The organism is Streptomyces sp. NPDC060035 (assembly GCF_042736635.1).
Lineage (GTDB): Bacteria > Actinomycetota > Actinomycetes > Streptomycetales > Streptomycetaceae > Streptomyces.
Window position 1 is genome coordinate 166,849 of the sequence record NZ_JBHWVO010000008.1, and the last position, 55,186, is coordinate 222,034.

Genomic DNA, 55,186 nt, shown 5'->3' on the forward strand with positions numbered 1-55,186 from the left:
TGCGCGGTGATGGCGCCGGGTGCCGTCATTGCTCAGCCCGCCGAGGGCTTCGCGGGCGGTGCGACCGCGTCCTTCGGCTGCGTGCTCAGCAGCTCGGGTTCGGCGGCGGCGCCCTTCCCGTTCAGCCTGGCCACGAACATCGGCTGAACCAGCGCATGGTCCTCGGCGCGGATCTGCTCCTTGCCCTTCACGCCGTCGAACGTCCAGCCCTCCAGGGCCTCCACCATGGCGGCGGTGTCGGTGGCGCTGCCCTCCTTGACGGCCCGCACGATCATCTGCGCCGCGGTGAAACCGTCCGGGGTGAACAGGTCGGGGGTGCCGCCCGCCTTCGTGACGCCGTCGAGCATGGCCTTCTCCACGGCGTTCCCGCCGCCCGCGCCGGGGAAGTAGTGCGCGAGGAAGGAGACCTTGGCCCCCGCGGCTCCGAAGACCGGGTACGAGGCGGTGCCCGCGAGTCCGGTGACGACCTTGCTCGCGGTCAGCACCCCCTGCTGGTCGAGGGCCGTCCACAGGGCGGGGGCGGTCGCTCCGGCCCAGGCGACGAAGACCAGATCGGGGCCCCCCGCCTTGACCTGCCGGGCGAACGGGGTCAGATCGGTGGCACTGGGCGGAGCCAGGACGGAGCCCACTGTCGCGCCCTTCGCGCCGAGCACCGCCTTGACCGCGGCGACGTTCGCCTGGCCGAAGGTGGAGTCCTGCGCCAGGACGGTGACCTTCTTGCCCGCGGCGTCGCCGAGCATCGTGCCCGCGGTGAGGATGTCCTGGTAGGACTGCCGGCCCGAGCGGAAGGTGTAGTCGTTGATCCCGGTCACGGCGTCCGTGGCGGCCGGGCCGCTCACGTACAGCACCTTGTTCTGTGCGGCCAGCGGGGCCATCTGGAGGGCGACGCCGGAGTCGGTGGTGCCGGCCAGCACCTTGTAGCCCTTGCCGATCAGGTTCTTCGCGGCCGATACGGCTTTGCCCGGGTCGCCCGCGTCGTCCTGCTCGGTGACCTCGATGCGGTGGCCTTCGACCTTGCCGGTGCCCTGCGTGGCGTAGTCGAGGCCCGCCATGAACCCGTCGCGGTACTGCTTCCCGTACGCGGCGAGCAGTCCGGTACGGGAGTAGACCAGGCCCACCTTGACGGCCTCGTCCTTGTCCTCACCCGAGGCGGAGCCGCTGCCCGCCTTCCCCGCGGCCGTGCACCCCGCCAGGAGCAGGCCGGCGGCCGCCAGCGTGGCCGCGGTCAGGATTCTGTGCTGGACGGTGCCTACGGCTCTGCGACGCATGGGGACCGGCTCCTCGGCATGGTTCGGGTGATGTCGGCCGAACCGTACGAACACCGTGGCGCCGTCGATATGGTGCAGGGCACCTCACCTGACGGGGGCACCGTGTGGGTGCCGTACATGGAGCCCCAGGCCGTGTCGTTCAGGGCGCGGCGGTGCCGGCTTGTGCACCCGGCAGGTCGATCAGCCTGCACACCGTCTCGATGTCCCCCTTCACCTGCGCGATCGACGCCCGCCCCGACAGCCAGGTGATCAGTGCCGAGTGCCAGGTGTGTTCGATGACGCGGACCACGGACAGCTGCTCCTGCGTGGGGTTCTCCAGTCCCATCGCATCCACGACGATCGCCGTCGTCAGGCGCGAGACGGCATCCACCTCGGGGCTCACACTGCGGTCGGCGAACGTCAGGGCCCGCACCATCGCATCCGCCAGATTCGGCTCGCGCTGGAGCGCCCGGAAGGCCCTCATCAGGGTCTCGGCGACCCGCTGGGCGGCGTCGTCCCCGGCGGGCGGCCGCTTACGGAGCGTGAGGTGCAGATGCTGGAGCTGGTTGTGCATGACGGCGACCAGGAGATGGATCTTGGAGGGGAAGTAGCGGTAGAGCGTGCCCAGGGCGACCCCGGCGGCGTCCGCCACCTCGCGCATCTGCACGGCCTCGAAACCGCCCCGGCCGGCGAGCTGGGCGCCTGCGTGCAGAATGCGGCGGCGGCGTGCCTCCTGGCGTTCCGTCAGGGGAGGTGCTGCCGGCCTGGGTTCCGCTGTCATCTGTCCCCATCCAAGGCTTCCGTCCGCACCGGGGGTCCGTACCGCCGGTTCGCGCCGCCGGTCCGCGCGGTGGACCGGCACCGCTGCCCGTACCGCTGACCTGCAATGCTGATCGGTCCGGGGAGAAGAGAACCGGTTCCCTGTCCGGCGGTCACCGGTTTCCGGGGGCGCACAGCATGCCAGGGCACCCGCCGTGGCGCGAATCACCTGATCGGGCCGTCACACCGACGCTACCTGCCGGTAGATTCGGTGCTTGTTGAACGAACAAGTCTGAAACTTGTTCTAGATTAGCGCGACCGGTTACGCTCCGGCGAAAACGCAGTGAGAAGGGGGCCGAGTGTGACCGCTGAGGCCATAGAGACAGGCCCCTTCACGGGCAGCGGTGCGTCGGACACCCACGGTGACCGTCCGTTGCGTATCGCCCTCCTGACCTATAAGGGCAACCCCTTCTGCGGCGGCCAGGGCGTGTATGTGCGCCACCTCGGCCGCGAACTGGCCAGGCTCGGCCACAGCGTCGAAGTGATCGGCGCACAGCCCTACCCCGTGCTCGACGAGGGCGTCCCGCTCACCGAGCTGCCCAGCCTCGACCTGTACCGGCAGCCCGACCCGTTCCGCACCCCGGGACGCGGCGAGTACCGCGACTGGATCGACCTCGCCGAGGTCGCCACCATGTGGACCGGCGGCTTCCCCGAGCCCCTCACCTTCAGCCTGCGTGCCCGACGCCATCTCCTGGCCCGCCGCGGCGACTTCGACGTCGTGCACGACAACCAGACGCTCGGCTACGGCCTGCTCGGGGACCTCGGCGCCCCCCTCGTCACGACGATCCACCACCCCATCACCGTCGACCGGCAACTGGACCTGGACGCCGCGGAATCAGGCCTCCGCCGGCTCTCCGTACGCCGCTGGTACTCCTTCACGCGCATGCAGAAGCGCGTCGCCCGCCGGCTGCCGTCCGTTCTCACCGTCTCCGGCTCCTCCCAGCAGGAGATCGTCGAGCACCTCGGGGTACGCCGGGACCGCGTCCGGGTCGTGCACATCGGCGCCGACACCGACCTGTGGTCGCCCGACCCCTCGGTCGCCGAGGTGCCCGGCCGGATCGTCACCACCTCCAGCGCCGACGTCCCGCTCAAGGGCCTCGTCCACCTCGTCGAGGCGCTCGCCAAGCTCCGTACCGAGAACCCGCAGGCGCACCTCGTGGTCGTCGGCAAGCGGGCCGAGGACGGGCCCGTGGCCCAGGCCATCGAGCGGTACGGACTTCAGGACGCCGTCCAGTTCGTCAAGGGCATCAGCGACGCCGAACTGGTCGACCTGGTCCGCAGCGCCCAGGTCTCCTGCGTCCCGTCCCTGTACGAGGGCTTCTCGCTCCCCGCCGCCGAGGCCATGGCCACCGGCACCCCGCTCGTGGCCACGACCGGCGGCGCCATCCCCGAGGTCGCGGGCCCCGACGGGGAGACCTGCCTCGCCGTGCCTCCCGGTGACGCGGGTGCCCTGGCAGCGGCGCTCGGCCGGCTGCTCGGCGACGCGGCGCTGCGCGCCCGCCTGGGTGCGGCCGGCCGTGCACGGGTGCTTGCCAACTTCACCTGGGCCAGGGCGGCCCTCGGCACCGCCGAGCTGTACCGTCAGGCGATCGCCTCCCGGGGAGCCCGCAGGTGACCTTCCCCGTGGCCCCCGGATCCCGTACCTCCGACCTCGAAGGCAGGCCCCCGTGCTGACCGTCGATTTCACCCGCTTCCCGCTCGCCGCAGGCGACCGGGTGCTCGATCTGGGCTGCGGCGCCGGCCGTCACGCCTTCGAGTGCTACCGGCGCGGCGCCCAGGTGGTGGCTCTCGACCAGAACGCCGAGGAGATCCGCGAGGTCGCGAAGTGGTTCGCCGCGATGAAGGAGGCCGGTGAGGCCCCCGCGGGTGCCACCGCCACCGCGATGGAGGGCGACGCGCTCAACCTGCCGTTCCCCGACGACTCCTTCGACGTCGTGATCATCTCCGAGGTGATGGAGCACATCCCCGACGACAAGGGCGTGCTCGCCGAGATGGTCCGCGTACTGAAGCCCGGCGGCCGGATCGCGATCACCGTGCCCCGCTACGGCCCCGAGAAGGTCTGCTGGACGCTCTCCGACGCGTACCACGAGGTCGAGGGCGGGCACATCCGGATCTACAAGGCCGACGAGCTGCTCGGCAAGATCCGCGAGGCCGGGCTCAAGCCCTACGGCACCCATCACGCGCACGCGCTGCACAGCCCCTACTGGTGGCTCAAGTGCGCCTTCGGGGTCGACAACGACAAGGCGCTGCCGGTGCGCGCCTACCACAAGCTGCTGGTCTGGGACATCATGAAGAAACCGATGGTCACCCGGGTCGCCGAGCAGCTGCTCAACCCCGTCGTCGGCAAGAGTTTCGTGGCGTACGCGACCAAGCCGCACCTGCCGAAGGCCGAGGCGTGAGCACACCCGAGCGGACCGAACACCTCGTCCTGCCCGGGGTCCTCACCGCCGAGCAGGCCGCCGAGACCGTGGCCGCGCTGCGCGCCGTGCAGCGCGAGGACGGGGCCCTGCCCTGGTTCCGCGGCCACCACCTCGACCCGTGGGACCACACCGAGGCCGCCATGGCCCTCGACGCGTCCGGCGAGCACGAGGCCGCGGCACGCGCCTACGCGTGGCTGGCCCGTCACCAGAACGAGGACGGCTCCTGGTACGCCGCCTACCACGACGGCGACCCCGAGCAGCCCACCGACCTCGGCCGCGAGACCAACTTCTGCGCCTACGTGGCCGTCGGCGTCTGGCACCACTACCTCGCCACCGGCGACGACGCGTTCGCCGACAGGATGTGGCCGACGGTCTACGCCGCCATCGAGTTCGTGCTGCAACTGCAGCAGCCCGGCGGCCAGATCGGCTGGAAGCGCGAGCCCGACGGCACCCCCGTCACCGACGCCCTGCTGACCGGCTCCTCCTCCATCCACCAGGCGCTGCGCTGTGCGTTGGCCCTCGCCGAACAGCGCGAGGAGCCGCAGCCCGACTGGGAGCTGGCGGCCGGAGCGCTCGGCCACGCGATCCGCAGCCACCCCGAGCGTTTCCTGGACAAGAGCCGCTACTCGATGGACTGGTACTACCCGGTCCTCGGCGGCGCGCTCACCGGGCTCGCCGCGACCACGCGGATCAAGGAGGGCTGGGACCGTTTCGTCGTGCCCGGCCTCGGTGTGCGCTGTGTGCTGCCCAACCCCTGGGTGACAGGCGGCGAGAGCTGTGAACTGGCGCTGGCGCTCTGGGTGACGGGAGAGTCCGACCGGGCGCTGGAGATCCTGCAGTCCGTCCAGCATCTGCGCGCCGAGGGCGGCATGTACTGGACGGGATACGTCTTCGAGGGCGAGCGGGCCTTCTGGCCCGAGGAGCTCACCACGTGGACCGCGGGTTCGCTCCTGCTGGCGGTGGCCGCGCTCGGTGGGGACGAGGCGACCACCGCGGTCTTCAGCGGCGAACGGCTGCCGATGGGCCTGGAACCCGACTGCTGCCTCTAGTAGCGGCGGATCCGGCCCGCCACGGCGTGCCCGATGAAGAGGTAGACGACTGCGGCCAGACCGTACCCCGTGACGACCCGCGCCCACGCTTCGTCGAAGGTGAACAGGTCGTACGACCAGCCGGCCAGCCAGCGGGCCGAGTCCTGGACGAACTCCACCAGGTCGTTGGCCCGGTTGGCGTCGAGCAGGTACATCAGGATCCACAGAATGATGATGAATGCCATGATGTCCGCGACGACAGCGATGACGCGTGCGGCGGTACTGCTTCCTGTGCCTGTTCTGGGAGACATGCTCTCCGGGTTGCCGCTTTACGGTAAGTGAAACCCGTACGGCGTGCGCCGAGTGGCGGGCGGCTCCCGCACGGGCGAGCCTGGCGGCGAGTGCCGAGCCGCGTCACTCACCGTGAGACGCCCGGTCAGGGAGGCCCGCCGTGCCCCGTTCCGTACCGCTCCGCCGGCTGCTCGTGGCATTGCTGCTGTCCTGCGCCGTGCTCGTGGGCGGCACCGCCTGCGGCGACGGCGACACCGGCGCGAGCAGCTCGGCGACGGCGAGCCCCACGACCTCGGCCGAGGCCCAGAAGTTCGCCAAGGCCCGGTTCGTGGCCAACGCGGGGCTGGCGGCCGGAGCCGCGTACCAGTGGATCGTGAAGCCCTACCGCGCGGGCAAGTTCAAGAAGGGCGCCGACGGGCGGACCGTCGCGGTGGTCAAGGCGGGCCTCGCGGGCGCGTTCGCGTACAACCGGCTCAAGGCGGCGGCGGACAACGCCAAGGGCGACCCGCTCCTGGCGAAGGCCGTGGCACCGCTGACCGCCGGAATCGAATCGCTCAAGGGGATGGCCACCAAGTTCGCCAAGGGCGAGGCGGGTGCGGGGGACGTCGGGGCGTTCGAGAGCGTCATCAACAGCATCAAGGACGCGGGAAAGAGCGCGGGCGCCGAGGTGGCGGACAAGGTCCCGTCCACCTCCCAACTGGGCGAATAATCCAGGTGAGAGGCCGTGTTCGCCGCACTAGGGTGCGAGGATGACCTACCTTGCGCACGACCGCTACTGCGACGAAATCCTGTTCCAGACAGACGGGTTGAGAGCGGCGGTCAAGGGCGCGGACCTGACCGCGAGAGTCCCGACGTGCCCCGCCTGGAGTCTGCGCGATCTCGTCGTCCACGTCGGGGGCGCCCACCGCTGGGCCGGCGAGCTCGTCCGCAACCGGGCCACCGAAGAGATCCCCGACGAGCAGGTACCGGGCGCCGAAGGGCCCGGCGACGACCCCGGCGCGCTGGACACCTGGCTGGCCGAAGGCGCCGCCGCGACCGTGGCCGCCCTGCGCGAGGCCGGTCCGGACACGGCGGTCTGGACCTGGGCGTGGGAACAGCGGACGGCCTTCTGGGCCCGCCGCATGGCGCACGAGACCACTGTCCACCGTGCGGACGCCGCCCTTACGACGAGGACCGTGTACGAGGTGGCACCCGACCTGGCTTCCGACACGATCGACGAGTGGCTGCAGATCGTCGCCTTCGCCCAGGCGGAGGGAGACCCCGAGGCGGCCGAACTGCGCGGCGCGGGCCGCTCCTTGCACCTGCACGCCACAGATGTGCCGGGCGCGGAATGGCTGATCGAGTTCAGCGAGAAGGGTTTCACCTGGCGTCGGGCCCACGAGAAGGCGACGGTCGCTCTGCGCGGCCCGCTGACCGAGCTGATGCTGGCGTTCAACCGCCGGCAGAAGCCGGACGAGGGAGGGCTGGAAGTGCTGGGGGACAGGGGCCTGCTGGACTTCTGGCTGGAACGGTCGTCGTTCGGCTGAGTCCCTGTACGACAGCGGGCCCCGGAGTTCCCTGTACGACAGCGGCCCCCGCCCATCCGGGCGGGGGCCGCTGAAGCGTGGCAACTCAGCCGCGCTGAATGCCTGTTGTGTCCTGCAGGACACCACGACGGCCGTCCTGCGTCTGGGCGATGAGGCCCGAACCACGCTGCTCGACCGCCAGGTACCAGGTACCGGGCGCGAGTTCGGCGATCGGGTTCGGGGCGCCGTCCTCACCGTACAGCGGACGGGCCACCGGCACCGCGAACCAGAACGGTGTGAAGTCACCGGCCGGCACTCCACCGCCCTGCGGTGCCTGCGCCGCCTGCTGCTGCGGGTCCGGCTGGCCGGGCTGGCCCGGCTGTGCACCGTACGGCTGGGGCTGGCCGGGCTGCGCGCCGTACGGCTGCGGCTGGCCACCGGGGTAGCCGTAGCCCTGGCCGGGCTGCGGCTGGGCGCCGTACGGCGCCTGCACGGCCTGCGCGGGGCGCGGGGCGCCCATGAGCGGGGCCTTGAGGGCGGGAACCAGCGGTGTGGCCACCGCGCCGCCGGCCAGCGCGATGGTCGCCAGCAGTCCGAGGATCAGGCCGGCGCCCGCGTCGTTGGCGTCGATGATCGTCCAGAACATGGTCCACAGCGCGAACACCGTGAAGGCGGCGCCGAACTGACCCAGGTCGAGCCCCACGACCTTGCGGCCCGGCATGGAGCGGCCCACGATCAGCAGCGCCGCACCGATGATGCCGGCCAGGTAGATGCTCATCAGGAGCGAGAGCGAGTCCCAGGCGTTCGCGCTGTAGCCGGAGCAGTCGACGCCGGTGGGGCAGTCGAAGCCGGTGAGGTCGAGGAAAGAGGCGATGAACAGCACGACCGCTGCTCCGATCACCACGCCGTCGCCTCGAGTGAGGGAGCGGATATTCACGTGAAGGTCCTTAGTCGGTCGTCTCGTCGGGGCGGTCGTCGATGCCGCCTGTACGGCGGGTACGGCACGAAGCTCGGGGGCGGCTCCCATCGTATGGATGAATCTATCGTCTGCCCGGGCGGGTTGTGTGCCTGCCCGGACCTCGGACGGGCTATCCCCCCAATGTCTCGCCACTATCACCGCAGATCTAACTCTTCAGGTAGCTGCTGATGCCCTCGGCGATGCCCAGGGCCGCCTTCTGACGCCAGTCCGCGCTCGTGAGCAGGGCGGCGTCCCTCGGGTCACGCATATTGCCGCATTCGATGAAGACTTTGGGCACGGTCGACAGATTCAGGCCGCCGAGATCCTTGCGGGTGTCCAACCCCGTATTGCCACCGATGTAATTGGAGGGTGCGCTTCCGGTAATGCGGACGAACTTTCCCGCGATCCGTTCGCCGAGATCGCGCGAGGGGGCCACGATCCTTGCCGTATCCGCGCCACCGCCGCGTACCGCTGCGGGGAGGATCACATGGAAGCCCCGGTTGCCGGCCGCGGAGCCGTCCGCGTGGACCGAGACGACGGCGTCGGCGTGGGCCTCGTTGCCGATCCGTGCGCGCTCGTCGACGCACGGGCCGAACGGGCGGTCGTCGTCCTGGGTGAGGACGACCTTCGCGCCCCGGGCCTCCAGCAGCGTGCGCAGCCGGCGCGAGACATCGAGGGTGAACCGGGCTTCCGCGTAACCGGAGTTGGTGGCGGTGCCCGTGGTGTCGCACTCCTTGCGCCCGGTACCGATGTCCACCTGGCTGTTGATCTCGCGCGTGTGGTCGCGGTTGCGCGGGTTGTGCCCCGGGTCGATCACCACGGTCCTGCCCGTGAGCGGGCCCTTCGGCAGGGGCTTCACTGAGGCGGACTCGGACGCGGGGGAGGGGCTCCTCGACTCCGGCGCCGAGGGGGACGTGGCCGCCGACGGTGTGGCCGCGCCGCTGCCGGGCAGGGGCTGCGACTGCCCGGGACCGGGACCACCGTCGCCCCCGCACCCCGCGGCGGTCAGGCAGACGGACGCCAGCACCACGGCGGCGAGCGCGGGCCTCCGGCGTGCGGCCGCGCGCGCAGTGGAGGCAACGCGCGGGGGCCAGGCAACGCGCAGGTCGGAGGCAACGCGCGGGGTGGGAGGAACGCAGTCGTCGTAACGCACGTCGCGATGCTATCCGTGACCTTCAGATCCCCGGTCCCGTACGTCGCAGTACGCGCAGGGAGTCCGTCACCGAGATCTCCGTGAACGCACCGCAGGACAGCGCCCGTTGGTGGACGCGGTACGGGGCCTGGCCGCCGTCCGCCGGGTCGGGGAACACGTCGTGGATCACGAGCAGCCCGCCGTCGGCGACATGAGGGGCCCAACCCTCGTAGTCGCCGTTCGCGTGCTCGTCGGTGTGTCCGCCGTCGATGAAGACGAGGCCGAGCTTGCCACCCCAGACGGCCGCGACCTGCGGCGACCGCCCGACGAGCGCCACCACGTGCTCCTCCAGACCCGCCTTGTGCAGGGTCCTGCGGAACGACGGGAGCGTGTCCATCAGACCGACCTCCGGGTCCACGACCGACGGGTCGTGGTACTCCCAGCCGGGCTGCTGCTCCTCGCTGCCCCGGTGGTGGTCGACGGTGAGTGCCGTCACACCGGCCGCGCGGGCGGCGTCGGCGAGCAGGATCGTGGAGCGCCCGCAGTAGGTGCCCACCTCGAGCAGCGGGAGCCCGAGCGCGGCCGCCCCGGCCGCCGCGGCGTACAGCGCGAGCCCCTCGCGCAGCGGCATGAACCCCTTGGCGGCCTCGAAGGCGGCGAGGACCTCCGGCTCGGGTGCGACGGCGGACTCGGCGGTCACGGGCTTCCTCCAGGTGGTACGGCATCGATCGGCGCCCCATCGTGCCGCACGCCCCCGCCGGTGCTGTCGGCGGGGGCGTGCGTGAGGCTGTTCGGGTCCTGGCAGGTCAGGGGCGCACGGGCGCCGCGGCCGGGACGCCGTCGACGGCCGCCGGGGCGAGCGCGTCGCCCGCGCTGCTCGCCAGCAGCACCGGACGGGCCGGCCGCTGCGACGGCAGGAACGCGGCCAGCAGCAGACCGATCAGCACGGCACCCGTCGCGATCATGAACGAGGTCCGGAAGCCCTCCATGGTGGGTACCTCCACCGACCCCATGCGTACCGAGGTGTTCGCGAGCACCATGCCGATGACCGCACTCGACAGCGAGGTACCGATCGACCGCATCAGCGTGTTCAGGCCATTGGCCGCGCCCGTCTCGGACGCGTCGACGGCCCCGATGATCAGTGCGGGCAACGAGGAGTACGCGAGTCCGATCCCGGCTCCGAGCACCACCGCGATCACCACGGTCTGCCAGGCGGCGCTCATGAGGCCCAGCCCCGCCCCGTAGCCGATCGCGATGATCAGCATGCCGAGCATCAGGGAGGCCTTGGGGCCGCGGCGGGCCGAGAGCCGGGCGTACAGCGGGGCCACGAACATCATCGTCAGGCCCAGCGGCGCCACGCAGAGTCCCGCCACCACCATCGACTGCCCGAGCCCGTAGCCGGTCGACACGGGCAGCTGCAACAGCTGAGGCAGGACCAGCGAGACCGCGTAGAAGGCGACCCCGACCATGATCGAGGCGAGGTTGGTGAGCAGCACCTCGCGGCGGGCACTGGTGCGCAGATCGACCAGCGGTGCCGGGCTGCGCAGCTCGAAGATCCCCCACAGCACCAGGATCACCAGGGAAGCGGCGATCAGACCGAGTGTGACGGGGGAGGTCCAGCCCCAGTCGCCGCCCTTGGTGACGGGCAGCAGCAGGCAGACAAGGCCGAGTGAGAGGCCCAGCGCACCGACGAGGTCGAAGCGCCCGGCGGCGCGCAACGAGGGCTCGGGTACGACGAGGACGGTGAGGCCCATGGCCACCACCCCGAGCACGGCCGAGCCGAGGAAGAGCGAGTGCCAGTCGGCGTGCTGGGCTATCAACGCCGCGGCGGGCAGGGCGAGTCCGCCGCCCACCCCGATCGAGGAGCTCATCAGGGCCATGGCCGAGCCGAGCTTCTCGCGGGGCAGCACATCGCGCATGATGCCGATGCCGAGCGGAATGGCGCCCATGGCGAAGCCCTGGAGCGCACGGCCGACGATCATGACCACGAGATCGTCGGTGGTCGCGCAGATCAGGGAGCCGATCACCATCACGGCGAGACTGGCGAGCAGCATCCGCCGCTTGCCGTAGAGATCACCGAGCCGTCCCATGATCGGCGTCGAGACGGCTCCGGCGAGCAGGGTGGCCGTCATCACCCAGGTCGCGTTGGCCGGGTCGGTGTCGAGCAGGGCCGGCAGGTCCTTGATGACGGGGACGAGCAGGGTCTGCATCACCGCGACGGTGATCCCCGCGAACGCCAGCACGGGTACGACGCCGCCCGACCGGCCCCTGCGCGGGTCGGGGAGCTCCCGGGCCTGCTGTTCGGTTGTCGTCCGTTGCATACGTGGGGCCTCCGGGCAGGGGGGAGAAGTTCAGGAGAAGGGCGGGGAGGAGCGGGTGGAGCATGCGGCAGTGCGCCGGCGGGCAGCACCGACCGCCACGTGTGTGCACTCTGAACGCTTTCGCGTCTCCGCTGTATTCCGGTGAACGGAGAAAGCTGGAGACCTACTCTTCACCGCAGCGCGGACAGGAGCGCAGGCCGGTTGGCGACCGTGAAGGCATGCTCGCGTTCCGACCACGTGATGCGGGAAAGGATCTGATCTGCTGAAGCGAGCTGGGGCCCCGGACCGGCAGAGCGCTCGCGCCACCAGCGGGCATTGCGTGTCTGGCGGTCGAGCATGGCGTCGATGAGGCCGCTGCGCCCATGGGCGTCGAGCCCGTAGGCGTCGGTGAGGATCCGTACCTGCGTAGCCTGCTCACCGGCGGGCGGGGCGTCGCGTCTGGACGAGATGCACCAGGTCCAGGCCATGTAGCCGAGGTCTTCGAGCGGGTCGCCGGGGGCCGCAGTGTCGAAATCGATGAAGGCCGAGGGCCGGTTGTCCACGAACACCGTGTTGTTCGGCCCGGGATCGTGGTGGCACACGACGGCAGACGCCGCCGCGAGTGTGCTGCCGCGGGTCGCTTCGTGCAGCGAGCCGAGCAGAGCACCGGCCGCGGCCACCTGGGCATCCGTCCAGCGCTGGAACGTGGCCGGAACCCACCCGGGCAGGTAGCCGAACGAGTCACGCCCGGCATCGTCGCGGCCCAGGTACCGCGGGGCACCCGTGAATCCGTACTGCTCGAGCAGGCCGAGCAGATCAGCGACGAATGCCGACGAGGCGGTGACGGGCCGCCGAACGGTGTCGCCGATCCGGACCACTCCCGGGGTGATACGCCCGCCCGACAGCTTCACTTCCGGCTCCACACCTCCATCCTGCCAGGACGCCGGTCGGCCGACGCATCACCTTGACTTGCCCGCCCCGTCGTCGCGGATGCTCTCGGCTACCTGGAACAGTCGGCGACCGGGGCTACCTGCTCTCGGCGATGAGCACGCTGCCGGGCCGGCCGTCCTGCGGCATCCCGTTCACGGGCTCGGCGTAGGGCACGGATCCCCGTCAGGAGCCGATGGCGCGTCCACGGGCAGCTCCGCGGCCACGGCGAAGCCGCCGTGCGCTCCGGGGCCCGACTCCAGGGAGCCGCCCGCGGCGGCGAGCCGTTCGGTCAGGCCCTTCAGGCCGGTGCCGCCCACCGGCGGCGTGCCCAGTGCCTCGCCCGGACCGCGGCCGTCGTCCGTGACGGTCAGCCGGACCCGTTCGGGCGTGGAGTCGACCACGAACACGCAGCGGGTCGCGCCGCTGTGCCGTACGACATTGGTGACGGCCTCCCGCGCCACCCAGCCCAGGAGCGCATCGGTCTGCGGGGTGAGCGGTGGTCCCGAGCGGCGGACCACCGGCTCGATACCGGCGGCGGTCAGCGCGGACCTCGCCCGGTCCAGCTCGGTGGCGAGGCTTCCCTCCCGGTAGCCCGTCACCGCCTCACGGATCTCGGTGAGCGCCTGGCGTCCGACGGACTCGATGTCGGTGACCTGTGCGAGCGCGGCGTCGATGTCGAGGGGTGCGAGCCTGCGCGCGGCCTCCGACTTGATGACGATGACCGACAGGGTGTGCCCCAGCAGATCGTGCAGATCGCGCGAGAAGCGCAGCCGTTCCTTCTCCACCGCGCTGCGGGCCAGTTCCTGCCGGGTCGCCCGCAGTTCCATCACCGTCTCCGACAGGGTGAGGATCGCGGCCGTCACGGCACCCGAGAGGAACGTTCCGTAGCCGATGGTCCACGGCTCCGAGACGTGGTCGCCGCGCCATACTGCGACGGCTACCGCACATGCGGCGAGGAGGACCAGGGCCGGCCCGAGCTGCCTGCCCCGCAGGATCGTGCCGCAGGCCAGTGAGAGCAGCGGGAAGAACAGCAGCCAGCTGCCGCCGTACCCGATCGCCAGACCGAAGGTGATCACGGCCATCGCGGCCAGCAGCGCGTACGAGGTGGGACTGTTCCGCCTGCGTCTGTCGAACCCGCGGAACACCACAGAGATGTAGAGGGAGTTGAAGGCGAGGAGCCCGAGGCCGCCGACCCAGGGGTTCGATGTCTCGCCCTGCCACAGGTTGGAGAACGCGCCGAGCCCCATCAACAGCCAGGGCAGCAGGGCGTAGGGACCGGGCGGCCCGGGACGCCGGGGCCTCTTTCCTGCACGCGCCATCGTCGCTCCCCTCACACGGTCCTGGCGGACCGACGGTAGGAGATCATCGCGTATCCGCCGAACAGCAGCAGCCACGCGGCGAGTACGGTGACCGATCCGGCGTCCGGAGCGTGTCCGGCCACTGCCGCCCAGCCGAGGTCCGCGAACCCGTGGGCAGGAGTGAACTCACCGACGGAGCGCACCCACCCGGGGAACTCCGCGAGCGGGAACCACAGTCCGCCGACGATCGCGAAACCCATCAGACAGGCCACATTGACCACGCCCGTGCCCTGTGGGGTGAGCCGGTAGCCGTTGCCGATACCGAGCAGCGTGAACGGCAGCGAGCCGATCCACAGCAGCAGCACCAGCGCGACCCACTGCCAGGCCGCCAGCCGTACCCCGTTGACCAGCGCACCCGCCAGCAGCACGGTCAGGATGGTCGGCAGCACCGTCACCGAGCCGCTGATCGCGCGGCCCGCCACGGCACGGCCCGGATCCAGCGGTGTGATCCGCAACTGCTGCAGCCAGCCGAGGGACTTGTCGGACGCGATGCCCGTACCGATCGCCATGGCCGACCCGAGCGCCCCGTACGCGGCCATGCCGACCATCGACGCGGCCTTCCAGTCGTCGTAGTCGCCGGCCCCACCCAGGTTGGTGAAGAGGAGGTACATCATCACCGGCATGCCGGTGCCGAAGATGAGGAACACGCTGTCGCGCAGGGTCCGCCGGATCTCGAGCACGATGTACGGGAACATCAGACGGTCTCCTTGTGGTGGTCGGCGACGCGATCCGTCGGCGCGGTCAGGGCGAGGAACGCGTCCTCCAATGTGGCCCTGGTGACCTGGAGGCCACGTACGGCCCCGATCCTGGCCAGTTCGACGACGGTCGCGTCCGAGTCCTCCGTACGCAGCAGCGCCCGGTCCCCGCGCACCTCGACGCCCACGACGCCCGGCAGCGACTCCAGCCCTCCGGCGGTCCGGCCGGCCAGGTCGAAGGAGACCAGGCTGCCGCCCGCGGAACGCCTGATCAGGTCGCCGCTGCCGTCCGCGACGATCCGGCCGTGGTCGATGACCACGATCCGGTCGGCGTTCTCGTCGGCCTCCTCCAGATAGTGCGTGGAGAACAGGACGGTGTTGCCGCGCCCCGCGAAGGACCGCATCGAGTCCCAGAACGTCCGGCGAGCCTCCACGTCCAGGGCGGCGGTCGGCTCGTCCAGCACGATCAGTTCCGGATTGCCGGCCAGCGCGACGGCGAAGCGGACGCGCTGGGTCTGGCCGCCGGAGAGCTTGTCGATGCGCCGGTCCGCGTACTCCGTGACTCCTGCGAGGGCGAGCGCCTCGGCCACGGGCATGGGATGCGGATAGGTGGACGCGACAAAGGTGATCAGCTCGCGCACCGTCACCCGGGGGATCGGGCGCCCGTCCTGGAGCATCGCGCCGACCAGCCCGGCCCGCACCGCCCGGTCGGGGCTGCGGCCGAGGAGCTGCACCGTGCCGGAGTCGGGGTCGTTGAGCCCGAGCAGGAGGCTGATGGCCGTGGACTTGCCCGCGCCGTTACGGCCCAGCAGGGCGACGGTCTCGCCCCGCCCGACGGTCAGATCGATGCCGTCGACGGCCCGGACGGTGCGCTCCGCTCTGCCGAACGTCTTGACCACCGCGGTGAAAATCACCGCGGGTCCGCTGGTCGTGGTCCCCGTTGTCTGCGTCATGAACACGAGGCTACGGAGCGTGGCCCCCGGTCGGCAGGGGCGCATGTACGGACTCCGCGATGACAAATGTCATGGGACGGTGCGGTGTTGGTCCGGGTGACGGCAGGGGCAATGCAGAAGGCCGTCACAGCCTGACGGCTGTGACGGCCCCTGCCCCCGTGCGGCGCGGATCAGGCCGCCGCTCCGCCACCCCCTTCGGAGGGACGGCGATGGCGACCGTGCGGCTGCACGCTCGTGTTCTCCGCCGACGCACCCCCTCGGTGCTTTCCGGAGCCGCCGGCTTCGGCCCGTTCCGCGTCCGCCCCCGGCGGACGCGTCTGGGTCGTGTCGGTTCGGGCTTCAGACATCTGGGAAGTCACCCCGTTGCAATCGCGTACGTGTGTGTCGCAAGCCCCGCCACCGCCACCCGACGTGGTCACCGTCGGCATCCACGCGGAACGGCTGCGTAGCCCTGGTCAGAGTTTATCCAGGTACCCGAGGCCCGGTGAGAGGCGCCCGGCCGAGTGGAACGGGCTTGCACACAGCAGGAGGCACAGCCGCCACGGATGGTTGCGTTCCGTTCGCGCCCACTCCGTGAACGTCGTCGGCCGGGGCTTCCAGCAGGGCCACGGCGCACGGCTCACCGGTCTGTTCGTAGGGCAGGTGGAGAACCCCCTCCCGACTCCAGAAACCGGCCCCGGTCAGCCATCCTTCCGGCGCCGCGAGATGGTGCAGCCGTCGTCCCGCCGGACGCCAGACGCCCACCCAGCTGCCCGCGGCCCCGTCGATCCGCAGCGCCACCGCGCAGCTCTCCGGCATCAGCACCTGGCCCGGCTGTACGGCGAACGGCGTGACGGCCACATCCGCCGGACGCAGGCACTCCGGGAAACGCACCGGCAGGCAGCTGCCGAGCACACCCCAGCCGAGGCGGTCGTGGCCGGGCGCGTCCGAACGGAGCAGCAGCAGACCGCTGTCGGCATCGGCGAGCAGCAGCCGGTCGTTGCTCTCCGGTGCGATCTGCAGCAGCGGCGTCACCTCGCCGCCCCGCCCCAGATCCACGGCTACCGCCTTCACCGGACCGCCGCCGGGCAACTGCCGGTCCAGCGCGAGCAGTCGCCCGTCACGGTCCAGCCAGGCCCCGCCCGAGCAGCGGCCCGGCACGTTCGCGACATGCTCGGGGCCGAAGGCGCCGCCCGCCACCAGCCAGACGCCGGTGCTGCGTTCGCCGGGGAGCAGGGCGTAGGCGCTCACACCGTCCGGCGACGGCGGAAGCAGCGTCAGGTCCGCGCATTCGATGGCGCCCAGCGGAAGTTCGCCCGTGCCGGGACCCGTCGGATAGAGCAGCGAGAACGTGTGCCGGTCCGCCACCCGCCGCCGGATCAGCACCCGCCCGTCGGAGAGCGGCAGCACATCGGAGTCCGCCTCCTCCGGCTGGCCGAGGGGCAGGGGCACGGCGTAGGGCTCGGGGCCGTCGAGCGTCCAGCGCTCCGGGAACCAGGCAGGATCGGAGGTCCCCGTGGCGGTGGTGAGCCTCGCCGCGTACGCATGGTCCGCGGCGATGGTGAGGACGGGCGGCAGGCAGCGTGCGGACGCTTCCGCACGGGGCCGGGCGGACGGGGGGCCGGCCGGCGCGGCGCGGTGGCCGGATGCGGCCGGTGCGGCGCCTCGGGGCGGAGCCGGGGGAGTGGCCCCGTCCTTGCCGTACGGCACGGGCGAGTTGGTGCCGACGGCACTGTCCGTCCCACCGGGCGTCAGGGACATGCCGGTCCCGAGGGTCAGGTACGTACCGGAAGCCATGCCTGACCCGGCCGGCGCGTACGTCCCTTGAGTCATGCCGGTCCCGCGCGGCCCGTACGTCCCGAGGGAAATACCGATGCCGAGTGGGGCACCCGCACCGGCGGTCATGCTTGTCACGCCTGTCCTGGGGGGTGCGCCGGCCCCGGTGGTCACGCCGGCCCCGGTGGGCCGGCCGGCCGTGCCCGGCATCGTGGTGGTGCCCGGATCAGCGGGGCCACCGGCCCTGCCGGAACCACCGGACGCGGCGGCTTCGTGCGACCCGGTGGCGCAGGCGGATCCGGTCGAGTCGGTTCCGCCGGGCTCGGCGGTTCTGCGGGGTTTCTCGGGCTCGGCGGGCTCTTCCGGATCCCCGGGCTCTTCCGGTGCGGGTCCGACCGTCGCGGCAGCCCCCGTAGCCCCCACGGACTTGTTCTCGATGACACAGGCAGTCATGGTTCGGTCACCTCCGGCAACCGAAGCTAGTTTTCGTACTTCCTGCCGAACAACACGAGCCATCGCACTTCACACGTAAGGGTGGCGATGTTCGGATTCGCCTGAGGGGAGGGGGGTGACTGTGCCCCCCGGTGACACGCGTGACTAAGGTAAGGCATTCCTAAGAGTCCCCTGTGTGAGTTTCAACTGGAGCATGTGATGTCCCTTCGACGCCGCGGTACCACCGCAGTCGGCCTGGCAGTGGCTGCCGCCCTCTCCCTCTCGGCATGCGGCGGCGAGGACGCGTCGGGAGGTCCGGCCACCGACGCGGGCGGCGACAAGAAGGCCGCCGTCGCCACGGGCGGCAAGGACTTCGGCGACGCGGCGGAGAAGACGGCGGAGTACGGCACGGACGCGAAGGCCGGCCAGTTCCCCCGTACCCTCACCCACGCCATGGGCAGCACCGAGATCAAGGCCGCGCCCAAGCGTGTCGTCGTCCTGGACGTCGGCGAGTTCGACAACGTCGTCTCGCTCGGAGTGAAGCCCGTCGGCTACGCCCCCTCCGAGGGCGACGCGGCCATTCCGTCGTACCTGAAGAAGGACGCCGGCAACCCGAAGAGCGTCGGCACCATCAACAGCCTCAATCTCGAGGCGATCGCGGGCCTGAAGCCGGACCTGATCCTCGGCAGCCAGCTGCGCGCGGCCGACAAGTACGACGAACTCTCCAAGATCGCGCCGACGGTGTTCTCCATCCGCCCGGGATTCACCTGGAAGGAGAACTACCTCCTGAACGCCGCCGCGCTCGACAGGACGGCGAAGGCGAAGTCCGAGCTCGCCGCCTACGAGGCGAGTGCGAAGAAGCTCGGCGAGGACATCGGTGCCGACAAGCCGACCATCTCGATGGTCCGCTACCTGCCGGACAAGATCCGTCTCTACGCCAAGGCCTCCTTCATCGGCACGATCCTCGAGGACACCGGCCTGCCGCGGCCCAAGAACCAGCAGATCAACGACCTCGCGGCGGAGATCAGCCCGGAGAACATCGACCAGGCCGACGCCGACTGGATCTTCACCGGCGTCTACGGCGACGCGAAGGCCACCAAGCGCGACACCGCGCAGGCCAACCCGCTGTGGAAGAACCTCGAGGCGGTCAAGGCCGGCCGCGCCAAGGACGTCTCGGACGAGACCTGGTACCTGGGCCTCGGCGTCACCTCCGCGAACCTGGTTCTCGACGACCTCCGTGCCGACCTCGTGAAGTGACGACCTGGTGCACGACAGCGAGTGGATCAGGCCGTAACGATTCATGACCGGCTGCCGGTCCGTCCGCACGGGTGCCCGCAGCCATGGCGGACGGGGCACGGAGGCCAGGTAGCCTTTCCTCCGTGCCCCATCTGTCTGAAGTCATCGCCGAGCTGGACGCCCTCTGGCCCCCCGCGCGGGCCGAAGGATGGGATGCGGTCGGCACGGTCTGCGGCGATCCCGGGGCGGAGATCGACCGGGTCCTGTTCGCCGTCGACCCCGTACAGCAGATCGCCGACGAGGCCCGCAGCCTCGGCGCCCAGCTGATCGTCACGCACCACCCGCTCTATCTGCGCGGTACGACGACGGTCGCCGCCTCCACCTTCAAGGGCCGGGTCGTCCACGGCCTCATCAAGCACGACATCGCGCTGCACGTCGCGCACACCAATGCCGACAGCGCCGACCCCGGAGTCTCCGACGCCCTCGCGGGCGCCCTCGACCTGCGCGTCACCGGCCCTCTCGTCCCGGACCCCACCGACCCCGAGGGCCGTCGCGGCCTCGGCCGGATCTGCGAGCTCGACCACCCCGAGACCCTCCGTGACCTCGCCGCACGCGCCGCCGCCCGCCTCCCCGCCACCGCGCAGGGCATCCGGCTGGCGGGCGACCCGGACGCCGTCGTGCGCCGGGTCGCGGTGAGCGGCGGCTCCGGCGACAGCCTCTTCGACGCCGTACGCGCCGCCGGTGTCGATGCCTTCCTCACCGCGGACCTGCGCCACCACCCGGCCTCCGAGGCCGTCCAGCACTCGACGCTCGGCCTGGTCGATGCCGCACACTGGGCCACCGAGTGGCCCTGGTGCGAGCAGGCAGCCGCGCAGCTCGACGCGATTTCCGACCGCCACGGATGGGACCTGCGGGTCCATGTCTCGAAGCAGGTCACCGACCCCTGGACCACCCACCACTCTTCTGGAGCCCCCAACTGAACGCCGCGCCCGCCGACCAGATCCGACTCCTCGAAGTCCAGGCCCTCGACGTACGTCTGTCGCAGCTCGCCCACAAGGGCACGTCCCTGCCCGAGCACGCCGAGATCGACTCGCTCAACAGCGACCTCGCCCAGCTGCGTGACCTGCTGGTCGCTTCGCAGACCGAGGAGAGCGACACCACCCGCGAGCAGACCAAGGCGGAGCAGGACGTCGACCAGGTGCGCCAGCGTGCCGCCCGCGACCAGCAGCGGCTCGACTCCGGTGCGGTCTCCTCGCCGAAGGACCTGGAGAGCCTCCAGCGCGAGATCACCTCGCTGGCCAAGCGTCAGGGTGACCTGGAGGACGTCGTCCTCGAGATCATGGAGCGCCGTGAGTCCGCCCAGGAGCGCGTCACCGAACTGACCGAGCGGGTCAGCGCCGTCCAGGCCAAGCTCGACGACGCGACCGCCCGCCGGGACACCGCGACCAAGGAGCTCGACGCCGAGGCTGCCACCGTCACCAAGGACCGCGAGGTCGTCGCGGGCGCGATCCCCGCCGACCTGCTGAAGCTGTACGACAAGCTGCGCGCCCAGCAGGGCGGTGTCGGCGCCGCCCGGCTCTACCAGCGCCGCTGCGAGGGCTGCCGTCTCGAACTGAACATCACCGAGGTCAACGACGTGAAGTCGGCGTCCCCGGACACCGTGCTGCGCTGCGAGAACTGCCACCGCATCCTGATCCGCACCTCGGAGTCGGGCCTGTAATGCCCACTGGCCACCAGCTGGTCGTCGAAGCCGACGGAGGCTCCCGGGGCAACCCGGGGCCCGCCGGTTACGGCGCGGCCGTCATCGACCCGGTCACCGGCGAGACGCTCGCCGAGGTTGCCGAGTACATCGGCGTCGCGACGAACAACGTCGCCGAGTACAAGGGCCTGATCGCCGGTCTGAAGGCGGCGAAGGCCCTGTTCCCTGACGCGGCCGTGCAGGTGCGTGTCCGGATGGACTCCAAGCTGGTGGTCGAACAGATGTCGGGCCGCTGGAAGATCAAGCACCCCGACATGAAGCCGCTCGCGGCGGAGGCCGCACGCATCCTGCCCGCTGCCTCCGTCACGTACGAGTGGATCCCGCGCGCCGAGAACAAGCACGCCGACCGGCTCGCCAACGAGGCGATGGACGCGGGCAAGCGGGGCATGCAGTGGGAGCCGTCGTCCTCGACGGCCGCCCTGGACGCCCCGCGGCGAACGCTTCTTGCCCCGGATCAGGCCCCGGTCGGCCCGCCCGGGGACGCGGTCGCGGGTGCGGCGAAGGTCCGCGCCGCGATGGCCGCCGCCCGCCCGGCGGCGGTGGCCACCCCGCAGGTGGGCTGGGGGAGCGCACCCGACCTGGGTGAGCCCGCCACCTTCATCCTGCTCCGTCACGGAGAGACGGCCCTCACCCCCGGGAAGCGGTTCTCCGGCAGTGGCGGCAGCGACCCCGAGCTCTCGGACACCGGCCGCCACCAGGCCGCCTGTGCCGCGGAGGCGTTCGAGGCCCGCGGCACGGTCCAGGAGATCGTCAGCTCGCCGCTGCGCCGGTGCCGCGAGACGGCCGCCGCCGTGGCCGGCCGGCTCGGCCTGCGGGTCCGCATCGAGGACGGTCTGCGCGAGACGGACTTCGGCGCGTGGGAGGGCCTCACCTTCGCCGAGGTACGGGAGCGGTACGGCCCCGACCTGACCACCTGGCTCGCTTCCCCCGACGCGGCCCCGACCGGCGGCGGCGAGAGCTTCGCCGAGGTGGCCGACCGGGTCTCCGCAGCACGCGACCGCCTGATCGCCCGCTACGCGGGCCGCACGGCGCTCGTGGTCACCCACGTCACCCCGATCAAGACCCTGGTCAGACTGGCGCTGGGAGCCCCACCGGACTCCATGTTCCGCATGGAGCTTCTCCCCGCCTCCGTCTCGACGGTCGCCTACTACGGGGACGGCAACGCGTCGTTGAGGCTGCTGAACGACACCTCGCACCTGCGGTAGCGGGCGTGCGGTGACCTGGTCCACGGGACTGCTCGGCTTTGTGGCGGGACTGCTGATCTCGGTCGCGACCGCGCCCGTCGGAGTGTCCGGCGCGGTGTTCCTGCTGCCGGTCCAGGTCAGCGTGCTCGGTGTGCCGAGCCCCGCCGTGACCCCCACCAACCTGCTGTACAACGTGGTGTCCTGCCCCGGGGCCCTTCTGCGCTACCGCAACAGCGGCCGGCTGCGCGGACCGCTGACCCGGCTGCTCGTCGTGGGCGCCGTTCCGGGCGTCGTGATCGGCGCGGTGATCCGGGTCTTCGCCGTGCCGGGCCCGGTCGTCTTCCGCCTGTTCATCGCCGTCCTGCTGCTTCCCCTGGGAGCCTGGCTGTGCGCCCGGACCCTGCGCCCCTCGCGCCGCAGCGCCGCCGCCGCGCAGCCCTCGCCCCGTGCCACCACCGGTCTCGCCCTGGCGGTCGGTATCGCGGGAGGAATCTACGGGATCGGCGGCGGTTCCCTGCTCGGGCCGATCCTCGTCGGGCGCGGGGTCCCGGTCGCGAAGGTCGCGCCCGCCGCCCTCGCCTGTACGTTCGTGACCTCCCTCGCGGGCGCGGGGACCTACGCACTGCTGTCCCTGACCGCCACGGGCGACATCGCGCCCGACTGGCCGCTCGGTCTGGCCTGCGGTCTCGGCGGACTCTGCGGCGGCTACCTCGGAGCCCGCCTCCAGCCCCGTCTCCCCGAAACGGCGCTGCGGCTCCTGCTGGGCTCCCTGGCCCTGGGGATCGGCGCACTGTACGCCGTCCAGGCCCTGCGCTGACCGTGACTCAGCCTTGCAGTACGGACGCCTCACGCGCCAGCCGCTCCACCCGCGCCCAGTCCTTCGCCGCCACGGCGTCGCCGGGCACCATCCAGCTGCCGCCGACGCAGCCGACGTTGGGCAGGGCCAGGTACGCCGGTGCCGAGGCGAGCGAGATCCCGCCCGTCGGGCAGAACCTGGCCTGCGGCAGGGGTGCGGACAGGGCCTTGAGGTAGGCGGTACCACCGGCGGCCTCGGCCGGGAAGAACTTCATCTCCGTGACCCCGCGCTCCAGCAGCGCGACCACCTCGGACGTCGTCGAGACGCCCGGAAGGAACGGCACCCCCGACGCCTTCATCGCATCCAGCAGCGTGTCCGTCCAGCCCGGGCTGACCAGGAACCGGGCCCCGGCGGCGACCGTCTCGGCCACATGGGTCACGGATATCACCGTGCCCGCACCCACCACGGCGTCCGGGACCTCCGAGGCGATGGCCCGGATCGCGTCGAGCGCGGCGGGCGTCCGCAGCGTCACCTCGATCGCCGGGAGCCCGCCCGCGACGAGTGCGCGGGCCAGCGGCACCGCGTCGGCCGCGTCCTGCAGGACGACGACGGGGACGACAGGGGCGAGGTCCAGCACGGAAGGGGACGCGGAGGGCGCGGAGGAGGTCATGACCTCATCCTGCCGCGACCACCGCACTCCACGCAACGAGCGTTGCGCATGCTGCAACGTCAGTGGATCTCTGTGACCACCACATCGAGCGCCCACGCCCGTCCCGCCCGCTCCGGAGCCTGCGCTTCGACCACGTAACCGAGGTCCCGCAGCACATCCACCAGCTCCGCCGGACCCTTCGGCCCCGCTCCCGCGAGCAGCAGGTCACGGACCATCCGGCCCTTGGTCGCCTTGTTGAAGTGGCTGACCACCGAGCGCTTCTCCACCCCGTTCACCACCTGGGACTGCAGCACCCGCACGCTCGCCGTGCGCTCCGCCACCTCGCCCGCCGGCTTCCACGCCCCGGTGTACGCCGACGACCGCAGATCCAGCACGAGCCCGTTCCCGGCCACCTCCGGCATGACCGAGGCCATGGGGGTGCGCCAGTACGTGCTGAGCGCGCCCAGGCCCGGAAGCTTCACGCCCATCGAGCAGCGGTACGAAGGAATCCGGTCGCCGATGTGCACCGCGCCCCACAGCCCGGAGAAGACCAGGAGGGACTTCCCCGCCCGCCGCCGGGCCGCCGGGTCCAGGGAGGCCAGGTCCAGGGCGTCGTACAGCACTCCCGTGTAGATCTCCCCGGCCGGCCGGGTCCCGGCCGTGTGCAGCTCCGCGTTCTTCGCGATCTCGCCCCTCAGCCCGTCACTCAGGCCGAGCACCTCACGTGCCTTGTCCTCGTCGGCCATGCACAGCTCGACCAGCTCGTCGAGGATCGCGGCCCGCGCCTGCGAGAGGCCCGGAAGCGACAGGGCCTCCGGCTTCAGGGGTGCTCCGCGCCCCGAGGCGGCTTTTCCCTCGGAAGGCGGCAACAGCACGAGCACGGGTGTCTCCTTCGTACGTGACAGAGGGTCCCCCGGCGGCGTGGGAACCCCTCGGCAAGGGTACGGGCCGGGAGAGCCGAGCCCGCCGTCCGCCCACAGGCCGACCGGGATGCCGACCGCACCGCCCCGGCCTACGCTCGGTGGCATGCCTCGCCGTCAGCTCCATATGACCGGCGCAGCCGACACCCCGCTGCGGGCGGCCCTGCGCGGCCTGCGTGCCGAGCTCGATCTGCCGGCCGACTTCCCGCCCGCCGTTCTCGCCGAGGCGGCCGAGGCGGCGAAGTCCCCGGACCTGTCCGGCCACCAGGACGCCACGGACCTGCCCTTCTTCACCATCGATCCGCCCACCTCCACGGACCTGGACCAGGCGATGCACCTGGAACGGCGCCCGCACGGTTTCCGGGTGCACTACGCCGTCGCCGACGTCGCCGCCTTCGTCAGGCCGGGCTCGGCCCTGGACGCCGAGGCCCACCACCGGGTGACCACCCTCTACTTCCCCGACGGCAAAGTGCCCCTGCATCCCGCCCTGCTCTCCGAGGGAGCGGCCAGCCTCCTCCCCGGAGAGACCCGCCCGGCCGCGCTCTGGCAGATCGACCTCGACTCCGAGGGGCGCCAGGTGGGCCGCGAGGTGCGCCGGGCTCTCGTACGCAGCAGGGCCAAGCTCGACTACGCGGGCGTACAGCGGCAGATCGACACGGGCACCGCGGAGGAGCCGCTCGCCCTGCTCAAGGACATCGGCCTGCTGCGCGAGGAGCAGGAAGTCGCCCGGGGCGGCATCTCGCTCAATGTGCCCGAACAGGAGGTCGTCGAGCGCGACGGCACCTACGGTCTCGACTACCGGGTGCCCCTGCCCGCCGACGGCTGGAACGCCCAGATCTCCCTGCTCACCGGTATGGCGGCCGCCCGGATCATGACGGAGTCGGGCACCGGCATCCTCCGCACGCTGCCGGTCGCCCCCGACGGCGCCGTCGCCCGGCTCAGGCGCTGTGCCCAGGCCCTGCACGTCGACTGGCCGCACCACGTCCCGTACGCCGAGGTCGTCCGCTCGCTCGACCCGCACAAGGGCAACCACGCCGCGTTCCTGCAGGAGTGCACCACCCTCCTGCGCGGCGCCGGCTACACCGTCTTCGAACACGGCGCCCTCCCCACCCCCGCCGTGCACGCCGCCGTCGCCGAGCTCTACACGCACTGCACCGCGCCGCTGCGCCGCCTGGTCGACCGGTACGCCGCCGAGCTGTGCCTCGCGGCGGTCGCCGGCGAGGAGCCGCCCGAGTGGGTGCTCCGGGCGCTGCCCGGCCTGCCGAAGGAGATGGCGGAAGGAACCCGCCGGGCCAACACCGTGGAGCGCGAGTGCGTCGATCTCATCGAAGCAGCGCTGCTCAAGGACCAGGTGGGCTCGGTCTTCGACGGGTACGTGATCGACGTCAAGGACGACGAACCGGCCGTCGGAACCGTCCACATCGAGGACCCGGCGATCGTCGGCCGCATCGAGGGCGCCACCGCTCTCCCGCTGGGTGAGCGGCTGCGGGTCCGGCTCGCGCAGGCGGATCCCGGCTCGTCGAAGGTGCTGTTCGCGCCCGCGTGAGGGCGGCGACCGAGGCGCGCGGGCCATCGGGCGGCTTGTCCCCGTCTCGTACGATCGCGCCTTCGGACACGGACGCCGTACCAAGGAAGGTTTCACGCGTGAGCGACCTCGCCACCGGCCAGGAGATCAGCAGGCCCCGGCAGATCATCGCCGCCGCCCGGGCCCTCCTGGAGAAGGAGGGCCCGGAGGCGCTCACCATGCGCCGGCTGGCCGACCGGGTGGGCTTCACGGCGCCCTCCCTCTACAAGTACTTCCCGGACAAGTCGTCCGTGGTGGCTGCCCTGGCCTGCGAGATGCTCGGGGAGGCGGCCGAGGTGTTGGACGTGGCGGAGCGGGAGGCCCCCGGTTCCTTCTCGGCCCTCGCCGCGGCGTACCGTACCTACGCCCTGGCCCACCCGCACCTCTACCTCCTCACCATGGGCCGCCCCCTGCACCCCGCCACCCTCACCGCCGGGGTGCAGGACGCGGCGGCGGCCCCGCTGTTCCGCGCCGCCGGCGGTGACGAGGACCGGGGCCGGGCGGCCTGGGCCTTCGCCCACGGGATGGTGGTCCTGGAACTCAACGGCCGTTTCCCGCCGGGAACCGATCTCTCGGCGGCCTGGGAGGCCGGTATCGCGGCCTTCACGGTCTGACGGCGAACCGAGCGACCCGCCCCGCCGGGTAGCATGGTCACCACGGCAGACGAGCCGGGCGGACGGCCGCGTGAGGATCTCCGGATCCTCCCGAGGAACGTCCGGGCTCCACAGGGCAGGGTGGTGGCTAACGGCCACCCGGGGTGACTCGCGGGACAGTGCCACAGAAAACAGACCGCCCGGGACCTCGGTCCCGGGTAAGGGTGAAACGGTGGTGTAAGAGACCACCAGCGCCTGAGGTGACTCAGGCGGCTAGGTAAACCCCACCCGGAGCAAGGTCAAGAGGGACCGTCGCAAGTCGGTCCTGCGCGAACGTCCGAGGGCTGCTCGCCCGAGTTCGCGGGTAGACCGCACGAGACCGGCAGCAATGCCGGTCCTAGATGGATGGCCGTCTCCCCGGCCGCCGCGAGGCGACCGGGCGACAGAACCCGGCGTACAGCCCGACTCGTCTGCCGCTTTGCATGTCCGCAGGTCCGCGTCAAGCATGCAGTCCGTGACGAGGAATCGCTGCATGGGACATCCTCCAGCGCTCCGGCCGGCCGGCGTTGCGCTCCAGCCGGCCCGCAGAGTAGCGGGCGAGGCGCTTTCTGCGACTTCGGCCGGCTGACCACCGGGCTGCCGATCCGCTCGCCCACGACCCTCACCCTGAGGGCGAACGCCCACACCGGCCCGGTTGCCCTTCGTCGAGCTCGAACCCACCGACCACCCCCTCGCTGTCGGACAACGGACGGGGGGTCACGCCGGACCGCGTGCCCTCGATCACCGAGGCCGTTGCGGACTGCCGAGGATGGGGCGGCGAACGGAGCCGGCAGACGAACTATTCCTCGCTGGGGGCCTGTGACGGCAAACAGGAGGTCCGGCCCTGCACGTCGTGGACGACCGGTGGGCTGAGCAGCTCTCGGGCGGGGGTGCCGGGGAATGCGGCGGCAGGGGGCGACGGAAAGTGGAACGGCGGTAGATGGTCGGAGACTTGGTCTATACCAACCACCGCTGCCCCAGTATTCTCATCCGTGGCCAGTAGCACACGATCCCCCCACCCAGGTTGCGTGCCGGCGCGGGCGCCCCCACCTGACTCTGCCCCAAGCAGCCGGGTGACTTCCCCATTCGCCGCCTCCAGGAGGTCACGGTGAACGTTCGCACCAGAAGCTCGGCGATCATCGGCGCCATCTGCCTCGTCGCTTCCCTCGCTTTGACCACGGCGTCCGCCGACGAGCCCGCCGCCTCACGTCAGGCAGCGAAGGTCGCGCTCACGAAAGTGGCCACGGCCCAGAATCCAACCGCCGGCACCGCAGGTCCCGCTGGCACGGTCTGGATAGCTGAACGTGCAGGCACTGTCAGGGTCCTGGGCGGAAAGGGGCTCGGCGAGCCCGTCCTCGACATATCCGGCGAGACCACCACCGACGGCGAACGCGGCCTGCTGGGCGTCGCGTTCGACAAGAGGTTCGCGCACTTCTACATCTCGTTCACGAACCTCGAAGGCACCAGCACCGTGGACGAGTTCGCCGTGCGGGGCGGCAAGATCCAGCCGGGCACCCGGCGCACCGTCCTCACCCAGACGCAGCCGTACTCGAACCACAACGGCGGCGACATCAAGTTCGGCCCCGACGGCTACCTCTACATCGCGTTCGGCGACGGCGGCGCGGGCGGCGATCCGCACGGCAACGGGCAGAACCTCGACACGCTGCTCGGCAAGCTGCTGCGGATCGACCCGAGCGGCGGCAAGCCGTACGCGATCCCGCCGGACAACCCGTTCGTCGACGACCCGAACGGCAGGGACGAGATCTGGGCGTACGGGCTGCGTAACCCGTGGAGGTTCTCCTTCGACGCGGGCACGGGCGACCTGCTGATCGGTGACGTCGGCCAGAGCGACTGGGAGGAGATCGACTGGGCCCCGGCCGGCAGCAAGGGCGGTGAGAACTACGGCTGGTCCCAGATGGAGGGCACGCATCCCTTCCGGGGCGGCACGGAGCCCGCGAACCACGTGCCGCCGATCCACGAGTACGACCGCAACGGGCTGGGCTGCTCGGTGGTCGGCGGATACGTCTATCGAGGCAAGGCGATCCCGGGCCTCAAGGGTCAGTACGTGTTCAGCGACTACTGCGACGGCACTGTCCGCGCTCTGCAGATGGAGAACGGCAAGGTGACCGGCGTGAGCGACCTCGGAGTCAACGGCGGCGAGACGGTCTCGTTCGTGCAGGGCTGCAAGGGCGAGCTGTATGTGCTCGGCATAGGTGGCAGCGTCTCCCGCATCGACCCGGCGTAACCACTACTGGCTCCGGAACCCGATCTGCCCCAGTTGTCGCGAGCGGGACGAACGCTCGCGGCGCTCAAAGGGCAGAGCTGCGCCGCGAGGCATTTTGGGGCTGTCCCACCGAGGACGTGGACGCCACCAAGGCCCGCGAAAACCAGGGGTGATGTCCGGCACCGACCTCCGGGCGGTGTCAACGAAGCCTCCAGGATTCCCGTCCTGGGGGCCTTCGTGCATCCGGCACCGTAGGGAGGCAGGCGTCCCCACCACGGCACGACCGGGGCCGACACCGGAGTGCCGGCCAGAAGATCCACCTGTGATCCGCCCGGGTCGGCCCGGTGCCGACGAGGAGGGTCCGAATCAGGGGGTTTGCTCTCCCGTACGTGCTGCGCGCCCGCTCCGCCGACATCACCGGCTCCTGGGGGGAGTTCGTCCTCCACAGCCTCGGCGCCTGTCGTCCGTCCGGCCTGATCCGCGTGCCGCCCGGGAGTTCGCCCGTCGTGCTCCCGTCGGCCCCGGACCCGAAAAGACCGTGTCAGGCCCCGCTGTCCTTGATATAGCTGTGCGTTCACGAGCGAGGGAGCGACCGGATGGCGATGGACGAGTCCGCACAGCAGGCAGGGACCGCGATACGGCTGCGCGCCGCGTCGGCCCGGGATGCCGAGGAGATCACCCGGGTCTTCCTGGACTCGCGGGCCGACGTCCTGCCGTACCTGCCGCGGGTCCACAGCGATGAGGACACGCTCGCCTGGATCACCCACGTCGTGCTGCCGGGGAGCACGGTGTGGGTCGCCGAGGGCGAGGCCGGGGAGGTGCTCGGGTTCGCCTCGCTGGACGCGGACGGGGGCGAGCTCGACCAGCTCTACCTGCGCCCCGACTCCCTGCGCCGCGGCATCGGCTCGCAGCTCCTCGCCCGGCTCAAGGAGGCCTCGGGCGGCGAGCTGAGCCTGTACACGTTCCAGCGCAACACCGCCGCGCGCGCCTTCTACGAGCGGCACGGGTTCACCGCGGTGTCCTACGACGACGGCAGCCGCAACGAGGAGAAGGAGCCGGACGTTCTGTACCGGTGGAGGGCTGCCGCCGCGTAGGTACGGCGACGGCGAGCAGGATCCAGGATCCAGGTGGCGGGAACAGGGGCCGGATCAATCAGGAATCGAGAAGCGCGGGTCATGGAGCCGCACCTAACCTGATCGTTATGGACATCACCATTCACACAAGCTCCCTCCCGCACGACGACCCGGACGCGTCCCTGGCCTTCTACCGGGACGCGCTCGGTTTCGAGGTCCGCAGTGACGTCGGACAGGGAAAGATGCGCTGGATCACGGTCGGCCCCGTCGGCCAGCCCAGCACCTCCATCCTCCTGGCGCCGCCGGCAGCCGACCCCGGGGTCACCGAGGACGAGCGCCGCACCATCGCCGAGATGATGGCCAAGGGCACCTACGGCTGGATCCTGCTCGCCACCCGGGACCTCGACGGCACCTTCGAGAAGCTGCAGGCCGGCGACGCCGAGGTCGTCCAGGAGCCGACCGAGCAGCCGTACGGCATCCGCGACTGTGCCTTCCGTGATCCCGCGGGCAACCTGATCCGCATCCAGGAGCTGCGCTGATCCGTCCGGTCAACGATCCGGCCGTGATGGCCGGCGTCACGACACCCGCGGAGAACCGGCAGCCGGCCATCGCCGTCGAGCACCTCGCCGGCTGCCTCGGCATGCCACCGAGGTGCTCCCGGACCTCGACGAAAAGGAGTCCTCCATGTGTCACCCCTCGTGGGCACGCGCACGCACCGCGGCGCAGCGCCTGAACGACCTCGCCCGACTGCGCCGCGTCCGCGACCGGATCGACCGGGAGTACGCGCAGCCCCTGAACGTCGAGGCGCTCGCCCGCGGCGTGCACATGTCCGCCGGGCACCTCAGCCGCCAGTTCCGGCTGGCGTACGGCGAGGCGCCGTACACGTACCTGATGACGCGGCGCATCGAGCGCGCGACGGCGTTGCTGCGTCGGGGCGACCTCAGCGTCACCGAGGTCTGTTTCGCGGTCGGCTGCTCGTCGCTGGGCACCTTCAGCACCCGCTTCACCGAACTGGTCGGCATGGCGCCCAGTGCCTACCGGCGCGCCGCGACGGGCGCTGCGGCGGGGATGCCGCCGTGTGTGGCGAAACAGGTGACAAGACCGGTCAGGAATCAAGAAGCGCCGACCGCCGAGCCGCAACTAGCGTGATGACTATGACATCCATCGCAGCAGTCACCCTCGACGTGGCCGACCCCACGGCCGCCCGCCACTTCTACACCACCGCCTTCGGTCTGGACACGCAGGTACGCCTGCGGGCCTCGGAAGCACCCACAACCGGATTCCGCGGGTTCACGCTCTCGCTCACGGTGTCCCAGCCGTCCAACGTCAACAGCCTCATCGACGCCGCCCTCGACGCCGGAGCCACCTCGCTGAAGCCTGTCACGAAGTCGATCTGGGGCTACGGCGGAGTCGTGCAGGCCCCGGACGGGACGATCTGGAAGGTCGCGACCTCGGCGAAGAAGGACACCGGTCCTGCCACCCGGCAGATCGACTCGATCGTGCTCCTGCTGGGAGTCGCCGATGTCGTCGCGAGTAAGCGCTTCTACGTCGGCCAGGGCCTTGCCGTGGCGAAGAGCTTCGGCCGCGTGTACGTCGAGTTCGAGGCCGGGTCGAGCCCCGTCAAGCTGGCGCTGTACAGGCGCCGTGCCCTGGCCAAGGACGCCGGTGTCTCTCCCGACGGCACCGGATCGCACCGGCTCATGATCGACGGTGACGCCGGGCCCTTCACCGACCCGGACGGGTTTGCGTGGGAGGCCGCATCGTCGGCACTCACGCCCTGATGTGGCGCTGCTGTCGCCGCCGAACAGATACGTCCGTACGTACCGACCGATGACCGACCGGGTCCGTCCCCTCAAGGAAGGGCTCCGGACGCAATGAGCTGGAGGAATCATGACGGGCGCGCCGCCGCGTGGACGTGAGGAGAGGCTGCGGGACACCCGCGCCAAGCTGGAGAGCGACGTCGATCTCTGGGTCGCGACGTCGGGTTCCCCGGGCGGCGTCCACCTCATCCCGCTCTCGTACCTCTGGGACGGGACCGCGTTCCTCATCTCGACGCCGCGCGCCTCGGTCACCGGCCGCAACCTGCTGGCGGACCGCCGGGTGAGGCTCAGCCTCGGGCCGACCCGCGACGCCGTCGTCGTCGACGGCACCGCCGAGCCGGTGGACGTCGCCGGCCTCGCTCCGAAGACGGGCGACGCGTTCGCGACCAGAACCGGTTTCGACCCGCGCGCGCTCGACGAGCCCTACCAGTACTTCCTGATCCGGCCGCGGCGCATCCAGGCCTGGCGCGAGGCGAACGAGCTGCAGGGACGCGACCTCATGCGCGACGGCCGATGGCTCGGCTGACGGCAGTACGGGAACCCACCCGTGCGACGTGGCGAGCGGTGCGGCCGATCAGCCGTCGGAGGGTGCGCCGTCGTCGTTCAGCTGCGCGTACATGACCATGTCCCGGCGGTGGCCCCCGACCTGCTGCCAGCCCCGCATCAGCCCCTCGCGCCGGTACCCGGCGCTCTCGGCGGTCCGCGCCGAGGCGGTGTTCCACGGCTCGACGAGGAGGTGGACGCGGGGGATACGAAGTTCGTGCAGGGCCCAGGTGGTGACCGTACGGAGCGCCGCGCCGGCCACTCCCTGCCGGCGGGCGCGTCCGCTCATCCAGTACCCGACCGATGCGCGGCCCTCGGCCGCATCCCTGAGCCACAGCCCGATGGAGCCGACCGGCCGCCGGTCCCGGGTGCGGACGATGGCGAACGGATAGCCGGCGCCGGTCTCCGCCCGCTCCCACTGGCGCCGGACGTACGCCTCGGCCTCCGCGTCCGAGTACGGCGAGGGGATCGTGGTGATCAGCGGAATGTAGTCGTCCGCCGCCGCCTCACGCACGAGGGGCAGATCGCTCATCTCCCAGGGGCGCAGGACGAAGTCGGCTCCGGCGGTCAGGCTGGGAACGGTCAGAGGGTGTGCCATGTGCGCCATCCTGTCGCGAAGGCGTTCCGCCGGCCGGGCCCGACTCACCCGGCGGATGTCCGCGCGCCGGGCCGGCCGAGGAAGGCTCCGGCGAGCAGGGCGCCGGCCAGGACGAGTGCCGAGTTGACGAGGACCGCGGCCGAGACGCCGGACAGCACCGCGTCGGGCCCGGTGGCCGTGCCCATCCGCGCGGTGACGACCGCACTCATGACCGGGATGCCCATCGTGATGCCGACCTGCTGCGTCATCGTGGCGAGCCCGGTGGCCAGGCCCTGCTCCTCGTCGGGGAGTCCGGAGGTGGCGGTGACCATGAAGCCCACGATCATCAGCATGTTGCCGACGCCGCCGATGAAGGTCGCGGCCAGCAGGAGCTGGATCCAGCCGCCGGAGGTGCCGAGCGCCACCAGCGAGAGCGTGGCGGCGGCCTGGACGACGCCGCCGAGGACGATCGTGCGCCGGTTGCCGAACCTTCCCACCGCACGGCCACCGAGCATGCCGCCGACGACGGTCCCGACGCCGAGGACACCGAAGGCGAGGCCGGTGGCGAGCGGCGAGTAGCCGAGGACCTCCTGGAGGTAGAGCGTGAGCAGGAAGACCAGGGAGGTCTCGGTCACGAAGGCGATCAGCCCGGTGGCGTTGCCCCAGATGACGCTGCGCCGCTTCAGGATGTGCACCGGGACGAGGGGGGCCGCCGCCCGCTTCTCGACGAACCAGAAGCCGGCGAGGAGCGCCGCGCCCGCGAGCAGTGCGGCCAGGGTCGTCGGTGCCAGCCAGCCGGACTCGCCGGCCTGCGTCAGCCCGTACACCAGGACCAGCAGGCCGCCGGTGACGGTCGCGGCGCCCGGCACGTCGAGCTTGGGGCGTACGGCCGGCCGGGAGTCGGCGATCACGGACGGGGCGAGGGCCACGACGAGTGCGGCGACGGGGACGTTGATGAAGAAGGCCCAGCGCCAGGAGAGCAGATCGGTCAGCAGCCCGCCGAGGATCGCCCCGGCGGTGAAACCGGCCGACATCAGGGCGCCGTTGAGGCCGAGGGCGCGTTCGCGCAGGGGCCCCTCCTTGAACGCCGTGGTGAGCAGGGCGAGCCCGGCCGGGGTGACGGCCGCGGTGGCCAGGCCCTGCAGTACCCGTGCGATGAGCAGCATCTCGGGGGAGGTGGCGAGTCCGCCGAGTACGGAGGACAGGCCGAGGGCGACCATGCCGCCGACGAACAGGCGCTTACGGCCGACGAGATCGGCGATGCGGCCGAACAGCAGCGTGAATCCGGCGGCTGCCAGTGCGAAGGAGGTGGCGATCCACTGGAGGTGGGAGAGGGAGAAGCCGAGTCCCTCGCCGACGGCGGGCAGGGCGACGTTCAGGATCGAGAAGTCCACGGCGATCATGAACTGTGCGCCGAGGAGAAGCACGAGGACGAGCTTCTGCCGTCCGGTCATGCGGAGAAGGGGAGGGGCCGGGGGCGTTGGGGCGGTGAGGGGTGCCGTGCGGGACGTGGACATGGGGAGCCCTTTCCTGAAGGCGGATGACCTAACGGGCCTGTGGTTCCGTTAGAGTGAGGTCACCGTAGCAGGGCAAGGGCTATTAATGGAACTGGAGACCCGTTATGGATGCTGAGGGAGTGGAGCCGGGCATGGTCCGGCCCGGTGGGCGCACCGCCCGGGTGCGGGAATCGGTCCTGCGGGCGGCCGGTGACGCGCTGGTCGAGCAGGGGTTCGACCGGCTCGACCTCGCCGATGTCGCACGCCGTGCCGAGGTCGGCAAGACGACGGTCTACCGGCGCTGGGCCGGCACGGCCGGTCTGGTCGCCGATCTGCTCACGGACATGGCGGAGCAGTCCGTCCCTCGTACGGACACGGGTTCTCTGGACGAGGACCTCAGGGCCAACGCCAGGCTGGTGGTACGGACCCTGACCGACCCGCGCCAGGGTGCGCTCTTCGCCGCCGTGATCGCGGCGTCCACCTGCGACGCCCGCACGGCCGAGGCGCTGCACCGCTTCTACGCGGTGCGCATCGCGGAGTGGTCGGGCTGCGTCGACGCGGCGGTCGAGCGGGGTGAACTGCCCGCCGGAACCGACGCGGGCGAGGTGATCCGGGCCGTCTCGGCGCCCCTCTACTACCGGCTGCTGGCCAGCGGCGACCCCCTCGACGAGGCCGCCGCAGACCGCGCGGCCGAGGCGGCGGCGGTGGCGGCGCGGGCGGGTGTGTACGTGAGCTGACGGTGGACCCGTGCAGGTGAGCACGGAGGGCCGTGCGGTGAGCTGCCGCAGGATCAGCGCAGGTGAGCTGACGGAGCGGCCGTGGCGGCAGGCCGCTTGACTTCTCGTGCACTCCAACTCGTAGCTTCGGCGGTCATGCAGACAGAATCGGATGGGCGGAGAAGGGCACCGGGCCGCAGCGGGATCGAGGTCGGTGCGCTCGGCTTCGGGTGCTGGGCCATCGGCGGCGAGTGGTCGGCGCCCGACGGCAGCCCGCTCGGCTGGGGCAAGGTCGACGACGACGAGTCGGTGGCCGCGATCCGCCGGGCACTCGACCTCGGGGTGACCTTCTTCGACACCGCGGACGTGTACGGGGCCGGGCACAGCGAACGCGTGCTGGGCAGGGCGCTCGCGGGCAGGCGGGACGAGGCCGTGATCGCCACCAAGTGGGGCAACCTCTTCGACGAGCGGACCCGCACGATGGACGGGGCCGACAGGTCTCCGGCGTACGCCCGTGAGGCGCTCATCGCCTCGCTGCGCAGGCTGGGGACCGACCGGGTCGACCTCTATCAACTGCATCTCGGCGACACCCCGCTGACCCTGGCGGCGGAACTGCGCGACGCCTGCGAGGAGTTCGTGGCCGAGGGGCTGATCCGGGCCTACGCGTGGAGCACCGACGACCCGGAGCGCGCCGCGCTGTTCGCCGAAGGTGCGCACTGCGCGGCCGTCCAGCACGCCTGCAATGTGCTGGAGGACGCTCCCGAGATGCTGAGCCTCAGCGAGGAGCGGGGTCTGATCAGCATCATCCGGAGCCCGCTGGCGATGGGCCTCCTGGCCGGCACTCGCGAGCCGGGCCGACGTGCGGCCACGGGAGACATCCGGTCCACGCCGCCCGCCTGGCTGAGCTGGTTCGAGGCGGGCGGCGTGCCGGCGGAGCACTGGACGACACGGGTCGAGGCCATCCGCGAGGTGCTGACCGCCGACGGCCGCACCCTCGCCCAGGGGGCCCTCGGCTGGCTGTGGGCGCGCAGCGGGCGGACCGTGCCGATCCCCGGCTTCCGGACGGTCGCCCAGGCCGAGGAGAACGCGGGAGCCCTCGCCCACGGCCCGCTGCGACCCGAGCAGCTCAAGGAGGTCGCCGGCCTGCTCGCGTGAGAACGGGTGGGGAGGGGTGCGGCCGGTCAGCCGATACGGGTCCCCGTGCCGCTCACCCTGATCCGGGAGTCGTCCGGGCGCAGTTCCACGGTGAGTGTGCCGGGGCGGCCCATGTCCGCGCCCTGGTGGAGGGTGAGGACGGCGTTGTCCGGGACGAGGCCGAGCTCCCGGGCGTACGCGCCGAACGCGGCCGCCGCCGCACCCGTCGCCGGGTCCTCGATCACACCGCCGACCGGGAACGGGTCGCGGACATGGAAGACGGTCGCCGACTCGCGTCTGACCAGCTGGAGGGTGGTCAGGTCCAGGCGGCGCATCAGCGCCTCCAGCCGGGCGAAGTCGTAGTCCAGGTCGGCCAGTCGCTCACGGGTCGCGGCGGCCAGTACCAGGTGGCGGGCGCCCGCGTAGGCGATGCGGGGCGGCAGTGCCGGGTCGAGGTCGGCGGCCGGCCAGTCCAGCGCCGCCAGGGCCTCCGCCAGGTCGTCCGGTCCGATGTCCGAGACGTGCGGCTCGACACTGGTGAGGGTCGCGCGGTACTCGTCGCCCTCCCGGGTGACGGTGACCGGGACCGTGCCCGCGGCGGTGGCGAAGGTCAGGTCGCCGGGGCCGTCGCGTTCGGCGAGGGCTATCGCCGTCGCGACCGTCGCATGGCCGCAGAACGGGACTTCGGCCTTGGGGCTGAAATAGCGGATCGTGTACCCGCCCCGGCCGTCCTGTGCGGTGAGGAACGCCGACTCGCTGTAGCCCAGTTCAGCTGCGACGGCGAGCATCGCCGCGTCGTCGAGACCGGATGCGTCCAGCACGACACCGGCGGGATTGCCCCCCTCCGGATCGGCGGAGAAGGCGGTGTAGCGGAGCACCTCGGTGCTGGGAAGTGGGCTCATGCCACACGTCAACTGAACGGCGGCCAAGAGCATTCCCGGGGGGTGGCACGGGGCCCTGACTCCCCGGACCACCCCCCTGGCCGATCCGCGGACCCCCCGGGCCGCGGCGGCCGTTCACTGCGGTCAGTGGCAGACCTTGACGCCGTTGCTCGTCCTCGTCCAGGAGCAGGAGTCCTGGAGCGTACCGCTGGGCTTGTACAGCCGGGCCTTGTCGCCGGTGTTGTTCCAGACGTACGAACCGCGGTTCCAGTACACGTGGGACCCGGCGTTCCTGCCCTTGCCCGTGTGGACCCGGACCGTCCTGCCCGCGGCGACCGTGTAGCTGCCGAAGGTGTACGTGTAACCGGTGTTGTCCTTGAGCCGGTAGCCCTTGAGCTGGAGCTTCGACGTGCCGTTGTTGTGGATGTCCACGAACTCGGCGTTCAGCGACGTGGTCGTCCGGGTGTCCTTGCCGGGGCTGTCGTACTGGATCTTGCCGAGGTGCAACCCGCCCTGATGGGAGGCCGCCGAGGCCGGGGCCGTGGCGAGGAGCGAGCCGGCCAGAACGGTGGCGGCGGCCAGGGCGAGAGGCGCGGCGGTGCGTATGCGCATGCTGTGTGTTCCTTCTGTGTGCTTCTAGTGAAGGTCAGCAGCATACGGGCAGCACGCGCTTGCCGGGCGTCGACGGTGGAAATCAGCAAACTCGGTCATTTTGCGACGGGTTCGGGCATGACGGCACGGGCCGTGCGGGTGCCGAGGTGTCAGCCCCGGCCCACGTACGGCATCGCCGTCGCCATGACCGTCGCGAACTGCACATTCGCCTCCAGCGGCAGCTCCGCCATGTGCAGGACCGTCCGCGCCACGTCCGCCGCCGCCATCACCGGTTCGACGGACAGTTCGCCGCTGGCCTGGAGGATTCCCGTCTGCATCCGCTCCGTCATATCGGTCGCCGCGTTGCCGATATCGATCTGCCCGCAGGCGATCCGGTACGGACGCCCGTCCAGTGACAGCGACTTCGTCAGACCTGTCATGGCGTGCTTCGTCGCGGTGTACGCGATCGAGTGCGGGCGGGGGGTGTGCGCGGAGATGGAGCCGTTGTTGATGATCCGGCCGCCCTGCGGGTCCTGCTCCTTCATCAGGCGGTACGCCGCCTGCGCGCACAGGAACGCCCCCGTCAGGTTGACGTCCACCACCGTCCGCCAGTCCTCGTAGGCGATGTCCTCGACCGGCACCGAACGCGGTCCGAACGTCCCCGCGTTGTTGAAGAGCAGATCGAGGCGGCCGAAGCGCTCCCGGGCGAGCGAGAAGAGTGCCGTCACCCCGTCCGGATCCGTCACATCGGTGGGCAGGCACAGCGTGTCGCCCGGACCGGCTGCGGCAGCGGCGGTCTCCTTGAGGGTCTCCTCCCGCCGCCCCGCCAGGATCACCGTCCAGCCCGCGCCCGTGAGAGTGCGGGCGACGGCCCGTCCGATGCCCGATCCCGCACCCGTGACGACAGCGATTCTCTGCTCAGCGTTCATGGCCCGGCAGCGTACGGGAGGTTTGGCGGCGCTGGGCACGCGGTGCTCATCGCACCGCCATAAGGATGTTGTGTACCCGCCAACGGCAGGTCGTCGCCCCACATTCCAATGCCTCTGACAGCATCCAGCAGGGGAGGGGCATATGACAGCCGCACGGATCAGCAGTACGCCCGGTCAGCAGGGGCATTCCGCCGAGCTCCGCATCGCCGCGCAGCGGCTCGGGTCCGGCGTGGACCGCCGCAGGTTCCTCACCGTCACCGGCGCCGCCGCCGCGCTGGCCTTCGCCGTCAACCTGCCCGCCGCAGGCGCCGCGAGCGCCGCCGAGCTCGACGCCCGGAAGATCACCGAGGACCCCTTCACCCTCGGCGTCGCCTCGGGCGACCCGCTGCCCGGCTCCGTCCTCCTGTGGACGAGACTCGCGCCCCGCCCCTACGAGGCCGACGGCGGACTGCCCGCCACCCGCGTACAGGTCCGCTGGGAGATCGCCCGCGACGAGCGCTTCACCCGGGCCGTCCGGCGCGGATCCGTCACTGCCCATCCGGAGTACGGTCACAGCGTCCGCGTGGACGTCGACGGCCTCGACCCGGACCGGACCTTCTACTACCGCTTCCGCGCCGGCAACTGGATCAGCCCCGCCGGCCGGACCCGCACGGCGCCCGCCCGCGGTGCCCGCAACAGCTCGCTGACCCTGGCCGCCGTCTCCTGCCAGGCCTACCACGACGGGTACTTCACCGCCTACAAGCACCTCGCCGCCGAGGACGTCGACGTGGTCTTCCACCTCGGCGACTACCTCTACGAGTACGCGGTCACCGCCACCGGCGGCGCCCGCAACTACACCGACCGCGTCCTCCCGGCCCACTACAACCGGGAGACGGTCACGCTGGAGGACTACCGCATGCGGTACGGCCTCTACAAGTCCGACCCCGATCTGCGCGCCGCCCACGCGGCGCACCCCTTCGTCGTCACCTGGGACGACCACGAGACCGAGAACAACTACGCCGGCGACATCCCCGAGAACAGCGTCCCGCCGGAGGAGTTCCTGCTGCGCAGGGCCGCCGCCTACCGCGCCTACTGGGAGAACCAGCCGCTGCGCACCCCGCAGCGCCCCACCGGCCCCGACATGCGGCTCTACCGCCGCCTGCAGTTCGGCCGGCTCGCCCAGTTCGACATCCTCGACACCCGCCAGTACCGCAGCAACCAGGCGTACGGAGACGGCTGGAAGGTCCCCGGACCGGAGTCCGAGGACCCGTCGCGCACCATGACGGGAGCCACCCAGGAGCGCTGGCTGCTCGACGGCTGGAAGAACTCGCACGCCCGCTGGAACGTCGTACCCCAGCAGGTCACCTTCGCCCAGCGGCGTGACGTGCCCACGGACGCCTTCAAGCTGTCCATGGACTCGTGGGACGGCTACCCGGCCTCCCGGCAGCGGCTCATGGACGGGGCGGACGCCGCCGGGGTCGACAACCTGATGGTGCTGACCGGGGACGTCCACGTCGGCTACGGCTTCGACCTGAAGAAGGACTTCGACGACCCGGCGTCCCGGACCGTCGGCACGGAGATCGTGGCAACCTCGATCGCCAGCGGCAAGGACGGCGCCGAGAAGCCGGCCAACTGGACCAACCTGACCCAGGCCAACCCGCACATGAAGTTCTACAACGGCCGCCGCGGCTACGCCCTCGTCACCCTCGGCACGGAGCAGGCGCGCGCCGACTTCCGTACGGTGTCGGCCGTCACCACGCCCGGTGCGCCCGTGAGTACGGCCGCGTCCTTCGTGACCGAGGCAGGGAACCCGGGGCTCACCCCCGCGTGACCCGGCCCCGCGCCGGCCGGAACAGTCAGGCGCGGTCGTCCGCCGGATAGCGGACGCCGATGCGGTCACGCACCGCGTCGAGCGTCCGCATCACCGCGAGCGAGCCGTCCAGCGGTACCAGCGGGGACTCCGTCTCGCCCGCACGCAGCGCACGCGTCACCTCGGCGGCCTCGTACTGCATACCCGAAAGGCCCTGCGGTCCGGGGCCCGTGGTGATGTCCTCGGGCTCGCGGCCGGAGCGGTGCAGGACGAAGCGCTCCGGGTGGAAGAAGCCGTGCGGGAAGTCGATCCGCCCGGCCGTACCGGTGACCGACGCGGTGGTGGGCAGGTTCCCCACGATCGAACAGCTCAGCAGCGCCGTGGCACCCGAGTCCCAGCCCAGCAGCATCCCGGTGTTGAGGTCGACGCCCTCCGGGGACAGCAGCGCGTCCGCCTGCACCCGGTCCGGCTCGCCCAGCAGCAGGTGCGCGAACGACACCGGATAGACCCCGAGGTCCAGCAGCGCGCCGCCGCCCAGCGCGGGATCCCGCAGCCGGTGCTCGGCGCCGAAGGTGCCCGCGAAGCCGAAGTCGGCCTGTACCGTGCGGATCTCACCGATGGCGCCGTCCTGCACCAGTTCGGTCATCCGGCGGATGACCGGGTTGCAGTAGGTCCACATGGCTTCCATCAGGAAGAGCCCGCGCTGCCGGGCCAGGGTCACGAGCTCCTGCGCCTCGCGCTCGTTGAGCGTGAAGGCCTTCTCGCACAGCACGTGCTTCCCGGCCTCCAGCGCGAGTCCGGCAGCCTCCCGGTGCGCGGAGTGCGGAGTGGCCACGTACACGACGTCGATGTCGTCGTCGGCGACGAGCTCCGCCCAGCTGCCGTACGCCCGCCCGATCCCGAACCGCTCGGCGAACGCCTTCGCGGAGGCATCCGTACGGGAGGCGACCGCCACGACCTCGGCGCCGGAGTCCTTCATCGCCAGCAGATCCGCGGTGAACGTCGCGGCTATGCCGCCCGTCGCCAGTACACCCCAACGCACAGTCCTGCTCATGCCCGCCCGCCCTCACGCAAAAAGGTTTCGACCACTACAGCTGAGCTGAGAGCATAGATGTGGATTCAACGAAGCGGAGACGAGGATGCCGGACAGCGGCGTGAGCCGGGCCCAGCAGGAACACCAACAACAGTACGAGCGCCACGAGCAGCGAGAGCGGCATATCCAGCCAGTACGGCAGGAACAGATACCGGCAGCTCCAGGTCCCTCCGCCACCAACGCCGCACGGCGGGCCGGACTCCTGGTCACCCTGGTCCTCGGCGGGCTGACCGCGCTGCCGCCGCTCTCCATGGACATGTACCTCCCGGCGCTGCCCGCGGTCACCGACGCGCTGCACGCCCCGGCCGCGACCGTCCAGCTCACGCTGACCGCGTGCCTCACCGGCATGGCGCTCGGCCAGCTCGTCGTCGGACCGATGAGCGACCGGTGGGGACGGCGCAAGCCGCTGCTCCTCGGCATGATCATCTACGTGGTCGCCACCGCGATCTGCGCCTTCGCCCCTTCCGCGGAACTCCTCATCGGCTTCCGCCTGCTGCAGGGACTGGCGGGCGCGGCAGGCATAGTGATCTCCAGGGCCGTGGTGCGCGACCTCTTCGACGGCATGGAGATGGCCCGGTTCTTCTCCACCCTGATGCTGATCTCCGGCGTCGCTCCCGTCATCGCGCCCGTGATCGGCGGACAGGTGCTGCGGTTCACCGACTGGCGCGGCATCTTCGCCGTGCTCACCGTCGTCGGCGTGCTGCTCACCCTGATCGTGTGGAAATGGCTGCACGAGACGCTGCCCGAGAAGGAACGGCACACCGGCGGCATCGGTGACGCGCTGCGCACCATGCGCGGACTGCTGGCGGACCGGGTGTTCACCGGTTACATGATCGCGGGCAGTCTCGCGTTCGCCGCGCTCTTCGCCTACGTGAGCGCGTCCCCGTTCGTCGTGCAGGAGATATACGGAGCTTCGCCGCAGACCTTCAGCCTGCTCTTCGGCATCAACTCGATCGGGCTGATCACCGTCGGCCAGATCAACGGCAAGGTGCTGGTCGGCCGGATCAGCCTGGACAAGGCACTCGGCTTCGGCCTCGCCGTCATCTCCCTCGCGGCGGTCGCCCTGCTGCTGATGACCTCCGGGGTCTTCGGCGACGTGGGCCTGCTGCCGGTCGCCACCGGGCTCTTCGTCCTGATGTCGGCCATGGGCCTGGCGATGCCCAACACCAACGCCCAGGCCCTGATGCGCACGAAGCACGCGGCGGGGTCCGCGTCCGCGCTGCTGGGTACGTCGGCGTTCCTCATCGGTGCCATTGCCTCGCCCCTGGTCGGGATCGCGGGCGAGCACACGGCCGTACCCATGGCCGTGGTGCAGGTCGTGTGCGCCCTCTCCGCGATGGCGTGCTTCCTGGGGCTGTGCAGGCCGTGGCAGAACAGGGGCGGACAGCAGGATCAGCCGACGCGCGGATAGCCGAGCAGGTGCAGCCGGTCCTTCCGGTCCGTCCAGCGGAACAGGCCGGTCCCGGACGTCTCCATCTCCGGCAGCCGCACATTCAGTGGCAGTGGCTCGGTGCCCCAGGTCGTGAAGCTCATCGTGACCGGGGCGCCGCCGCCCTCCAGGGCGTCGGCGGCGTCGCGTGCGTCCGTCGCGCCGAACGCGCTACCCGCGTCCGTCACCGAGGCGAGCGTCAGCTGCGCCGACCCGTCGTCCTCCTCGAAGCAGACCCCCTTCGCGGCCTCCAGGTCGAAGGCCAGGTTCCCCGCCACCAGATAGCGGCCCGAAGGCGAGACGACGGCCTGCGGAAAGCGCCCGGGCTCGATGGCCGGCCTGTGGCACTCCACCGAGACCACCGCCTTACCGCTCACCGCGTCGTGCACCGTCCACAGCTCATGCGTCGCGGCACGCTTCGCACCCTTGGCGAGCTGCCACTTCGCCAGGATCCGGTCCGAGACCACCGACGTCGGTACGCCGGAGAGCGCGTCGGCGCCCTTGGGCGCGACCTTCCGGCTGAACCAGCCGCCCCGCACCCAGAATTCGCGCACCCCGCTCAGCAGCAACCCCTTCGCCGTCTGCCCGCGTACCTCGGTGAGCTGCTTGCAGGCCGCGCAGCCCTTCGGGTACGTCACCGCGGCGGCGGCGACCTCCGAGACCCGACCGGTCACCGGATCGACGGCCGCGCTGTTCGCCCGGCCGTCGCTGATCAGGATGTCGGGGCCGGTCGCCGTGACCGTCGGCGCGCCGCTCCACGGCACCTCGACGCGCCGGCGCTCGCCGTCCGCGGCGTCGTACACATCCAGCGAGACGAAGGCGTCGGCCGGGGACAGCCCGTCACCGACCTTCCCGTACGACCAGGTCACGAAGAACTGCCGGTCGTCCTTGGCGACGGTGAGCAGCTTCGGGAAGTGCAGCGGGTCCGGCGGCCGCCATGCCTCGCCGCTCCAGCCGTCGCGGCCCGTCTGCGTGTCGACGGTCCGCAGCCGGTAGCGGTTGTCGGAGGCCTTCACCAGATAGGCGAGCCGGCCCGTCGTGTGCGAGAGGGCGTAATCGGGCCCCACGCCCATGATCTCCCAGCCGCGGGCCGTCGTGTAGGCCGGCGGAACGGTCAACTGCGTTGCCGGGCCCGCGCTCTTCTTCGCCGGCTTCTTCGGCTCGTCGTCCTTCTTGTCGCTGCCGCCGTCTCCGCCGCAGGTCGCCAGCAGGAGCAGCAGCGCCAGGAAGAGCACCCCGCCGACCAGAGCCAGGCGCACGATCTTCTGCCTCATGGTCCCCCCGATGAAAAATCCCCCTGCCGGTCCCGAATGATCTGACCCAGATCCGGCGCCGGTCAGCGTAGCAACAGGACCGCAGCGAAGAGCAGTTCGGTCCCGTCGCCGTTCTGTCCCGGTTCCGCACCGGACCACCGGACCGTGACTGCCCGGCCGACTGCGCCTACAATTCGGCGGTGAACGCCACTCTCCCCACATCGGAAGCCCTGCGCGCGGCCCTGGCCGTGCTGCTCGACGGGCTGCCGCCCAAGCAGGCCGCACAGGCCGTCGACCGGCTGATCGCCAGCTATCGCGGGACCACGCCCACCGACGCCCCGGTCCTGCGCGACCGGTCGGACGTCGCCGCGTACGCCGCCTACCGGATGCCCGCGACCTTCGAGGCCGTACGGTCCGCCCTCGCGGCACTCCGTGAGGCCGCGCCGCAGTGGGCGCCCGCCACGCACACCGACGTCGGGGGCGGTACGGGCGCGGCGAGCTGGGCCGTCGCCGGGGCCTGGGAAGGGCCGCGCACGACGGTGCTGGACTGGGCCGAGCCCGCCCTCGAGCTCGGCCGTGAGCTGGCCGTGGCGTCGGGCCTTCCCGGGCTGCGGGACGCGAAGTGGCAGCGCGCCAGCATCGGCGCGGCGCTGGAACTCGCGCCCACGGATCTGGTGACCGTCTCGTACGTCCTCAAGGAGCTCACCCCCAAGGACCGGGTCGAGCTGGTGGACGCGGCCGCGGCCGCCGCGCAGGCTGTGGTGATCGTCGAGCCGGGCACCCCCGACGGCTACGCCCGCATCATCGAGGCCCGTGACCTGCTGATCGCAGCCGGGCTGACCGTCGCGGCACCCTGTCCGCACAGCGACGCCTGTCCCATCGAGCCGGGCACGGACTGGTGCCACTTCTCGGCGCGGGTCAGCCGCTCCTCCCTGCACCGCCGGGTGAAGGGAGGCTCGCTGAGCCACGAGGACGAGAAGTTCAGCTATGTCGTGGCGACCCGCTTCCCCACCGATCCGGTACGGGCACGGGTCACCCGCAGGCCGCAGATCCGCAAGGGCCAGGTGCTCCTCGAGCTCTGCACCCGCGAGGAGGGCCTGCAGCGCGCGACGGTCACCAAGCGGCACGGCGAGCTGTACCGTGCCGCCCGGGACACCGCGTGGGGCGACGCCTGGCCGACCCCGGAGGAGGCTTAGGGCCGCAGCTCCTGGGTGCAGCACTTCACGCTGCCGCCGCCCTTGAGCAGTTCGCCGAGGTCCATCGGGACCGGCTCGAAGCCGCGGTCCCGCAGCGGATCGAGGAGCCCTACCGCGGCCTGCGGAAGCAGCACATGGCGGCCGTCGCTGACCGCGTTGAGGCCCAGCGCCGCGGCGTCCGCCTCCTGGGCGATCAGCGCGTCGGGGAAGAGCCTGGCCAGCACGGACCGGCTGCCCGGCGAGAAGGCCCCGGGGTAGTACATGATCTCGTCGGCCGCGTCGTCGAGGACGCACAGGGCCGTGTCCAGGTGGTAGTAGCGCGGGTCCACCAGATCGAGGCCGATCACGGGACGCCCGAAGAACTCCTGGGCCTCGTCGTGGGAGAGCGGACTGGACCGGAAGCCGCGCCCCGCCAGGAGATACGAGGAGGTGACGGCGAAGTCGCCCTCCCCCTCGTTGACGTGATCCGGTACATGGATGTCGGTGAAGCCGTGGGCGCGGAACCAGTCCCGGTGTGCCTCGGCCTCCGCATACCGCTCCCGGTACGCGAACAGGGCGCCCAGCACACGTCCGTCGATGACGGTGGCGCCGTTGGCGGCGAACACCATGTCGGGGAGGTCGGGGCTCGGGGTGAGCAGCTCGACGGTGTGGCCGAGCGAGCGGTAGCGGTCGCGCAGGTCCTCCCACTGGGTGGTGGCCAGCGGCAGGTCCACAGGTTTCGAGGGGTCCATCCACGGGTTGATGGAGTAGGTGACCTCGAAGTGGGCCGGGGCGCACATCAGGTAGCGACGAGGGGTGGCGTCACGAGTCAATGCAGGCTCCTCACGAACGGCAGCCGGAGCTGCGGAACGGTGGGATGCGCACGGTCTGTGCGTGAGTTCATGGTGCGCTGCTTCCGGCCGATGCGCAGTGATCCGATCGGGTGGTTCATGCGATGGTCGTCCGGCAGCCGACAAGACGATACGTATCGGACCGTGAGCTTGTAGGTTGGGCGGATGTCACCCCACAAGGCGCCCGATTCCAGCCGCCGCAGCGACCGCTCCCGCCGTGCGATCTATGACGCGGCCCTCGCCCTCGTCGGCGAGGCCGGCTACGCGAGGACGACGATCGAGGGTATCGCCGCCCGTGCGGGAGTCGGCAAACAGACGATCTACCGCTGGTGGCCGTCGAAGGCGGCCGTTCTCATGGAGGCCTTCATCGACCTGGGCACCCGGGCGGCCGAGGAGGCCGGTGGCGGCGGTGACTACGCGATCCCCGACACCGGGGATCTGGCGGCCGACCTCAAGCTCGTCCTGCGGGCGACCGTCGACGAGCTGAACGACCCCGTGACCGAGGCGCCGACTCGCGCACTCGCCGCCGAGGGCATCATCGATCCGGCGCTGGGTGCCCAGTTCGTCGAGAAGCTGCTCGATCCGCAGATGCAGTTGTATGTCACACGGCTGCGCTCCGCCCAGGAGGCCGGCGAGCTGCGCGACGACATCGATCCGCGCATCGCCCTGGAACTGCTGATCGCCCCGCTCACCCACCGCTGGCTGCTCCGGACCCTTCCGCTCACCCATGCGTACGCGGACGCGGTCGTCGACCACACCCTGCGGGGACTCGGCTCCGGGCCCATGAAGTAGACGGCCATTCCCTTACATTCGGTGCAGGTGTGTTCCACTCTGTGTGGTGGCAGGGGTACCCGCTTGGGAACTCTGGCCACCCGAGGAGCAGGATGGTGGGACCATGGAGAAGCAACGCTGAGGTGAGGGGATTGATGGGCGCCGATTCCGGCCGCTATCGCGGCACAGAGAGCAGGATTTCCCAATGGCTGCGCCGTCGGCCGAAACCGCAGCCGGAAGCTGACGACGCCGCCCGGCTGGAGCTGCTCCTGGCCGTCGCCGAAGCAGGGATGCCGATCTCTCCCGCCGCGCATCCGTCCGGATACCGATGTTCGTGCGAGCGCATCGGATGTCCCACTCCCGCCCGGCATCCCATCTCGTTCGCCTGGCAGACGCAGTCCACGACGGACCGCGCACAGATCGAGCGCTGGGCAGCAGGCCAGCCACTGGCCAACTTCATCACCGCGACGGGCCTGATCCACGACGTCCTCGACGTCCCCCTGACGGCCGGCCGGGCCGCTCTGGAACGGCTCGTCGAAGCGGGCATCGACGTCGGCCCCGTGGCCCAGTCCGGTGAGGACCGGATGCTCTTCTTCACCGCCACCCGCGGTACCCCCGAGGAAGAGGACGAGTGGTGGCCGTGCGAGCTGGACTGCCATCCCGAGACCATGGACGAGCACCCGGGACTGCGCTGGCACTGCCGCGGCAGCTATGTCCTCCTGCCGCCCGCGCGGCTCCCCGGTGAGCTGGATGTGCACTGGATCCGCGGCGCGGAGAATCCGCTGCCCGACCCTCTGACCCTGCTCGAGACGCTGACCGACGCCTGTGCGCAGTACGCGGACACGGCCGACGAGAGCGACCTCGACCACGATGCGGTGGCCTGGCCGCTCAGCCGCTGAGGGACGCCGTCGCCGGACGTTGCCCCGGGGCATGGGCGCCGCCCCGGGAGGAGCGGCCCCGGGGCGTACGCGCGCCGGGAACCGGTCCCCCGGAGGTCACGAGCCCTGTGCAGCGATCAGGCCGGGCAGCCGGTTCAGCACGCGCACCTTGCCGCCCGCATCCCCGGCGCCCCGCTTGGGCACGTACACCAGCTGACTGGAGACCCGCTCCTTGGTGAGGGTGCTCTTCACCTCACCGGTCAGCAGCGCCTCCACGTCCGCGGTGACCGTCGGACGCAGTCCCGGGGCCGCGGTCTGCCGCTCGAAGTGCTTGCTGCTGAAGAAGACAAGGGCCCCACCGTCCTCCGTCGTCAGCCCCAGGGGCGCGAACGCCCCCGTGTCCAGCGCCTGGTCGACGTACTGGAACGAGAAGCCCGCCCTGCGCGTGTTCTTGCGCGCATCCCGCCAGCCCGACGTCGTCGCCCCCGAAGCGAAGACATCCGGTGCTCCTTTCGCCAGGTAGCCCGTGTACGTCCCACTGAGGCCCTTCGGCTTCACGGCCAGGGCGTCGTCCGTGTCCGCCGAGGGCACGGGCTGCGCCCAGCCGTCGGCGTCCTTGCGGAACTTCGGCACCTGGGACCGGGGGACGACCGCCAGGTAGGAGGCCTTCCAGGGCGCGTCCGGGCCGGTGCGGAGGAACGCCAGCAGCCAGCGTGTGTCCAGCTTCCCGTCGTCCTGGTCGCGGTTGGAGTCCGTGTCCGCGACGAACCAGCGGGGCCAGCCCGCCTTCTTGGGAATGGTGAACGATGCGTCCGCCAGCTCCAGCGGCCTGTGCGACGCGTTGCCCTGCGGACTGGTCTTCCGACGTGCCTTCAGTCCGGCCTGGTTGATCGCACCCAGCGAGCCGGTCACCCGGTCCGCGTCCAGCGCCGGATCGTACGCCTTGTCCGCCTTGTTGTAGGCGACGGTGAAGTCGTCGAGGGCCTGTGCGGCCTCAGACTTCGTCGCTCCCGGCACGACTTCCAGTTCGCCGTGCACCGTCACGCAGCCGCTCGCCGTCACGCTCAGTACCGTCACTGTCGCGAGCCCCGCCGCCAGTCGACCCAGCCTTGTCATCCGTTGCCTTCTGCGCCTTCTGATCCGTCGTCCGCACTGACCGCCTGAACCCTACCGGGGCGAGGAACAGCGCGAGCGTGGGGATGAGATACAGCGCCCACACCGTGACCTGAAGAACGGTCGGATCGGGCTGGAAGTTGAATACCCCCTTGAGGAGGGTGCCGTACCAACTGTCCGGCGGAACGGTGCTGGTGATGTCGAACGCCTTGTTCTGCAGTCCGCCCAGGAAGCGGGCCTCCTGGAGGTCGTGCACGCCGTAGGCGAGCACGCCCGCCGCCACGATCACCAGCATGCCGCCGGTCCAGGTGAAGAACTTCGACAGGTTGATCTTCAGCGCACCCCGGTAGAAGAGCCAGCCCAGCGCGATCGCGGTCGCGATACCCAGCAGCACACCGATCAGCGGCGACGAGGAACCCTCACCACTGGCCCGAACCGACGCCCACACGAAGAGCGCGGTCTCCAGACCCTCGCGGCCCACCGCGAGAAAGGCCGTGGCGACGAGCGCGCCGGTGCCCATCGCGAGCGCCGCGTCGAGCTTGCCGTGCAGCTCCGCCCTCAGATGCCGCGCCGTCCGCCGCATCCAGAACACCATCCAGGTCACCAGTGCGACGGCGATGACCGACAGCGAACCGCCGAGCATCTCCTGCGCCTCGAACGTCAGCTCCTGGGAACCGAATTCGAGCGCGGCGCCGAAGGCCAGCGAGATGGCGCAGGCAATGCCGATGCCGGTCCACACCGGGCGCAGCGCGTCACGGCGGCCGGTCTTGACCAGGTACGCGACGAGGATGCAGACGACCAGACTGGCCTCGAGACCCTCGCGCAGGCCGATCAGATAGTTACCGAACATGCCGGTCCTTCCACGGTGTCGGTCATGAGAACAGTGCCCGGCCCCACCAGTCGTCCTTGTCGCGAACGCCCGGCGGAACCGCGAAGACCGCCGAACCCACGTGCTGGATGTACTCGTTGAGCGCGTCGTTCGCCGCGAGGCTGCGCTGCACCGGAATGAAGCCCTTGCGGACGTCGCGCTGGTAGGCGAGGAAGAACAGCCCGGCGTCGAGCCTGCCCAGACCGTCCGTGCCGTCGGTGAAGGAGTAGCCGCGCCGCAGGATCGACGCCCCGCCGTTGGTGTCCGGGTGGGCGAGCCGTACATGGGCGGTGGGCAGCATCGCTTTCAGGAACGGCTCGTCGCGCTCCTTCGACCTGCCGACGGGGGCGCCCTCACCCTTGTCCCGGCCGAAGATGTCCTCCTGCTCCTGGAGCGGAGTGCGGTCCCAGGTCTCGATGTGCATCCGGATGCGCCGGGCCACCAGGTACGAACCCCCGGTCATCCACCCGTCGTCGTCCTTCCGGCCCACCCACACGTGCTTCGTCAGGGCGGCGTCATCGGTGCCCGCGATGTTCCGCGTACCGTCCTTGAAGCCCATCATGTTGCGCGGGGTCTGGGCGTCGGGCGTCGTCGACGAGGTTTTGCCGAAGCCCAGTTGCGACCAGCGGACCGAGGCGCGCCCCATGCCGATCCTGGCGAGGTTGCGGACGGCGTGCACGGCCACCTGCGGGTCGTCCGCGCACGCCTGGACGCACAGATCTCCGCCACTGCGGGTGGCGTCGAGATTGTCTCCGGGGAACTTCGGCAGATCCACCAGCGCTTCGGGGCGGCTGTCCTCGAGGCCGAACCGGTTCTCGGCGAACAGGGAAGGACCGAAGCCGATGGTGAGGGTCAGCCGGGACGGCTTGAGGCCCAGCGCCTCACCCGTGTCGTCCGGCGGTGCCTCGGCCAGGCCTCCGTACGCGCCGTCGCCCACGGTCCGCCCGGCCGTCATCCGCTCGGCGGCCCGGGTCCACTCCTTGAGCAGAGCGATCAGCTCGGCCCTGTCCTTCGTCGTCACATCGAACGCGGCGAAGTGCAGCCGGTCCTGTACGGCGGTGGCGATGCCCGCCTGGTGCACACCGTGGAACGGCACGGCCGCGCCGCTGTCCGCGGCCGGCTCCGAACCTTGGTCGGAGCGCACCGCGGCGACCGCGCCGCCCGCCGCCACGGCGCCCAGCGCCAGCCCGGCACCGCCCCAGCCGAGCAGTGCGCGACGGGACGGGGCCGGGTCCTTCTCCCCGGGGGCCTCGCCGTTGACGGCCGGCATTACTTCGTCACCGCGGCGGCGAGCCTGGACAGCGGCTCGGCGAGCGCGTTGACCGCGTCCGAGAGCTCCTTGCGGTCCGCCTTGCCGACCTTGTCGTACGAGGTGAACTCGTAGGACGCCTTGTCCGCGCGGTACTTGTCCAGCAGCGTGTCCAGGGCCGCGAACTGCTTGTCCAGGGAGGCGGTCAGCGCCGCGTCGTTCTTCGACGCGATCGGCTTGAGCAGTTCGTACGACTTCTCCGCACCCTCGACGTTGGCCTTGAAGTCGACAAGGTCGGTGTGGCTGTAGCGCTCCTCCTCACCGGTGACCTTGCCGGTGGCGACCTCGTCGAGGAGTTCCTTGGCGCCGTTCGCCATCGAGGTCGGCGTGATCTCGGCCCTGCCCACCCGCTTCTGCCAGTCGGCCAGGTCCTGGTAGAGGACGGGAGCGAGCGCCTTCTCCTCGGCACCCAGCTTCTTGTCCTGCCACAGCGCCTTCTCCAGGCGGTGCCAGCCGGTCCACTTCTGACCGTCCTCCAGGCCGTCCTCCCGGACGTCGACCTTCGGGTCGATGTCACCGAAGGACTCGGCGACCGGCTCGGTGCGCTCCCAGCCGATACGGGAGTCCGCGTACGCCTTCTTCGCCGCCTCGATGTCGCCCGCGGCCACGGCGTCCGTGAAGACCTTCACCTTGGGCAGCGTCTCGTCGGCCTGCGCCTGCACATAGGTGCGGTAGCCGGCGACGGCCTTGTCCATCCCGGGGCTGCGCTTGGCCGCCGTCCCGCCGGTGACCTCGACGGTCTGCCGGATCCCCTTGCCCTTCATGCCGGGCTTGCAGGCGATCTCGTACGTACCGGACTTGACCTCGGCCGTGATCTTCGCCTTGGTGCCGGGGCCGATGTTCTCGCGTTCGGTGACGATGCGGTCGTCCGGGAACAGGACGTAGACCTCGGTGACCTTGGATCCCTTGTTCTCCACGGCGAGTTCGACATGGCCGGCCGGGATCTTCGTCTTCGACACCTCGCACGAGTCGTCCTTCGCGATGACCTGGACGGCGCCGTCCCCCTTGCCGTCGCTCTTTTCGGCGCAGCCCGTGACGGCGGTCAGTGCGGCCACGGTCGCGGCAGCGGTGACAACGGAGAGACGAACGGCTCGCATGCGGGCTCCACAGGGGACGAGAGAGGGACCGGACAAAGGTAGGTGAGGCGGACCTAACTTAGCGGGGGCTTACCTGGCCGATAACCGTCCGTGCAGTGATTCAGCTCTCACTGGAGGGTCAGGAGAACAAGCAGGTCACGGCCTCCCCACAGGAAACCCACAGGAAGGTCAAGCGCAGGTCAAGTGACCCTTGTCGGTACGAGGAGCGGCACCCCGGTCCGCGGATGCGGGAACACGTCCACCGGCTGCCGGTACACCTCACCGCGCAGCGCCCCGTGAACACCTCGGCGGGCGGCCCGGGCGCCGCGATCCGGCCGCCGTCCAGGACCACGGCCCGGTCCGCGTAAGCAGCCGCGGGCCCCGGATCGTGCAGCATCACGATCATGCGTCCCCGGCTGCCGCCCGCTCCCGGCAGATCCGCAGCACCGGTGCGGATCGGGCGCCACCGGTATCGGCACGGCAGGCGGCTCGACCCCCGGCGGTACCGGCCGCGCGGTCGGCGGCTCCGGCTCGCTCGCCTCCACGGGCTCCGACGTTGTGGCCGGTGCCCTGTTCGCGGCCTCGGGCGTGGTCGTGACAGCGGGCGCGGGAGTGCGGATCGCATCGCGCCGCCGCCGTACCGCCTGACCCCGGTCATCGGGACCCGCAGGGCCGCACCGGCACCCGCCGGTGCGGCCGTGCGGCGTCACCTGAACCCCGTACGGTGCTTGAATGCGCACGTGAACGACTACGACGGCATCGACGTACTGCGCGTGTTCTGCGGCCCGGACGGCCGTCACGGCAATGAGCTCGGGGTCGTACGCGACGGGCGCAGGTACCCCGACAACGAGTCCCGGCAGGCGCTCGCCCGCCGGATCGGCTTCAGCGAGACGGTGTTCGTCGACGATCCGGAGCGCGGGAACGTGGACATCCGCACGCCCGGGCTGCGGCTTCCGTTCGCGGGGCATCCGCTCGTCGGCGCGGCGTGGCTGCTCGACCTGGAAGTCCTGGAGCTGCCCGTGGGAGACGTGTTCGCCCGCCAGGACGGCGAGTTCACCTGGATCACGGCCCGCCCCGAATGGGCGCCGACGTGGACGCTGGAGCGGTACGCATCGGTCGCCGAGGTCGAGGCCCTGACGGAACCGCCGCCCGGAGCGGGGTGGCTCTACGTCTGGGCCTGGGAGGACGAGGCTGCGGGGCGCGTACGGGCACGGGCGTTCCCGCGACGGGAGGAAGGAATCGATGAGGACGAGGCGACCGGGGCGGCGGCCATGCTGCTGAGCGCGGAGCTGGGCCGCGCCCTCAACATCGCACAGGGGCGCGGCTCCCAGATCCTCACCGCACCCGCGCCGGACGGCACGGTGGAGATCGGGGGGCGCGTCCTGCTGGCAGCCAAGGGCTGAACCGAACGGCTACGCGCTGAGCGGGAAGACCTCGCCGAGCTCACGGAAGACGGCCGTGTTCAGCGCGAAGGCGTGCTTGCACTCGTCGACGATGCGCTGCTTCTCCAGATCGTCTGCGTTCACCGCGTCCAGCAGCTCCCGGTACTCCCGCTTGAACGCGGCCGGGTTGGAGATCTCCTCGAACACGTAGAAGCGCACCCCGTCGCCCTTGCGCTCGAAGCCCCAGGTCTTCTCCGCGGTGCCCCGGATGATCTGGCCGCCGGAGAGGTCCCCGAGGTAGCGGGTGTAGTGGTGCGCGATGTAACCGGCCGGCCAGTCACGGGCGCACTCGGCGACCCGCTCCGCGTACGCGGCGGTGGCGGCCAGCGGCTCCAGGCCCTCGCGCCATCCGGCACCTCGCAGATGCGCCAGATCGCGCTCCAGCTCGGCACTGCGCATCAGCTCCGGCTGTATGAACGGACCCGCGACCGGGTCGTTGCGCAGATCCTGTGCGCCGTCCTCCAGCGCCCGGTACACGAACCACAGCTGCTCGGTGTAGCGCGTGTACGCATTCACCCCGAGCCGCCCGCCGAGCATGTCACTCATGAAGGTCGAGGACTCCGCCTGGGTGTGCTGCTCGTGCGAAGCGGTGCGTATGACTGTGGAGAACGGGGTGGTGACGGTTGCGTCCAAGAGGGGCCTCCGGGGGCCGAGGGACGGGAGGTCGGGACAGAGACGGAAATACCGGCAGCAACAGCTGCGCGCGCCGCCGACTGCCAGGAGGTCGATCCTCCTACTTAGGTTTACCTAAGTCAACCGGTTCCCGACTGCCTGTCGGTAAAACGTTACGCCCGGCCCGGACCGGGTGCAGCGTCACGGCAGAGTCAGGATGTCCGCCCCCGTCTCCGTCACCACCAGCGTGTGCTCGAACTGGGCGGTCCGCTTCCGGTCCTTCGTCACCACGGTCCAGCCGTCTTCCCACATGTCGTACTCGTGCGTCCCGAGCGTCAGCATCGGTTCGATGGTGAACGTCATGCCGGGCTGCATCACCGTCGTCGCGTGCGGGCTGTCGTAGTGCGGAATGATGAGGCCGGAGTGGAACGAGGAATTGATGCCGTGCCCGGTGAAGTCCCGCACCACGCCGTACCCGAACCGCTTCGCGTACGACTCGATGACCCGGCCGATCACGTTGATCTGGCGGCCGGGCCGCACCGCCTTGATGGCCCGGTTCAGGGACTCCCGGGTGCGCTCCACGAGGAGCTTCGACTCCTCGTCGACGTCGCCGCAGAGGTAGGTGGCGTTGTTGTCCCCGTGCACGCCGTTGATGTACGCGGTGACGTCGAGGTTCACGATGTCGCCGTCGCGCAGCACGGTGGAGTCGGGGATGCCGTGACAGATGACCTCGTTGAGCGAGGTGCAGAGGGACTTCGGGAAGCTGCGGTAGCCGAGCGTCGACGGGTATGCGCCATGGTCGACCATGAACTCATGGGCGACCCGGTCGAGTTCGTCGGTGGTGACGCCCGGGGCGATGTGCTTCGCGGCCTCCTCCATCGCCTGCGCGGCGATACGGCCCGCGATCCGCATGCGCTCCACGGTGTCGGAGTCCTGGATCTCCGGCCCGGTGTACGGCGTGGGAGCGGGCTTGCCCACGT

54 protein-coding genes, 1 other RNA gene and 2 pseudogenes (2 of these 57 running past the window's edge) are annotated in these 55,186 nt (G+C 71.0%); 27 read left to right on the plus strand and 30 right to left on the minus strand.

What is annotated here, in order from left to right; genetic code table 11:
- From ACFWBQ_RS15450 to ACFWBQ_RS15460, 3 genes are all read right to left on the minus strand, one after another.
- Nucleotides 1–29, minus strand: the 5' end (the start) of a protein-coding gene (locus ACFWBQ_RS15450; RefSeq protein WP_385488156.1) for an ABC transporter ATP-binding protein. Its footprint begins 763 nt before the window's first position; 29 of the gene's 792 nt are visible here — the first part of the coding sequence; its start codon is at nt 27–29; the stop codon falls past the left edge of the window.
- 3 nt (nt 30–32) lie between these two features.
- Complete coding sequence (locus tag ACFWBQ_RS15455) at nt 33–1,268, minus strand: substrate-binding domain-containing protein (RefSeq protein ID WP_385488159.1); 1,236 nt, start codon at nt 1,266–1,268, stop codon at nt 33–35.
- Nucleotides 1,269–1,407: 139 nt separating this feature from the next.
- Entirely contained in the window at nt 1,408–2,028 is a 621-nt protein-coding gene (locus ACFWBQ_RS15460) for a TetR family transcriptional regulator (RefSeq protein ID WP_385488162.1), read from the minus strand.
- 339 nt (nt 2,029–2,367) lie between these two features.
- Between ACFWBQ_RS15460 and ACFWBQ_RS15465 the strand changes: the two genes are divergently transcribed.
- The 3 genes from ACFWBQ_RS15465 to ACFWBQ_RS15475 are packed head-to-tail and all read left to right on the plus strand — an operon-like array spanning nt 2,368 to nt 5,535.
- Nucleotides 2,368–3,681 (plus strand): glycosyltransferase family 4 protein, encoded by a 1,314-nt coding sequence (locus ACFWBQ_RS15465; RefSeq protein WP_385488165.1) that lies wholly within the window; start codon nt 2,368–2,370, stop codon nt 3,679–3,681.
- 52 nt (nt 3,682–3,733) lie between these two features.
- The gene (locus ACFWBQ_RS15470; protein ID WP_385488168.1) at nt 3,734–4,465 is read left to right on the plus strand and encodes a class I SAM-dependent methyltransferase; all 732 of its coding nucleotides are present in this window, start codon (nt 3,734–3,736) and stop codon (nt 4,463–4,465) included.
- A complete protein-coding gene (locus tag ACFWBQ_RS15475) occupies nt 4,462–5,535 on the plus strand; it encodes a prenyltransferase (protein WP_385488171.1) in 1,074 nt (357 codons plus the stop codon). Before ACFWBQ_RS15470 ends, ACFWBQ_RS15475 begins: the two co-directional genes overlap by 4 nt.
- Here the strand turns inward: ACFWBQ_RS15475 and ACFWBQ_RS15480 are convergent.
- A complete protein-coding gene (locus ACFWBQ_RS15480) occupies nt 5,532–5,825 on the minus strand; it encodes a hypothetical protein (protein ID WP_385488174.1) in 294 nt (97 codons plus the stop codon). The two genes, ACFWBQ_RS15475 and ACFWBQ_RS15480, sit on opposite strands and share 4 nt — an antisense overlap.
- 140 nt (nt 5,826–5,965) lie before the next feature.
- Between ACFWBQ_RS15480 and ACFWBQ_RS15485 the strand changes: the two genes are divergently transcribed.
- Both ACFWBQ_RS15485 and ACFWBQ_RS15490 read left to right on the plus strand, forming a co-directional pair.
- Entirely contained in the window at nt 5,966–6,514 is a 549-nt protein-coding gene (locus tag ACFWBQ_RS15485; protein ID WP_385488177.1) for a hypothetical protein, read from the plus strand.
- Between the two features lie 40 nt (nt 6,515–6,554).
- Entirely contained in the window at nt 6,555–7,331 is a 777-nt protein-coding gene (locus ACFWBQ_RS15490) for a maleylpyruvate isomerase family mycothiol-dependent enzyme (protein WP_385488180.1), read from the plus strand.
- Nucleotides 7,332–7,416: 85 nt separating this feature from the next.
- Here ACFWBQ_RS15490 and ACFWBQ_RS15495 read toward each other — a convergent pair whose 3' ends face one another.
- The 9 genes from ACFWBQ_RS15495 to ACFWBQ_RS15535 form a co-directional block, all read right to left on the minus strand.
- Complete coding sequence (locus ACFWBQ_RS15495) at nt 7,417–8,247, minus strand: hypothetical protein (RefSeq protein ID WP_385488183.1); 831 nt, start codon at nt 8,245–8,247, stop codon at nt 7,417–7,419.
- A 187-nt stretch (nt 8,248–8,434) separates the two neighbouring features.
- Complete coding sequence (locus ACFWBQ_RS15500) at nt 8,435–9,373, minus strand: N-acetylmuramoyl-L-alanine amidase (protein ID WP_385488563.1); 939 nt, start codon at nt 9,371–9,373, stop codon at nt 8,435–8,437.
- A 70-nt stretch (nt 9,374–9,443) separates the two neighbouring features.
- Nucleotides 9,444–10,100: a class I SAM-dependent methyltransferase gene (locus ACFWBQ_RS15505; protein ID WP_385488186.1), complete on the minus strand. Its 657-nt coding sequence runs from the start codon at nt 10,098–10,100 to the stop codon at nt 9,444–9,446.
- A gap of 106 nt (nt 10,101–10,206) precedes the next feature.
- Nucleotides 10,207–11,721 carry an MFS transporter gene (locus tag ACFWBQ_RS15510; protein WP_385488189.1) on the minus strand — a complete coding sequence of 505 codons (1,515 nt, stop codon included), beginning with the start codon at nt 11,719–11,721 and terminating at the stop codon, nt 10,207–10,209.
- A gap of 170 nt (nt 11,722–11,891) precedes the next feature.
- Nucleotides 11,892–12,623, minus strand: a complete 732-nt coding sequence (locus tag ACFWBQ_RS15515) for an aminoglycoside phosphotransferase family protein (protein WP_385488192.1) — start codon at nt 12,621–12,623, stop codon at nt 11,892–11,894.
- A 159-nt stretch (nt 12,624–12,782) separates the two neighbouring features.
- Nucleotides 12,783–13,949: a sensor histidine kinase gene (locus ACFWBQ_RS15520; protein WP_385488194.1), complete on the minus strand. Its 1,167-nt coding sequence runs from the start codon at nt 13,947–13,949 to the stop codon at nt 12,783–12,785.
- Nucleotides 13,950–13,960: 11 nt separating this feature from the next.
- Nucleotides 13,961–14,683, minus strand: a complete 723-nt coding sequence (locus tag ACFWBQ_RS15525) for an ABC transporter permease (protein WP_385488197.1) — start codon at nt 14,681–14,683, stop codon at nt 13,961–13,963.
- On the minus strand, nt 14,683–15,636 hold the full coding sequence (locus ACFWBQ_RS15530) for an ABC transporter ATP-binding protein (RefSeq protein ID WP_385488200.1): 954 nt from the start codon (nt 15,634–15,636) through the stop codon (nt 14,683–14,685). Before ACFWBQ_RS15530 ends, ACFWBQ_RS15525 begins: the two co-directional genes overlap by 1 nt.
- 462 nt (nt 15,637–16,098) lie before the next feature.
- Entirely contained in the window at nt 16,099–17,412 is a 1,314-nt protein-coding gene (locus tag ACFWBQ_RS15535) for a hypothetical protein (RefSeq protein WP_385488566.1), read from the minus strand.
- 630 nt (nt 17,413–18,042) lie between these two features.
- Here ACFWBQ_RS15535 and ACFWBQ_RS15540 point away from each other — a divergent pair.
- The 5 genes from ACFWBQ_RS15540 to ACFWBQ_RS15560 all read left to right on the plus strand — a co-directional run bounded on the left by ACFWBQ_RS15540 (nt 18,043) and on the right by ACFWBQ_RS15560 (nt 22,819).
- The gene (locus ACFWBQ_RS15540) at nt 18,043–19,080 is read left to right on the plus strand and encodes an ABC transporter substrate-binding protein (protein WP_385488203.1); all 1,038 of its coding nucleotides are present in this window, start codon (nt 18,043–18,045) and stop codon (nt 19,078–19,080) included.
- Nucleotides 19,081–19,202: 122 nt separating this feature from the next.
- Nucleotides 19,203–20,039, plus strand: coding sequence for a Nif3-like dinuclear metal center hexameric protein (locus ACFWBQ_RS15545; protein WP_385488207.1), 837 nt, complete (start codon nt 19,203–19,205; stop codon nt 20,037–20,039).
- Nucleotides 20,036–20,779: a zinc ribbon domain-containing protein gene (locus tag ACFWBQ_RS15550; protein ID WP_385488568.1), complete on the plus strand. Its 744-nt coding sequence runs from the start codon at nt 20,036–20,038 to the stop codon at nt 20,777–20,779. Before ACFWBQ_RS15545 ends, ACFWBQ_RS15550 begins: the two co-directional genes overlap by 4 nt.
- Complete coding sequence (locus tag ACFWBQ_RS15555) at nt 20,779–22,023, plus strand: bifunctional RNase H/acid phosphatase (RefSeq protein WP_385488210.1); 1,245 nt, start codon at nt 20,779–20,781, stop codon at nt 22,021–22,023. The genes ACFWBQ_RS15550 and ACFWBQ_RS15555 overlap by 1 nt, the downstream gene beginning before the upstream one ends.
- A 10-nt stretch (nt 22,024–22,033) precedes the next feature.
- Nucleotides 22,034–22,819, plus strand: a complete 786-nt coding sequence (locus tag ACFWBQ_RS15560; protein ID WP_385488213.1) for a TSUP family transporter — start codon at nt 22,034–22,036, stop codon at nt 22,817–22,819.
- 7 nt (nt 22,820–22,826) lie between these two features.
- Here ACFWBQ_RS15560 and eda read toward each other — a convergent pair whose 3' ends face one another.
- Both eda and yaaA read right to left on the minus strand, forming a co-directional pair.
- On the minus strand, nt 22,827–23,468 hold the full coding sequence (eda, locus tag ACFWBQ_RS15565) for a bifunctional 4-hydroxy-2-oxoglutarate aldolase/2-dehydro-3-deoxy-phosphogluconate aldolase (RefSeq protein WP_385488216.1): 642 nt from the start codon (nt 23,466–23,468) through the stop codon (nt 22,827–22,829).
- Between the two features lie 59 nt (nt 23,469–23,527).
- Nucleotides 23,528–24,328: a peroxide stress protein YaaA gene (gene yaaA, locus ACFWBQ_RS15570; protein WP_385488220.1), complete on the minus strand. Its 801-nt coding sequence runs from the start codon at nt 24,326–24,328 to the stop codon at nt 23,528–23,530.
- A 166-nt stretch (nt 24,329–24,494) separates the two neighbouring features.
- Here yaaA and ACFWBQ_RS15575 point away from each other — a divergent pair, with 166 nt between their 5' ends.
- From ACFWBQ_RS15575 to ACFWBQ_RS15615, 9 genes are all read left to right on the plus strand, one after another.
- Entirely contained in the window at nt 24,495–25,913 is a 1,419-nt protein-coding gene (locus tag ACFWBQ_RS15575) for an RNB domain-containing ribonuclease (protein ID WP_385488571.1), read from the plus strand.
- Between the two features lie 98 nt (nt 25,914–26,011).
- A complete protein-coding gene (locus ACFWBQ_RS15580; RefSeq protein ID WP_385488223.1) occupies nt 26,012–26,545 on the plus strand; it encodes a TetR/AcrR family transcriptional regulator in 534 nt (177 codons plus the stop codon).
- 50 nt (nt 26,546–26,595) lie between these two features.
- Nucleotides 26,596–26,997: RNase P RNA component class A (gene rnpB, locus ACFWBQ_RS15585), an RNA gene on the plus strand.
- A 674-nt stretch (nt 26,998–27,671) separates the two neighbouring features.
- Nucleotides 27,672–28,808 carry a PQQ-dependent sugar dehydrogenase gene (locus ACFWBQ_RS15590; RefSeq protein ID WP_385488226.1) on the plus strand — a complete coding sequence of 379 codons (1,137 nt, stop codon included), beginning with the start codon at nt 27,672–27,674 and terminating at the stop codon, nt 28,806–28,808.
- A 575-nt stretch (nt 28,809–29,383) separates the two neighbouring features.
- Nucleotides 29,384–29,881 carry a GNAT family N-acetyltransferase gene (locus ACFWBQ_RS15595; protein WP_385488229.1) on the plus strand — a complete coding sequence of 166 codons (498 nt, stop codon included), beginning with the start codon at nt 29,384–29,386 and terminating at the stop codon, nt 29,879–29,881.
- 107 nt (nt 29,882–29,988) lie between these two features.
- The gene (locus ACFWBQ_RS15600; protein ID WP_385488232.1) at nt 29,989–30,399 is read left to right on the plus strand and encodes a VOC family protein; all 411 of its coding nucleotides are present in this window, start codon (nt 29,989–29,991) and stop codon (nt 30,397–30,399) included.
- A 145-nt stretch (nt 30,400–30,544) separates the two neighbouring features.
- On the plus strand, nt 30,545–31,009 hold the full coding sequence (locus ACFWBQ_RS15605; RefSeq protein WP_385488234.1) for a helix-turn-helix transcriptional regulator: 465 nt from the start codon (nt 30,545–30,547) through the stop codon (nt 31,007–31,009).
- A 5-nt stretch (nt 31,010–31,014) separates the two neighbouring features.
- Entirely contained in the window at nt 31,015–31,641 is a 627-nt protein-coding gene (locus tag ACFWBQ_RS15610) for a glyoxalase (RefSeq protein WP_385488237.1), read from the plus strand.
- Nucleotides 31,642–31,750: 109 nt separating this feature from the next.
- Nucleotides 31,751–32,206 carry a pyridoxamine 5'-phosphate oxidase family protein gene (locus ACFWBQ_RS15615; protein ID WP_385488240.1) on the plus strand — a complete coding sequence of 152 codons (456 nt, stop codon included), beginning with the start codon at nt 31,751–31,753 and terminating at the stop codon, nt 32,204–32,206.
- 48 nt (nt 32,207–32,254) lie between these two features.
- Here the strand turns inward: ACFWBQ_RS15615 and ACFWBQ_RS15620 are convergent, their stop codons facing one another.
- Together ACFWBQ_RS15620 and ACFWBQ_RS15625 are read right to left on the minus strand one after the other, a co-directional pair.
- Nucleotides 32,255–32,821, minus strand: coding sequence for a GNAT family N-acetyltransferase (locus ACFWBQ_RS15620; protein ID WP_385488243.1), 567 nt, complete (start codon nt 32,819–32,821; stop codon nt 32,255–32,257).
- 44 nt (nt 32,822–32,865) lie between these two features.
- Nucleotides 32,866–34,317: an MFS transporter gene (locus ACFWBQ_RS15625; protein WP_385488246.1), complete on the minus strand. Its 1,452-nt coding sequence runs from the start codon at nt 34,315–34,317 to the stop codon at nt 32,866–32,868.
- A 104-nt stretch (nt 34,318–34,421) separates the two neighbouring features.
- On the opposite strand from ACFWBQ_RS15625, the gene ACFWBQ_RS15630 reads away from it, so the two are divergent.
- Together ACFWBQ_RS15630 and ACFWBQ_RS15635 are read left to right on the plus strand one after the other, a co-directional pair.
- The gene (locus tag ACFWBQ_RS15630; protein WP_385488249.1) at nt 34,422–35,033 is read left to right on the plus strand and encodes a TetR/AcrR family transcriptional regulator; all 612 of its coding nucleotides are present in this window, start codon (nt 34,422–34,424) and stop codon (nt 35,031–35,033) included.
- 135 nt (nt 35,034–35,168) lie between these two features.
- On the plus strand, nt 35,169–36,167 hold the full coding sequence (locus ACFWBQ_RS15635; protein WP_385488252.1) for an aldo/keto reductase: 999 nt from the start codon (nt 35,169–35,171) through the stop codon (nt 36,165–36,167).
- A gap of 26 nt (nt 36,168–36,193) precedes the next feature.
- Here ACFWBQ_RS15635 and ACFWBQ_RS15640 read toward each other — a convergent pair whose 3' ends face one another.
- The 3 genes from ACFWBQ_RS15640 to ACFWBQ_RS15650 all read right to left on the minus strand — a co-directional run bounded on the left by ACFWBQ_RS15640 (nt 36,194) and on the right by ACFWBQ_RS15650 (nt 38,547).
- Nucleotides 36,194–37,048: a PhzF family phenazine biosynthesis protein gene (locus tag ACFWBQ_RS15640; RefSeq protein ID WP_385488255.1), complete on the minus strand. Its 855-nt coding sequence runs from the start codon at nt 37,046–37,048 to the stop codon at nt 36,194–36,196.
- 123 nt (nt 37,049–37,171) lie between these two features.
- On the minus strand, nt 37,172–37,639 hold the full coding sequence (locus tag ACFWBQ_RS15645; RefSeq protein WP_385488258.1) for a lamin tail domain-containing protein: 468 nt from the start codon (nt 37,637–37,639) through the stop codon (nt 37,172–37,174).
- Between the two features lie 149 nt (nt 37,640–37,788).
- Nucleotides 37,789–38,547, minus strand: coding sequence for an SDR family oxidoreductase (locus ACFWBQ_RS15650; RefSeq protein ID WP_385488261.1), 759 nt, complete (start codon nt 38,545–38,547; stop codon nt 37,789–37,791).
- Between the two features lie 142 nt (nt 38,548–38,689).
- Here ACFWBQ_RS15650 and ACFWBQ_RS15655 point away from each other — a divergent pair, with 142 nt between their 5' ends.
- Complete coding sequence (locus ACFWBQ_RS15655) at nt 38,690–40,357, plus strand: alkaline phosphatase D family protein (protein ID WP_385488264.1); 1,668 nt, start codon at nt 38,690–38,692, stop codon at nt 40,355–40,357.
- Between the two features lie 25 nt (nt 40,358–40,382).
- Here ACFWBQ_RS15655 and ACFWBQ_RS15660 read toward each other — a convergent pair whose 3' ends face one another.
- Nucleotides 40,383–41,390 (minus strand): Gfo/Idh/MocA family protein, encoded by a 1,008-nt coding sequence (locus ACFWBQ_RS15660; protein ID WP_385488267.1) that lies wholly within the window; start codon nt 41,388–41,390, stop codon nt 40,383–40,385.
- Between the two features lie 85 nt (nt 41,391–41,475).
- On the opposite strand from ACFWBQ_RS15660, the gene ACFWBQ_RS15665 reads away from it, so the two are divergent.
- Nucleotides 41,476–42,840: a multidrug effflux MFS transporter gene (locus ACFWBQ_RS15665; protein ID WP_385488270.1), complete on the plus strand. Its 1,365-nt coding sequence runs from the start codon at nt 41,476–41,478 to the stop codon at nt 42,838–42,840.
- On the opposite strand, the gene ACFWBQ_RS15670 is transcribed toward ACFWBQ_RS15665, so the two are convergent.
- Nucleotides 42,822–44,132, minus strand: a complete 1,311-nt coding sequence (locus ACFWBQ_RS15670; protein ID WP_385488273.1) for a hypothetical protein — start codon at nt 44,130–44,132, stop codon at nt 42,822–42,824. The two genes, ACFWBQ_RS15665 and ACFWBQ_RS15670, sit on opposite strands and share 19 nt — an antisense overlap.
- 179 nt (nt 44,133–44,311) lie before the next feature.
- Between ACFWBQ_RS15670 and ACFWBQ_RS15675 the strand changes: the two genes are divergently transcribed.
- Nucleotides 44,312–45,307, plus strand: a complete 996-nt coding sequence (locus ACFWBQ_RS15675; RefSeq protein ID WP_385488275.1) for a small ribosomal subunit Rsm22 family protein — start codon at nt 44,312–44,314, stop codon at nt 45,305–45,307.
- Here ACFWBQ_RS15675 and ddaH read toward each other — a convergent pair.
- Nucleotides 45,304–46,140: pseudogene (gene ddaH, locus ACFWBQ_RS15680) on the minus strand (dimethylargininase); the annotation flags it as partial. The gene ACFWBQ_RS15675 and the pseudogene ddaH sit on opposite strands and share 4 nt — an antisense overlap.
- A gap of 162 nt (nt 46,141–46,302) precedes the next feature.
- On the opposite strand from ddaH, the gene ACFWBQ_RS15685 reads away from it, so the two are divergent.
- Nucleotides 46,303–46,929, plus strand: coding sequence for a TetR/AcrR family transcriptional regulator (locus ACFWBQ_RS15685; protein ID WP_385488278.1), 627 nt, complete (start codon nt 46,303–46,305; stop codon nt 46,927–46,929).
- A gap of 134 nt (nt 46,930–47,063) precedes the next feature.
- Entirely contained in the window at nt 47,064–47,807 is a 744-nt protein-coding gene (locus ACFWBQ_RS15690) for a bifunctional DNA primase/polymerase (protein ID WP_385488281.1), read from the plus strand.
- A 96-nt stretch (nt 47,808–47,903) separates the two neighbouring features.
- Here ACFWBQ_RS15690 and ACFWBQ_RS15695 read toward each other — a convergent pair whose 3' ends face one another.
- The 5 genes and pseudogenes from ACFWBQ_RS15695 to ACFWBQ_RS15715 all read right to left on the minus strand — a co-directional run.
- A complete protein-coding gene (locus ACFWBQ_RS15695; protein WP_385488284.1) occupies nt 47,904–48,848 on the minus strand; it encodes a hypothetical protein in 945 nt (314 codons plus the stop codon).
- Complete coding sequence (efeU, locus tag ACFWBQ_RS15700; RefSeq protein WP_385488287.1) at nt 48,781–49,749, minus strand: iron uptake transporter permease EfeU; 969 nt, start codon at nt 49,747–49,749, stop codon at nt 48,781–48,783. Before efeU ends, ACFWBQ_RS15695 begins: the two co-directional genes overlap by 68 nt.
- 22 nt (nt 49,750–49,771) lie before the next feature.
- Nucleotides 49,772–51,037, minus strand: a complete 1,266-nt coding sequence (gene efeB / locus ACFWBQ_RS15705) for an iron uptake transporter deferrochelatase/peroxidase subunit (protein ID WP_385488290.1) — start codon at nt 51,035–51,037, stop codon at nt 49,772–49,774.
- Entirely contained in the window at nt 51,037–52,173 is a 1,137-nt protein-coding gene (gene efeO, locus ACFWBQ_RS15710; protein WP_385488293.1) for an iron uptake system protein EfeO, read from the minus strand. The genes efeB and efeO overlap by 1 nt, the downstream gene beginning before the upstream one ends.
- Before the next feature lie 179 nt (nt 52,174–52,352).
- Nucleotides 52,353–52,599, minus strand: a pseudogene (locus ACFWBQ_RS15715) (hemin ABC transporter ATP-binding protein); the annotation flags it as partial.
- A 293-nt stretch (nt 52,600–52,892) separates the two neighbouring features.
- Here ACFWBQ_RS15715 and ACFWBQ_RS15720 point away from each other — a divergent pair.
- Nucleotides 52,893–53,555: a PhzF family phenazine biosynthesis protein gene (locus tag ACFWBQ_RS15720; RefSeq protein ID WP_385488296.1), complete on the plus strand. Its 663-nt coding sequence runs from the start codon at nt 52,893–52,895 to the stop codon at nt 53,553–53,555.
- Nucleotides 53,556–53,564: 9 nt separating this feature from the next.
- On the opposite strand, the gene ACFWBQ_RS15725 is transcribed toward ACFWBQ_RS15720, so the two are convergent.
- Together ACFWBQ_RS15725 and map are read right to left on the minus strand one after the other, a co-directional pair.
- Complete coding sequence (locus ACFWBQ_RS15725) at nt 53,565–54,227, minus strand: heme oxygenase (biliverdin-producing) (protein WP_385488299.1); 663 nt, start codon at nt 54,225–54,227, stop codon at nt 53,565–53,567.
- A gap of 180 nt (nt 54,228–54,407) precedes the next feature.
- A protein-coding gene (gene map / locus ACFWBQ_RS15730; protein WP_385488301.1) for a type I methionyl aminopeptidase crosses the window boundary here: on the minus strand, nt 54,408–55,186 show its 3' portion. It continues 79 nt past the right edge of the window; the window shows 779 of its 858 coding nt (coding positions 80–858); its start codon lies beyond the right edge, outside the window — the gene reads right to left on this strand; its stop codon occupies nt 54,408–54,410.

Bases quoted from the DNA above. Each gene is read 5' to 3' on its own strand.
- ACFWBQ_RS15660 (WP_385488267.1), bottom strand. From the start codon at position 41,390: ATGAGCAGGACTGTGCGTTGGGGTGTACTGGCGACGGGCGGCATAGCC.
- ACFWBQ_RS15555 (WP_385488210.1), top strand. From the start codon at position 20,779: ATGCCCACTGGCCACCAGCTGGTCGTCGAAGCCGACGGAGGCTCCCGG.
- ACFWBQ_RS15615 (WP_385488240.1), top strand. From the start codon at position 31,751: ATGACGGGCGCGCCGCCGCGTGGACGTGAGGAGAGGCTGCGGGACACC.
- ACFWBQ_RS15690 (WP_385488281.1), top strand. From the start codon at position 47,064: ATGGGCGCCGATTCCGGCCGCTATCGCGGCACAGAGAGCAGGATTTCC.
- efeB (WP_385488290.1), bottom strand. From the start codon at position 51,037: ATGCCGGCCGTCAACGGCGAGGCCCCCGGGGAGAAGGACCCGGCCCCG.
- ACFWBQ_RS15625 (WP_385488246.1), bottom strand. From the start codon at position 34,317: ATGTCCACGTCCCGCACGGCACCCCTCACCGCCCCAACGCCCCCGGCC.
- ACFWBQ_RS15685 (WP_385488278.1), top strand. From the start codon at position 46,303: ATGTCACCCCACAAGGCGCCCGATTCCAGCCGCCGCAGCGACCGCTCC.
- eda (WP_385488216.1), bottom strand. From the start codon at position 23,468: ATGACCTCCTCCGCGCCCTCCGCGTCCCCTTCCGTGCTGGACCTCGCC.
- ACFWBQ_RS15630 (WP_385488249.1), top strand. From the start codon at position 34,422: ATGGATGCTGAGGGAGTGGAGCCGGGCATGGTCCGGCCCGGTGGGCGC.
- ACFWBQ_RS15650 (WP_385488261.1), bottom strand. From the start codon at position 38,547: ATGAACGCTGAGCAGAGAATCGCTGTCGTCACGGGTGCGGGATCGGGC.
- ACFWBQ_RS15455 (WP_385488159.1), bottom strand. From the start codon at position 1,268: ATGCGTCGCAGAGCCGTAGGCACCGTCCAGCACAGAATCCTGACCGCG.
- ACFWBQ_RS15535 (WP_385488566.1), bottom strand. From the start codon at position 17,412: ATGGCTTCCGGTACGTACCTGACCCTCGGGACCGGCATGTCCCTGACG.
- ACFWBQ_RS15655 (WP_385488264.1), top strand. From the start codon at position 38,690: ATGACAGCCGCACGGATCAGCAGTACGCCCGGTCAGCAGGGGCATTCC.
- ACFWBQ_RS15575 (WP_385488571.1), top strand. From the start codon at position 24,495: ATGACCGGCGCAGCCGACACCCCGCTGCGGGCGGCCCTGCGCGGCCTG.
- ACFWBQ_RS15610 (WP_385488237.1), top strand. From the start codon at position 31,015: ATGACATCCATCGCAGCAGTCACCCTCGACGTGGCCGACCCCACGGCC.
- ACFWBQ_RS15665 (WP_385488270.1), top strand. From the start codon at position 41,476: ATGCCGGACAGCGGCGTGAGCCGGGCCCAGCAGGAACACCAACAACAG.
- ACFWBQ_RS15595 (WP_385488229.1), top strand. From the start codon at position 29,384: ATGGCGATGGACGAGTCCGCACAGCAGGCAGGGACCGCGATACGGCTG.
- ACFWBQ_RS15600 (WP_385488232.1), top strand. From the start codon at position 29,989: ATGGACATCACCATTCACACAAGCTCCCTCCCGCACGACGACCCGGAC.
- ACFWBQ_RS15520 (WP_385488194.1), bottom strand. From the start codon at position 13,949: ATGGCGCGTGCAGGAAAGAGGCCCCGGCGTCCCGGGCCGCCCGGTCCC.
- ACFWBQ_RS15460 (WP_385488162.1), bottom strand. From the start codon at position 2,028: ATGACAGCGGAACCCAGGCCGGCAGCACCTCCCCTGACGGAACGCCAG.
- ACFWBQ_RS15510 (WP_385488189.1), bottom strand. From the start codon at position 11,721: ATGCAACGGACGACAACCGAACAGCAGGCCCGGGAGCTCCCCGACCCG.
- ACFWBQ_RS15490 (WP_385488180.1), top strand. From the start codon at position 6,555: ATGACCTACCTTGCGCACGACCGCTACTGCGACGAAATCCTGTTCCAG.
- efeU (WP_385488287.1), bottom strand. From the start codon at position 49,749: ATGTTCGGTAACTATCTGATCGGCCTGCGCGAGGGTCTCGAGGCCAGT.
- ACFWBQ_RS15670 (WP_385488273.1), bottom strand. From the start codon at position 44,132: ATGAGGCAGAAGATCGTGCGCCTGGCTCTGGTCGGCGGGGTGCTCTTC.
- ACFWBQ_RS15645 (WP_385488258.1), bottom strand. From the start codon at position 37,639: ATGCGCATACGCACCGCCGCGCCTCTCGCCCTGGCCGCCGCCACCGTT.
- ACFWBQ_RS15640 (WP_385488255.1), bottom strand. From the start codon at position 37,048: ATGAGCCCACTTCCCAGCACCGAGGTGCTCCGCTACACCGCCTTCTCC.
- ACFWBQ_RS15620 (WP_385488243.1), bottom strand. From the start codon at position 32,821: ATGGCACACCCTCTGACCGTTCCCAGCCTGACCGCCGGAGCCGACTTC.
- ACFWBQ_RS15605 (WP_385488234.1), top strand. From the start codon at position 30,545: ATGTGTCACCCCTCGTGGGCACGCGCACGCACCGCGGCGCAGCGCCTG.
- ACFWBQ_RS15525 (WP_385488197.1), bottom strand. From the start codon at position 14,683: ATGTTCCCGTACATCGTGCTCGAGATCCGGCGGACCCTGCGCGACAGC.
- ACFWBQ_RS15540 (WP_385488203.1), top strand. From the start codon at position 18,043: ATGTCCCTTCGACGCCGCGGTACCACCGCAGTCGGCCTGGCAGTGGCT.
- ACFWBQ_RS15480 (WP_385488174.1), bottom strand. From the start codon at position 5,825: ATGTCTCCCAGAACAGGCACAGGAAGCAGTACCGCCGCACGCGTCATC.
- efeO (WP_385488293.1), bottom strand. From the start codon at position 52,173: ATGCGAGCCGTTCGTCTCTCCGTTGTCACCGCTGCCGCGACCGTGGCC.
- ACFWBQ_RS15530 (WP_385488200.1), bottom strand. From the start codon at position 15,636: ATGACGCAGACAACGGGGACCACGACCAGCGGACCCGCGGTGATTTTC.
- ACFWBQ_RS15635 (WP_385488252.1), top strand. From the start codon at position 35,169: ATGCAGACAGAATCGGATGGGCGGAGAAGGGCACCGGGCCGCAGCGGG.